At 71.4% G+C, this 57671-nt stretch carries 50 protein-coding genes and 1 riboswitch (1 of these 51 cut by a window edge); of the genes, 11 read left to right on the forward strand and 39 right to left on the reverse strand.

What is annotated here, in order from left to right; genetic code table 11:
* Nucleotides 1-195: 195 nt before the first annotated feature.
* Nucleotides 196-1392: a PQQ-dependent sugar dehydrogenase gene (locus ACGF8A_RS09760; RefSeq protein WP_393106061.1), complete on the forward strand. Its 1197-nt coding sequence runs from the start codon at nt 196-198 to the stop codon at nt 1390-1392.
* Nucleotides 1393-1437: 45 nt separating this feature from the next.
* On the opposite strand, the gene ACGF8A_RS09765 is transcribed toward ACGF8A_RS09760, so the two are convergent.
* From ACGF8A_RS09765 to ACGF8A_RS09840, 16 genes are all read right to left on the reverse strand, one after another.
* Nucleotides 1438-1659, reverse strand: coding sequence for a DUF6191 domain-containing protein (locus ACGF8A_RS09765; protein ID WP_393106063.1), 222 nt, complete (start codon nt 1657-1659; stop codon nt 1438-1440).
* A 36-nt stretch (nt 1660-1695) separates the two neighbouring features.
* Nucleotides 1696-4737 carry an AAA family ATPase gene (locus ACGF8A_RS09770; protein ID WP_393106065.1) on the reverse strand — a complete coding sequence of 1014 codons (3042 nt, stop codon included), beginning with the start codon at nt 4735-4737 and terminating at the stop codon, nt 1696-1698.
* 191 nt (nt 4738-4928) lie between these two features.
* Nucleotides 4929-5168: a hypothetical protein gene (locus ACGF8A_RS09775; RefSeq protein WP_393106067.1), complete on the reverse strand. Its 240-nt coding sequence runs from the start codon at nt 5166-5168 to the stop codon at nt 4929-4931.
* Nucleotides 5169-5332: 164 nt separating this feature from the next.
* Nucleotides 5333-5914 (reverse strand): hypothetical protein, encoded by a 582-nt coding sequence (locus ACGF8A_RS09780; protein WP_393106069.1) that lies wholly within the window; start codon nt 5912-5914, stop codon nt 5333-5335.
* Between the two features lie 34 nt (nt 5915-5948).
* Nucleotides 5949-6524 (reverse strand): GNAT family N-acetyltransferase, encoded by a 576-nt coding sequence (locus ACGF8A_RS09785; protein WP_393106071.1) that lies wholly within the window; start codon nt 6522-6524, stop codon nt 5949-5951.
* Nucleotides 6502-8760: an MMPL family transporter gene (locus ACGF8A_RS09790; RefSeq protein WP_393106073.1), complete on the reverse strand. Its 2259-nt coding sequence runs from the start codon at nt 8758-8760 to the stop codon at nt 6502-6504. Before ACGF8A_RS09790 ends, ACGF8A_RS09785 begins: the two co-directional genes overlap by 23 nt.
* 192 nt (nt 8761-8952) lie before the next feature.
* The gene (locus ACGF8A_RS09795) at nt 8953-9423 is read right to left on the reverse strand and encodes a hypothetical protein (RefSeq protein ID WP_393106248.1); all 471 of its coding nucleotides are present in this window, start codon (nt 9421-9423) and stop codon (nt 8953-8955) included.
* Nucleotides 9424-9718: 295 nt separating this feature from the next.
* Entirely contained in the window at nt 9719-11233 is a 1515-nt protein-coding gene (gatB, locus tag ACGF8A_RS09800; protein WP_393106075.1) for an Asp-tRNA(Asn)/Glu-tRNA(Gln) amidotransferase subunit GatB, read from the reverse strand.
* Between the two features lie 16 nt (nt 11234-11249).
* Nucleotides 11250-11489: a hypothetical protein gene (locus tag ACGF8A_RS09805; RefSeq protein WP_393106077.1), complete on the reverse strand. Its 240-nt coding sequence runs from the start codon at nt 11487-11489 to the stop codon at nt 11250-11252.
* On the reverse strand, nt 11486-12982 hold the full coding sequence (gatA, locus tag ACGF8A_RS09810; protein WP_393106079.1) for an Asp-tRNA(Asn)/Glu-tRNA(Gln) amidotransferase subunit GatA: 1497 nt from the start codon (nt 12980-12982) through the stop codon (nt 11486-11488). Before gatA ends, ACGF8A_RS09805 begins: the two co-directional genes overlap by 4 nt.
* A 5-nt stretch (nt 12983-12987) precedes the next feature.
* Nucleotides 12988-13284, reverse strand: a complete 297-nt coding sequence (gene gatC, locus ACGF8A_RS09815) for an Asp-tRNA(Asn)/Glu-tRNA(Gln) amidotransferase subunit GatC (protein ID WP_004925108.1) — start codon at nt 13282-13284, stop codon at nt 12988-12990.
* A gap of 117 nt (nt 13285-13401) precedes the next feature.
* On the reverse strand, nt 13402-15645 hold the full coding sequence (locus tag ACGF8A_RS09820) for a putative bifunctional diguanylate cyclase/phosphodiesterase (protein ID WP_393106081.1): 2244 nt from the start codon (nt 15643-15645) through the stop codon (nt 13402-13404).
* 259 nt (nt 15646-15904) lie between these two features.
* Complete coding sequence (gene ligA / locus ACGF8A_RS09825) at nt 15905-18100, reverse strand: NAD-dependent DNA ligase LigA (RefSeq protein WP_393106083.1); 2196 nt, start codon at nt 18098-18100, stop codon at nt 15905-15907.
* Nucleotides 18101-18115: 15 nt separating this feature from the next.
* Nucleotides 18116-19123 (reverse strand): methionine synthase, encoded by a 1008-nt coding sequence (locus tag ACGF8A_RS09830; RefSeq protein WP_393106085.1) that lies wholly within the window; start codon nt 19121-19123, stop codon nt 18116-18118.
* Nucleotides 19124-19262: 139 nt separating this feature from the next.
* Entirely contained in the window at nt 19263-19952 is a 690-nt protein-coding gene (locus ACGF8A_RS09835) for an SDR family oxidoreductase (protein WP_393106087.1), read from the reverse strand.
* Nucleotides 19953-19979: 27 nt separating this feature from the next.
* A complete protein-coding gene (locus ACGF8A_RS09840) occupies nt 19980-20519 on the reverse strand; it encodes a TIGR00730 family Rossman fold protein (RefSeq protein ID WP_393106089.1) in 540 nt (179 codons plus the stop codon).
* Between the two features lie 50 nt (nt 20520-20569).
* On the opposite strand from ACGF8A_RS09840, the gene ACGF8A_RS09845 reads away from it, so the two are divergent.
* Complete coding sequence (locus ACGF8A_RS09845; protein WP_393106091.1) at nt 20570-20905, forward strand: DUF427 domain-containing protein; 336 nt, start codon at nt 20570-20572, stop codon at nt 20903-20905.
* A gap of 10 nt (nt 20906-20915) precedes the next feature.
* On the opposite strand, the gene mnmA is transcribed toward ACGF8A_RS09845, so the two are convergent.
* On the reverse strand, nt 20916-22046 hold the full coding sequence (gene mnmA, locus ACGF8A_RS09850) for a tRNA 2-thiouridine(34) synthase MnmA (RefSeq protein ID WP_393106093.1): 1131 nt from the start codon (nt 22044-22046) through the stop codon (nt 20916-20918).
* Nucleotides 22047-22106: 60 nt separating this feature from the next.
* On the opposite strand from mnmA, the gene ACGF8A_RS09855 reads away from it, so the two are divergent.
* Nucleotides 22107-22775 carry an N-acetylmuramoyl-L-alanine amidase gene (locus tag ACGF8A_RS09855; RefSeq protein ID WP_393106095.1) on the forward strand — a complete coding sequence of 223 codons (669 nt, stop codon included), beginning with the start codon at nt 22107-22109 and terminating at the stop codon, nt 22773-22775.
* Between the two features lie 7 nt (nt 22776-22782).
* On the opposite strand, the gene ACGF8A_RS09860 is transcribed toward ACGF8A_RS09855, so the two are convergent.
* From ACGF8A_RS09860 to ACGF8A_RS09870, 3 genes are all read right to left on the reverse strand, one after another.
* On the reverse strand, nt 22783-23946 hold the full coding sequence (locus ACGF8A_RS09860) for a cysteine desulfurase family protein (protein ID WP_393106097.1): 1164 nt from the start codon (nt 23944-23946) through the stop codon (nt 22783-22785).
* 167 nt (nt 23947-24113) lie between these two features.
* Complete coding sequence (locus ACGF8A_RS09865) at nt 24114-24380, reverse strand: DUF4190 domain-containing protein (protein WP_393106099.1); 267 nt, start codon at nt 24378-24380, stop codon at nt 24114-24116.
* A gap of 16 nt (nt 24381-24396) precedes the next feature.
* Entirely contained in the window at nt 24397-24561 is a 165-nt protein-coding gene (locus ACGF8A_RS09870) for a hypothetical protein (protein ID WP_393106101.1), read from the reverse strand.
* A 115-nt stretch (nt 24562-24676) separates the two neighbouring features.
* On the opposite strand from ACGF8A_RS09870, the gene ACGF8A_RS09875 reads away from it, so the two are divergent.
* Complete coding sequence (locus ACGF8A_RS09875; RefSeq protein ID WP_393106103.1) at nt 24677-25300, forward strand: TetR family transcriptional regulator; 624 nt, start codon at nt 24677-24679, stop codon at nt 25298-25300.
* Nucleotides 25301-25310: 10 nt separating this feature from the next.
* On the opposite strand, the gene ACGF8A_RS09880 is transcribed toward ACGF8A_RS09875, so the two are convergent.
* From ACGF8A_RS09880 to ACGF8A_RS09925, 10 genes are all read right to left on the reverse strand, one after another.
* Nucleotides 25311-26159, reverse strand: coding sequence for a thioesterase family protein (locus tag ACGF8A_RS09880; RefSeq protein ID WP_393106105.1), 849 nt, complete (start codon nt 26157-26159; stop codon nt 25311-25313).
* A 25-nt stretch (nt 26160-26184) separates the two neighbouring features.
* On the reverse strand, nt 26185-26877 hold the full coding sequence (locus ACGF8A_RS09885; protein WP_393106107.1) for a trimeric intracellular cation channel family protein: 693 nt from the start codon (nt 26875-26877) through the stop codon (nt 26185-26187).
* 70 nt (nt 26878-26947) lie between these two features.
* Nucleotides 26948-28357 (reverse strand): ABC transporter ATP-binding protein, encoded by a 1410-nt coding sequence (locus ACGF8A_RS09890; protein ID WP_393106109.1) that lies wholly within the window; start codon nt 28355-28357, stop codon nt 26948-26950.
* Complete coding sequence (locus tag ACGF8A_RS09895) at nt 28354-29451, reverse strand: ABC transporter ATP-binding protein (RefSeq protein WP_393106111.1); 1098 nt, start codon at nt 29449-29451, stop codon at nt 28354-28356. Before ACGF8A_RS09895 ends, ACGF8A_RS09890 begins: the two co-directional genes overlap by 4 nt.
* Nucleotides 29448-30455: an ABC transporter permease gene (locus tag ACGF8A_RS09900; protein WP_393106113.1), complete on the reverse strand. Its 1008-nt coding sequence runs from the start codon at nt 30453-30455 to the stop codon at nt 29448-29450. Before ACGF8A_RS09900 ends, ACGF8A_RS09895 begins: the two co-directional genes overlap by 4 nt.
* A gap of 69 nt (nt 30456-30524) precedes the next feature.
* A complete protein-coding gene (locus tag ACGF8A_RS09905; protein WP_393106115.1) occupies nt 30525-32300 on the reverse strand; it encodes an ABC transporter substrate-binding protein in 1776 nt (591 codons plus the stop codon).
* Nucleotides 32301-32337: 37 nt separating this feature from the next.
* Entirely contained in the window at nt 32338-33339 is a 1002-nt protein-coding gene (locus ACGF8A_RS09910) for an ABC transporter permease (protein WP_393106117.1), read from the reverse strand.
* A gap of 439 nt (nt 33340-33778) precedes the next feature.
* Nucleotides 33779-34582 (reverse strand): enhanced serine sensitivity protein SseB C-terminal domain-containing protein, encoded by an 804-nt coding sequence (locus ACGF8A_RS09915; RefSeq protein ID WP_393106119.1) that lies wholly within the window; start codon nt 34580-34582, stop codon nt 33779-33781.
* Between the two features lie 160 nt (nt 34583-34742).
* Nucleotides 34743-35522: an enhanced serine sensitivity protein SseB gene (locus ACGF8A_RS09920; protein WP_393106121.1), complete on the reverse strand. Its 780-nt coding sequence runs from the start codon at nt 35520-35522 to the stop codon at nt 34743-34745.
* A gap of 59 nt (nt 35523-35581) precedes the next feature.
* On the reverse strand, nt 35582-36250 hold the full coding sequence (locus ACGF8A_RS09925; RefSeq protein ID WP_393106123.1) for an AAA family ATPase: 669 nt from the start codon (nt 36248-36250) through the stop codon (nt 35582-35584).
* A 220-nt stretch (nt 36251-36470) separates the two neighbouring features.
* Nucleotides 36471-36570, forward strand: a riboswitch (glycine riboswitch).
* Nucleotides 36571-36719: 149 nt separating this feature from the next.
* On the opposite strand from ACGF8A_RS09925, the gene gcvT reads away from it, so the two are divergent.
* The 4 genes from gcvT (at nt 36720) to ACGF8A_RS09945 (ending at nt 41130) form a co-directional block, all read left to right on the forward strand.
* Nucleotides 36720-37838, forward strand: a complete 1119-nt coding sequence (gcvT, locus tag ACGF8A_RS09930) for a glycine cleavage system aminomethyltransferase GcvT (protein WP_393106125.1) — start codon at nt 36720-36722, stop codon at nt 37836-37838.
* 108 nt (nt 37839-37946) lie between these two features.
* Complete coding sequence (gcvH, locus tag ACGF8A_RS09935; protein ID WP_393106127.1) at nt 37947-38324, forward strand: glycine cleavage system protein GcvH; 378 nt, start codon at nt 37947-37949, stop codon at nt 38322-38324.
* A gap of 14 nt (nt 38325-38338) precedes the next feature.
* On the forward strand, nt 38339-39607 hold the full coding sequence (gene glyA / locus ACGF8A_RS09940; RefSeq protein WP_393106129.1) for a serine hydroxymethyltransferase: 1269 nt from the start codon (nt 38339-38341) through the stop codon (nt 39605-39607).
* A 155-nt stretch (nt 39608-39762) separates the two neighbouring features.
* Complete coding sequence (locus ACGF8A_RS09945) at nt 39763-41130, forward strand: L-serine ammonia-lyase (RefSeq protein WP_393106131.1); 1368 nt, start codon at nt 39763-39765, stop codon at nt 41128-41130.
* 225 nt (nt 41131-41355) lie between these two features.
* On the opposite strand, the gene ACGF8A_RS09950 is transcribed toward ACGF8A_RS09945, so the two are convergent.
* The 5 genes from ACGF8A_RS09950 to ACGF8A_RS09970 all read right to left on the reverse strand — a co-directional run bounded on the left by ACGF8A_RS09950 (nt 41356) and on the right by ACGF8A_RS09970 (nt 45373).
* Complete coding sequence (locus ACGF8A_RS09950; protein WP_393106133.1) at nt 41356-41670, reverse strand: hypothetical protein; 315 nt, start codon at nt 41668-41670, stop codon at nt 41356-41358.
* Between the two features lie 41 nt (nt 41671-41711).
* On the reverse strand, nt 41712-43073 hold the full coding sequence (locus ACGF8A_RS09955; RefSeq protein WP_393106135.1) for a TrpB-like pyridoxal phosphate-dependent enzyme: 1362 nt from the start codon (nt 43071-43073) through the stop codon (nt 41712-41714).
* A 3-nt stretch (nt 43074-43076) separates the two neighbouring features.
* Complete coding sequence (locus ACGF8A_RS09960; protein WP_393106137.1) at nt 43077-43397, reverse strand: acyl carrier protein; 321 nt, start codon at nt 43395-43397, stop codon at nt 43077-43079.
* A gap of 47 nt (nt 43398-43444) precedes the next feature.
* Nucleotides 43445-44815: an FAD-binding oxidoreductase gene (locus ACGF8A_RS09965; protein ID WP_393106139.1), complete on the reverse strand. Its 1371-nt coding sequence runs from the start codon at nt 44813-44815 to the stop codon at nt 43445-43447.
* 96 nt (nt 44816-44911) lie between these two features.
* Nucleotides 44912-45373, reverse strand: coding sequence for a hypothetical protein (locus tag ACGF8A_RS09970; RefSeq protein ID WP_393106141.1), 462 nt, complete (start codon nt 45371-45373; stop codon nt 44912-44914).
* Nucleotides 45374-45888: 515 nt separating this feature from the next.
* Here ACGF8A_RS09970 and ACGF8A_RS09975 point away from each other — a divergent pair.
* Genes ACGF8A_RS09975 through ACGF8A_RS09985 form a run of 3 tightly spaced genes read left to right on the forward strand, consistent with a single transcriptional unit; the run spans nt 45889 to nt 49448 of the window.
* Nucleotides 45889-47049: an acyl-CoA dehydrogenase family protein gene (locus tag ACGF8A_RS09975; RefSeq protein ID WP_393106143.1), complete on the forward strand. Its 1161-nt coding sequence runs from the start codon at nt 45889-45891 to the stop codon at nt 47047-47049.
* 10 nt (nt 47050-47059) lie between these two features.
* Nucleotides 47060-48628 (forward strand): amino acid adenylation domain-containing protein, encoded by a 1569-nt coding sequence (locus tag ACGF8A_RS09980; RefSeq protein ID WP_393106145.1) that lies wholly within the window; start codon nt 47060-47062, stop codon nt 48626-48628.
* 22 nt (nt 48629-48650) lie between these two features.
* Nucleotides 48651-49448, forward strand: a complete 798-nt coding sequence (locus tag ACGF8A_RS09985) for an alpha/beta hydrolase (protein WP_393106147.1) — start codon at nt 48651-48653, stop codon at nt 49446-49448.
* 99 nt (nt 49449-49547) lie between these two features.
* Here the strand turns inward: ACGF8A_RS09985 and asnB are convergent, their stop codons facing one another.
* From asnB to ACGF8A_RS10005, 4 genes are all read right to left on the reverse strand, one after another.
* Nucleotides 49548-51374, reverse strand: coding sequence for an asparagine synthase (glutamine-hydrolyzing) (gene asnB, locus ACGF8A_RS09990; protein ID WP_393106149.1), 1827 nt, complete (start codon nt 51372-51374; stop codon nt 49548-49550).
* Between the two features lie 133 nt (nt 51375-51507).
* Nucleotides 51508-52566, reverse strand: a complete 1059-nt coding sequence (locus tag ACGF8A_RS09995) for a transcriptional regulator (protein ID WP_393106151.1) — start codon at nt 52564-52566, stop codon at nt 51508-51510.
* A 209-nt stretch (nt 52567-52775) separates the two neighbouring features.
* Nucleotides 52776-56549 (reverse strand): SDR family NAD(P)-dependent oxidoreductase, encoded by a 3774-nt coding sequence (locus ACGF8A_RS10000; RefSeq protein WP_393106153.1) that lies wholly within the window; start codon nt 56547-56549, stop codon nt 52776-52778.
* A 113-nt stretch (nt 56550-56662) separates the two neighbouring features.
* Nucleotides 56663-57671: the 3' portion of a condensation domain-containing protein gene (locus tag ACGF8A_RS10005; protein ID WP_393106155.1), read on the reverse strand. 338 nt of this gene lie beyond the right edge of the window; 1009 of the gene's 1347 nt are visible here — the last part of the coding sequence; the start codon falls outside the window, past its right edge; it ends in the stop codon at nt 56663-56665.

Raw genomic sequence — 57671 nt, forward strand, 5'->3', positions numbered from 1 at the left:
GCAGGAGTCCTGGAACCGACCGCGGCCCCCCGGAACGCAGGAGTCCTGGAACCGACCGCGGCCCCCCGGAACGCAGGAGTCCTGGAACCGACCGCCTCTTGCGGCAGGACCGGCTGGGCTGGGGTTTCGTGATGCGCCGGGGCCCTCGCCGGTTCGGGATCCGGTGACCGGGAACCTGTGAGGCGCGAGCGGTGTATGACAGGTAGTACTCGCCGCGTCGAAGGGACCATGATCGTGCAACGTCGAGCTGTGACGGCCGTGCTGGCCGCGGCCACCCTCCTGCTCGCGGCCGGCTGCTCCTCCGACGACGGGTCAGGTGGCCCCCCGGACCTGGCACCGGGCCGTACGACGGCGCAGTCGTCGCCCTCGGGACAGCCCGCCGAGCAGACCCCGCCCGCGAAGGGCACGGTCAAGGTGGTGCGCACCGTCGCCGAGGGCCTCGCCAGCCCCTGGGGCCTGGCCGAGCTGCCCGACGGCGACCTGCTCGTCTCCTCCCGCGACGAGGGCACCATCACGCGGGTCGACACCGGGACGGGCAAGAAGACCGAGGTGGGCGAGGTGCCCGGCGTGTCGGCGGAGGGCGAGGGCGGCCTGCTGGGCATCGCCCTCTCCCCGGACTACGCCTCGGACCACATGATCTACGCGTACTACACGTCGGCTTCGGACAACCGCATCGTCCGCATGCTCCACGACGGGCAGAAGCCCTCCGGAGAGCAGCTGGGCGCCCTCGACACGATATTGCGGGGCATCCCCAAGGGCTTCATCCACAACGGCGGCCGCATCGCCTTCGGCCCGGACAAGATGCTGTACGCGGGCACGGGCGAGAGCGGAGAGGAGGGCCTCTCCCAGGACAGGAACTCGCTCGGCGGCAAGATCCTTCGCATGACCCCGGAGGGCGAGCCGGCCCCGGGGAACCCGTTCCCCGACTCGACGGTGTACTCGTACGGCCACCGCAACGTGCAGGGTCTCGCCTGGGACGGCAAGCAGCGCCTGTTCGCCGCGGAGTTCGGCCAGAACACCTGGGACGAGCTGAACGCGATCGTGCCCGGCGGCAACTACGGCTGGCCAAAGGTGGAGGGCAGGGCCGACGACTCGCGCTACCGCGATCCGATGGCCCAGTGGAGCACCGACGAGGCCTCCCCCAGCGGCATCGCCTACGCCGAAGGCTCCCTGTGGATGGCGGGTCTGGGCGGCGAACGCCTGTGGCGCATCCCCCTGGACGGCACGAAGACCTCCGCCGACCCCCAGGCCTTCCTGGAGGGTGAGCACGGGCGCCTGCGCACGGTCCTCGCGGCGGGCGGCGGCAAGCTGTGGCTGACGACGAGCGAGACCGACGGCAGGGGGTCCCCGGAGGCCGGGGACGACCGGATTCTGGAGCTGGAGGTGAGCTGACGCCCGTCATGTGCGGCCGGGGGTGAGCAGCGCCCGTCGTTCGGATCACGGTGCGGGCGCGACGGGCCCCGGGCCGGATCCCACGGTGCCGGGGTCCTCTCCGGCGGGTTCCGGTGCCCGGACGACGACCTTCCCGGACGCGAGGTCTATCGGGCCGCGGCCCGGGTCGCCGTCGCCGACGTCCTGCCGGGTCAGCTCCAGGCGGTTCCGCTCCTCCCGGGTGTGCTTGCGGCCGGGGGCGAACAGATCCTCGAAGACGTTGAACATGCGACCTCCTCGGCCGGGTGCCGTCCAGCGTAGGCCTCAGCCCGCCGTCCGCGTCGTGAGCCGCCCGGAAGGGAACAGGCCCAGCCGGTGCGCCACCGCCGCCGCCTCGCCCCGGCCCGAGACGCCGAGCTTGGCCAGGATGTTGGAGACATGGACGCTGGCCGTCTTCGGGGAGATGAAGAGTTCCTCGGCGATCTGGCGGTTGGTGCGTCCCTCGGAGACCAGGCGCAGGACATCGCGTTCGCGGGTGGTGAGGCCCAGCGCCTCGACGGGGTCGGCGGCCTGCTGCGGCTCGGGGACCGGGGCCAGGCTGAGGCGGGCGCGCTGGGCGAGGAGGGTGACGGCGTCAGCGAGGGGGCGGGCGCCGAGATGGTCGGCGGCGGCGTGGGCGAGGCGCAGCAGCTCGACGACGCGGTCGCGGTGGTCCGTGGCGTCCGTGGCGAGCAGGGCCTCGGCGAGGCGGTGGCGGGCCCACGCGAGGTCGTAGGGGCGTTCCAGCCGCTCGAAGGATGCGACGACCAAGGCCCAGGTGTCGGCGGTGTCGCTGCCCTCGGCCCTGTGGAGTTCGGCGCGGACCCACTGCTCATGGGCGAGGCAGATGGGTGCCCTGGTGGTGAGGGTCTTGACGGTGGCGAGGATCCGGTCGAGTGCCTCGGCGCGGCCCTGCGCGGCGGCGGGCAGGCTGCGGGCATCGGCCTCGGCGGTGGCGGCGGCCACCAGCAGCCGCCAGCCGTACTGCTGGGTGCCGGGCGGGGTGCCGGCGTCCAGGGCGGCGTGGAGTTCGGCGCGGGCGTCGAGGATGCGCCCTTCCGATGCGGCGATGCCGACGGCGATGGCGGCCACCGGCAGCCACTGCTGAGGCATGGGGTCGTGCGAGCCGAACGCGGCGCGGGCGGCGTCCAGTTGGCGTTCGGCCTCGGCCACGTCGCCGCGGCCGAGGGCGAGATGGGCCAGGCAGACGCAGCCGGAGCCCTGGGGTTTGGCGCTCCGTCCGCGCCGGAACACGTTCAGCGCGGCCTGTTCGGCCTCCTGCCAGCGGCCGAGGCTGTACAGCGACTCGGACAGGTTGGACCACACCCAGGCCTCGGTGTCGAGGAGGCCGAACTTCCGGGCGAAGGCCGCGCCTTCCTCCAGCAGCGGCGCGGCCTCCCCGGAGCGGCCGATGGCTTCGAGCTGGGCGGGCAGGTTCACGTACGCGCGTCCGGCGGCATAGGCGAAGCCCTCGCCGAGGGCCCGTGCCTTGACCTCGTACATCTCGGCGAGTCCCGCTTCGGCGTTGCCGGCGTCGACGGTGAGGCCACCGAGGGTGAGGCGGGCGTTCAGCTCTATCTCACGGGTGCCGACCATGCGCGCGTACTGCACGGCTCGCTCGGCGGCGGCGAGGGCCTCGGGACCGGGCTGGTGCAGCATCGACCAGTTGGCGACGTCGGTGAGGACCTCGGCGTGCACCTCGGAGGGCGGCAGGCCGCGCAGGAGTTCCTGCGCCGTGGCCAGCTCCTGCCAGCCGTCGCCCCGGGCCAGGGCCTGGACCAGCCGGGAGCGCTGGCTCCAGAACCAGGCGGCGCGCAGGGGGTCGTCCTCGTCCTCCAGGATGCTGAGCGCACGCCGGATGATCTTCATGGCGCGTTCGCGTTCGCCGCAGAAGCGGCCGGCGACGGCGGCCTCGGCCATCAGGTCGAGGAAGCGCAGCGGGGTGGTCGCGGGGTCGCAGCCGCAGGGCGGGTAGGACGCGGTGTAGTCGACGGGGCGCAGCGCGGCGCGCACGTCCGCGGGGGCGGCGTCCCAGAGTTCCATCGCGCGTTCGAGAAGCCGCAGTTGCTCGGAGTAGGCGTCGCGGCGGCGGGCGGCGACGGAGGCGGCGAGGACGGCGGGCAGGGCCTTGGCGGCGTCGTTCGCGTGGTACCAGTAACTGGCCAGGCGGGCCACGCGCTGGTCGGCGGGGACAAGTCCCGGGTCCGCCTCCAGGGCCTCGGCGTAGCGGCGGTTGAGGCGGGAGCGCTCGCCCGGCAGCAGGTCGTCGGCGACGGCCTCGCGGACCAGGGAGTGCCGGAAGCGGTAGCCGTCGCCGGTCGGGGCGGCGAGCAGGATGTTGGCGTTCACGGCGGCGCGCAGCGCCTCGATGAGGTCGTCCTCGCCGAGTCCGGCGACGGCGGCGAGCAGCCGGTACTCAACCGTGGAGCCGCCCTCGGCGACGATCCGGGCGACCCGCTGGGCGCGCTCGGGCAGCGCCTCGGCGCGGACGAGGAGCAGATCGCGCAGGGAGTCCGTCAGGCCCGTGCAGGAACCCTCGCATGCGGCGGCGGCGAGTTCCTCGACGAAGAAGGCGTTGCCGTCGGAGCGCTGGAAGATCGCGTCGACCTGGGCGGGGTCCGGTTCCGCGGCGTGGATTCCGGCGATCTGACGGGTCACTTCCTCGCGGTTGAAGCGGGGCAGTTCGATGCGCAGCACCGTGCGCAGCCGGTCGAGTTCGGCGAGCAGCGGGCGCAGCGGGTGGCGGCGGTGGATGTCGTCGGAGCGGTAGGTGGCGAGGACGACGAGGCGGCCGGTGCGCAGGGTGCGGAACAGGTAGGCGAGCAGATGGCGGGTGGAGGCGTCGGCCCAGTGCAGGTCCTCCAGGGCGACGACGACCGTGCAGTCGGCGGCGAGGCACTCCAGGAGGCGGGCGGTGAGCTCGAAGAGGCGGGCCATGCCCTCCTCGTCGTGGCGCCCGGCGCCCGCGTCCCCCAACTCGGGCAGCAGCCGGGCAAGTTCCTCCTCCTGACCGGCTGCCGCGGCGGCCAGCTCGGCGGGAAGTTCACGGCGCAGGGCCCGCAGCGCGGTGGAGAACGGGGCGAACGGCAGCCCCTCGGCGCCGATCTCGACACAGCCGCCGACGGCGACGACGGCTCCCTTGCGGGCGGCCGCGGTGGCGAACTCCTCGACGAGGCGGGTCTTGCCGACGCCGGCCTCACCGCCCAGCAGCAACGCCTGCGGCTCGCCGGCAGCGGCACGGACGAGCGCGTCGTTCAGCGTGCCCAACTCCTCGGCACGGCCGACGAACACCGGACTGACGGACCTGGTCTCCACGCCCCCGAGCATCGCACGAGGGTCCGGCGGCCCGGCACCGGTTTTCGCCAGGGCGCCCGGCACCCGGGCGCGCTCCTCGCGGGCGCCGAGCGCCTCGCGCGGCGGAGACGCGGGACGACGGAGGCCGGCTGCCCGCTCCCCCGCCGCCCAACGCGCGGGCGCTCCCCCGTGCTCCGCCGCCCTCACCGGGAACCGCCCCGCGTTCACGCGGCCCGTGGGGACCGGTGACTGCGTGGGCGGTGGGTATGCGACTCGCTCTGCGCGGTGCGTGCCGCGGCTTCGTCGCGGGCGGCGCGGGCGAGGCGTACCGCCTCACGGGCCTGTCGTTCCTGCTCGGCGCGGCGGATCAGTTCGCTGGAACGCGCCTGGTGCATCTCGAACTCGAACATCTTCTCTCCCCTGAGGATCCGGTGGTCGTCACCGGAGGAACCGGTGGTCGTCATCGCCTGCCGCGATGCCTCCACTGTCGTCTCCCAGGGAGGTCCGCCACATCGGGAGAGTTCCGCATCTTCCGAGGTGGGCGGGGGCCTTAGAAACGCGTGAGGGGCCCCAGGGGGTGCGTAAGTGCCTTACACACGCCCCGGGGCCCCTCGGGAGCTGCGGGGTCTCAGCCCGCGGCGGGCAGCCCGAGCAGGACGTCGGTGTACTTGAGTACGGCCAGGATCAGGCCGATGACGCCGAGGGAGACACCACCCCAGGCGACCGACCTGATCCACGGCGCCTGCGGCCCGCCGGGGGCGCCGAACGCGGGGCGGGCCAGGACGACGACGCCGGCGATCAGCGCGGCCAGCGCGAACACGCCGGCCCACAGGGCGTTGGCGGCCCAGGCGTCGCCGTAGCCCTCCTTGACCATCGCGGCGACGCTGGAGGACTGCGAGGTCTGCATCTGGCCGATCAGCGACTCGCGCGCGGAGGCCACGGTGCCGACCCAGCTGCCGGTGAGCGAGACGACGCCGAGGGCGGCGGAGACGACGGCTCCGGCACCCTGCCCGACGCCGGTGGCTTCGCTCCGGCCGACCCGCGGCGCCTCGGGCTGCCCGTCACCGTCCTCGGTCACGGGGGTGGTGCCGCCCTCCGTGGCGGTGGTGTCCGCCGTGCCGGCCCGCTCCTCGTCGGTCTTCGCCCCGGTCTCGGCGCCGGTTTCCGCGGGGGTCTCGGCGGGGGTCTCGTCCACAGTCTTGGTTCCCATGCCCGCACCGTACGGACGCTGTCTGAGAGGTTCCTTAATGATCGCTGTACGCGTCACGCGCGCGTGCCCCGGTCCACTCCGGTGCCAGCACCGCCCAGATCTCGTAGTCCTGCCGCACGCCCCGCCAGGGGTAGCACTCGCGCAGCACACCTTCCCGGGTCATGCCCAGCCGCCGTGCCACGTCGATGCTGGCCGTGTTGCCGGACGCCGCGTGCCACTCCACCCGGTGCATGCCGCGCTCGGCGAACGCCCAGTCGATCAGGACGCGGGACGCGCGCGTGACCAGGCCTCGTCCGGTGGCCGCCGGTTCCAGCCAGCAGCCGATCTCGCAGACCCCGGTCGCGGTGTCGAAGACGCGGAAGAGGACACCGCCGACGAGCTTGCCGTCCAGCCAGACGCCGTGCAGGGAGCCGCTGTCGGCGGCGCGCTTGTCGGCGTAGGACTGGAGGAGGTCCCGCGCGGAGTCGAGGTCGGTGGTCTTGGAACCGAACGGGATGTGCCGGGTGATGAAGTCCCGCCCGCGGTCGAGGTGGGCGAGGAACTGCTCGGCGTGCCAGGGCTCCAGGGGGCGCAGCAGTGCGCCGTCGTCACCGAGGGATATCGCGTACATCCGAACGTCGCTCCTTCTCCAGTACGTCCACGACGCCCGAGAGCTTCTCACGTTCGGACTCGACGTCCGCGAGGTTTTCCTGCTCGGCCCGGCACTCGGGCGGCTCGATGCTGATCCGGGGCAGACACCTGTCGAGCCGGCGCGGCAGCCACCAGTTGGCGTCGCCGAGCAGGTGCATGAGGGCGGGCACCAGCAGCGTGCGGAGCACGAAGGCGTCCAGGGCGACGGCGGCGGCGAGCGCGATGCCGAACATGGCGATCACGCGGTCGCCGCTGAGGACGAAGGCGAGGAAGACCGCGATCATGATCACCGCGGCCGAGTTGATCACGCGGCCGGTCTCGGCGAGGCCGATCCGGACGGCCCGCCGGTTGTCGCCGGTCTCCAGCCACTCCTCGTACATCCGGCTGACCAGGAAGACCTGGTAGTCCATGGAGAGCCCGAACAGCACCGAGACCATGATCACGGGCAGGAAGGGCTCGATCGGGCCCGCGCGGCCCAGGCCGAGCAGTTCGCTGCCCCAGCCCCACTGGAAGATCGCGACGACCACCCCGAACGAGGCGGCGACGGCGGCCACGTTCATCGCGGCGGCCTTCAGCGGGATGACGACGGACCGGAAGGCGAGCAGGAGCAGCACACAGCCGAGGCCGATGACGACGCCGACGAACAGCGGCAGCTTGCCGACGATGACGTCGGCGAAGTCGTCGTAGCCCGCCGTGACGCCGCCGACGTGCACGTCGAGCGAGGTGCCCGCCTCGGCGCGCGGCAGCGCCTCTGTGCGCAGCCGGTCGACGAGCTCGCTGGTACTCGCCGACTGCGGGGAGGACTCGGGTACGACGGTGAGGTACGCGATCCGGCCGCCGGAGTCGAACATCACCGGTGTCACGGCCTCGACGCCCTCGGTGCCGCGCAGGGCGCCGGCGAGGCTGTCGGCGGCGAGCCGGTCCTCGGCGCCGTGGATCTCGGTGACGAGCGTGAGGGGGCCGTTGACGCCGGGTCCGAAGCCGTCGGCGAGCAGGTCGTACGCCTGCCTGGTCGTGGTCGACTCGGGGTTGTTGCCCTGGTCGGCGGTGCCGAGGCGGAGCCCGAGGGTGGGGAGCGCCAGCAGGGTGACGACGGCGAGCGCGACGGCACCGAGCTTCTTGGGGTGCCGTTCGACGAAGGCGGACCAGCGGGCGGCGAACCCGGTGGGCACTTCGGGCTCGGGGCCGTTCTCCTCCAGCCTGCGGCGTTCGCGGCGGCTGAGCGCACGCATCCCGATGAACGACAGCAGCGCCGGCAGCAGAGTCACGGAGGCGGCGACGGTGAGCAGCACGGTCAGCGAGGCCGCGACGGCCACCCCGTTGAGGAAGCCGAGCTGGAGTATCAGCATCCCCAGCAGCGCGATGCAAACGGTCGCACCCGCGAACACCACCGCGCGACCCGTGGTGGCCACCGCCGTCGTGGCCGCCTCGGCGACGCTCAGGCCGCGCTTCAGGCCGCGCCGGTGCCGGGTGACGATGAACAGCGCGTAGTCGATGCCGACGCCCAGCCCGATCAGCACGCCCAGCACCGGCGCGAAGTCGGCGACGGTCATGACGTGCCCGAGCAGCCCGATGCCGGCGTACGCGGTGCCGACGCCGACCAGTGCGGTGGCGATGGGCAGCAGGGATGCGGCGAGCGAGCCGAAGGCGACGAACAGCACGACCGCGGCGACGGCCACGCCGACGACCTCCGCGACATGGCTGCCGGAAGCGTCGGTGATCCCCCCGGCGGTGCCGCCGAGCTCCACCTGGAGCCCGTCCGCCTCGGCGTCGCCGGCGGCGTCCACGACCGCCCTGACCTCGGACTCCCGGACGTTCTCGGGCTGCTCGCGGAAGGCGACGGAGGCGTAGGCGGTGCGGCCGTCCTCGCTGATCTGGCCCGCGCCCTGGCCTTCGTACGGACTCACCACGGCGGCCACGCCGGGCAGTTGGGCGATCGAATGAAGGGTGCGGGTCATCGTCTGCTCGACGTCGGCGGCGCGGACCGACCCGGACTCGGTGTGCCAGACCACCGTTCCGGCGGCGCCGCCCATGTCCGGGAAGCCTTCCTCGAGCAGCTGCCCTGCCCTCCCCGACTCGGTGCCGGGGACCTGGTAGTCGTTCGAGTACGCCGTTCCGGCCACGGCGGCGGCCGCGGTCACCCCGCCGAAGGCGAGGAGCCACAGGAGAACCGCTGCCAGACGGTTCCGGACACACCAGCGTGCTAGGGCTGCCACGAACGTGCTCCCAGAGACGATTTGTGGATCTTTGGCCGGGAACAGTCGTCCATGCACTGAACGGCCCGCAAAGAACGCATGAGCAATGCGTAGCCACTCTTGCAGGGAGAAATGATCGTTAGGTCATTTCGTGCGGTTATTCACAGGACTGGGAGATGGCTCACAGGACAGGCGGCTGCACGCTGTCGCCCCTCAGTCGAACTGGTCTCCGAGCGCCATCACCATCACCCCGCCCACCAGCAGCCACACCGCCCGCCGGGTACGTCCGCGCGATCCCAGCACCGCGGCACCAGCGCAGACGGCCGCCCCGAGGGCGTAGGCGGCCGGAACGAGCGCCGGTTCGCTGGACGCCGCCCGCAGCGCGGACGCCGCCAGCCCGGCGAACGCCAGCAGCCCGCCGGTCCCGGCCGTGGTCCACCGGGCGCGCCGCGCCTCCGGCGCCGGATCAGCGGCGTCCCCGACCGGCTCCCCCGCGTCGCCGGCGCTCCCGGCGCTCCCGGCCTCCCCTGCCTCCTGCCCGCTCCCCGGATCCCCCGGATCCCCCGGGGCCCCCGCGCTCCCGGCGGCTCCCGCGACCGCCGGGCAGTACGGGCCGTCCGGCTCGTCCGGGCTTCCCGGACGGCCCGTACTGCCGGCAGCGGGGGCTTCGGCCTCGCACTCCACCTCGGCTATCCCGGAAGGCCCCTCGGAGTCACCGCGTCCACTCATGGCGCGCGAGCGTAGCGTCTCCCTGCCGGGAATCCGGATGCGGCCCCCGCCGGCCACCTGCTGCGGGGCAGCGAGGTGTGCGCGCAGGAGTGCCCGAGCGGGTTCAGGGCGAGCAGGGCGCGCGATTCTGCGCAGATGCTGCGCGCGGACCAGGGCCGCACGCCGGGGATGTCCGGCTGGTGGGGCGGCGCTCGCCCTGACGCACGGATGGGGGCGCGCCGGGACGGCGCGCCCCCACGGGTGCGGTTGCTCAGGCCTCTTCGACGCCCAGCCGCTGCAGGATCAGCTCCTTGACGCGGGCCGCGTCGGCCTGCCCCCGGGTCGCCTTCATGACCGCGCCGACCAGGGCGCCGGCCGCGGCCACCTTGCCGCCGCGGATCTTGTCCGCGATGGCGGGGTTGCCGGCGATGGCCTCGTCGACGGCGGTGCCGAGAGCGCCTTCGTCGGAGACGACCTTCAGGCCGCGCTTGTCGACGACCTCGTCCGGGGTGCCCTCGCCCGCGAGGACGCCCTCGATGACCTGCCGGGCCAGCTTGTCGTTCAGGTCACCGGCGGTCACCAGCTCGGTGACACGGGCGACCTGAGCCGGCGTGATCGCCAGCTCGTCGAGCGCCTTGCCCGACTCGTTGGCGCTGCGGGCCAGTTCACCCATCCACCACTTGCGGGCGGACGCGGCGTCGGCACCGGCCTCGATCGTGGCGACGATCGGCTCCAGCGCACCGGCGTTGAGGATCGCCTGCATCTCGGTGGCGGAGACGCCCCACTCCTCGCGGAGCCGGTTACGGCGCACCAGCGGCAGTTCGGGAAGCCCCGCGCGCAGTTCCTCGACCCACTCGCGGGACGGGGCGACCGGGACCAGGTCGGGCTCCGGGAAGTACCGGTAGTCCTCGGCCTCCTCCTTCACGCGGCCCGAGGTGGTGGACCCGGTGTCCTCGTGGAAGTGCCGGGTCTCCTGCACGATCGTGCCGCCGGACGACAGCACGGCCGCGTGCCGCTGCACCTCGAAACGGGCCGCGCGCTCCACGGACCGCAGCGAGTTGACGTTCTTCGTCTCGCTGCGGGTGCCGAACTTGTCGGCGCCCTTGGGCATCAGCGACAGGTTCACGTCGCAGCGCATCTGGCCCATCTCCATGCGGGCCTCGGACACGCCGAGGGCACGGATCAGTTCGCGCAGCTCACGCACGTACGCCCGGGCGACCTCGGGAGCGCGCTCGCCCGCACCGACGATCGGCTTGGTGACGATCTCGATCAGCGGGATGCCGGCGCGGTTGTAGTCGAGCAGGGAGTGGGACGCGCCGTGGATACGGCCGGTGGCGCCGCCGACGTGCGTCGACTTGCCGGTGTCCTCCTCCATGTGGGCGCGCTCGATCTCCACGCGGAAGGTCTCGCCGTCCTCCAGCTGGACGTCGAGATAGCCGTCGAAGGCGATCGGCTCGTCGTACTGGGAGGTCTGGAAGTTCTTCGGCATGTCCGGATAGAAGTAGTTCTTCCGGGCGAAGCGGCACCACTCGGCGATCTCGCAGTTCAGCGCGAGGCCGATCTTGATGGCGGACTCGACGCCGGTCGCGTTGACGACCGGGAGCGCGCCGGGCATGCCGAGGCAGACGGGACAGGTCTGGGTGTTCGGGTCGGCGCCGAGCGCGGTCGAACAGCCGCAGAACATCTTGGTCCTGGTGCCGAGTTCGACATGGACCTCGAGGCCCATGACGGGGTCGTACGACGCCAGCGCGTCCTCGTACGACACCAGGTCGGTCGTGGTGGTCACGGTGAAAACTTCCCTCTCAGCCCAGCAGGACGTCGTCGTCGCCCAGCCGCTTCAGCTCGCGGTAGAGCATGGCGAGGCCGGTGACGACGCCGGCGGCGGTCACGACGGCGTCGGCGAGCCGCAGCGTGTCGTTCTCGGCGCGGGCCTTCTTGATCTGCTTGGCGACGCCGATCGCGCCGAACGCGGTGGCGGCCATGGACAGGTACGTACCGGACTTGGACTTCTTGAAGCCCTTGGCCTTGGTCAGTGCACTCACAGCGACGGAGCCTCCTCGAGGAGCGGGTGCCCCCACTTTTCCACGAAGGCGGCCTCGACGGCGGCGCCCACCTTGTACAGCCGGTCGTCCCGCATCGCCGGGGCGATGATCTGGAGCCCGACCGGCAGGTTGTCCTCCGGTGCGAGACCGCAGGGCAGCGACATGGCCGCGTTGCCCGCCAGATTGGTCGGGATGGTGCACAGGTCGGCGAGGTACATCGCCATCGGGTCGTCGGCGCGCTCGCCGATCGCGAACGCGGTCGTCGGGGTCGTCGGGGAGACGATCACGTCGACCTGCTCGAAGGCCTTCTCGAAGTCCCGCGTGATGAGGGTGCGGACCTTCTGCGCCGAGCCGTAGTACGCGTCGTAGTAGCCGCTCGACAGGGCGTACGTGCCGAGCATGATGCGCCGCTTGACCTCGGGGCCGAAGCCGGCTTCGCGGGTCAGGGAGGTGACCTCCTCGGCCGAGTGGCTGCCGTCGTCGCCGGTGCGCAGGCCGTAGCGCAGACCGTCGAAGCGGGCCAGGTTGGAGGAGCACTCGGACGGCGCGATCAGGTAGTACGCCGACAGCGCCAGGTCGAAGGACGGGCAGTCCAGCTCGACGATCTCGGCGCCCAGCTCCCTGAGCAGCGCCACGGACTCGTCGAAGCGCTGGATGACGCCGGCCTGGTAGCCCTCGCCGCGGAACTGCCTGACGACGCCGACGCGCATGCCCTCGACACTGCCGTTGCGGGCGGCCTCGACGACCGGCGGGACCGGGGCGTCGATCGAGGTGGAGTCCATCGGGTCGTGCCCGGCGATCACCTCGTGCAGCAGCGCCGCGTCCAGGACCGTACGGGCGCAGGGCCCGCCCTGGTCGAGGGACGAGGAGAACGCCACCATGCCGTAGCGGGAGACGGCCCCGTACGTGGGCTTCACGCCGACGGTGCCGGTGACGGCGGCCGGCTGGCGGATGGAGCCGCCGGTGTCCGTGCCGATGGCGAGCGGGGCCTGGTAGGAGGCGAGCGCGGCGGAGGAGCCGCCGCCGGAGCCGCCGGGGATGCGGGTGAGGTCCCAGGGGTTGCCGGTGGGTCCGTACGCGCTGTTCTCGGTCGAGGACCCCATGGCGAACTCGTCCATGTTGGTCTTGCCGAGGATCACCACGTCGGCGTCCTTCAGCCGCTTGGTGAGGGTGGCGTCGTAGGGCGGGATCCAGCCCTCGAGGATCTTGGAGCCGACCGTGGTGGGGATGCCCTCGGTGGTGAAGATGTCCTTCAGCGCCAGCGGCACGCCGGCCAGCGGGCCGAGCCGCTCGCCGCGCTCCCGCTTGGCGTCGACGGCCCGCGCCTGGGCGAGGGCGCCCTCGCGGTCGACGTGCAGGAAGGCGTTGACCTTCTCGTCGACGGCCTCGATGCGGGCCAGGTGGGCCTCGGTGACCTCGACCGCCGTGAGCTCGCCGGAGGCGATCCTCGCGGCGGTCTCGGCCGCGGTGAGCTTGATGATTGCGTCCGTCATGCGGATTACTCCTCCCCCAGGATCTGCGGCACCTTGAAACGCTGCTGCTCCTGGGCCGGGGCGCCGGAGAGCGCCTGCTCGGGGGTGAGCGAGGGGCGGACCTCGTCCGGGCGCATGACGTTCGTCAGCGGGAGCGGGTGCGAGGTCGGCGGTACGTCTTGGTCGGCGACCTCGCTGACGCGGGCGACCGCGCCGATGATGTCGTCCAGCTGTCCCGCGAAGTGGTCGAGTTCTTCGGGCTTCAGCTCCAGACGCGCCAGCCGGGCGAGGTGGGCGACCTCCTCGCGCGTGATGCCAGGCATGCAGCGATCCTCTGGGGTGAGTGTGTGTGGTTTGGCCTCAATCCTATGGGGCGGCGGCTCGTACCTGTTAAACGGTTTCCGCGGGGCGGGGGCGCCCGGCCGCCGGGGCGGCTGCCGCTATTCGTCCGAGGCCGCCGCCGGCAGGGCCGCCGCCGGGCGCTGCCACCCGCGGGAGCCCCGGGCCCGCAGCCATGCGGTGGTCTCCTCGGGCGGCATCGCCGCCGCGACCAGCCACCCCTGTACGGCGTCACAGCCCAGGTCGCGCAGGCGTTCCCAGGTCTCGTCGTCCTCGACGCCCTCGGCGACGACAAGCAGCCCGAGCGAGTGCGCGAGGTCGACCGTGCAGCGCACGATCTCCGCGTCCTCGGTGTCGATCGCCAGCCGGGCCACGAACGACCGGTCGATCTTCAGTTCGCTGACCGGGAGCCGGCGCAGATGGACCAGTGAGGAGTATCCGGTGCCGAAGTCGTCCAGGGACATCTTCACGCCGTGGCCGGTCAGCCCGGCCAGGGTGTCGGCGGCCCGCTGCGGGTCCTCCAGGAGCACGTGCTCCGTTATCTCCAGTTGGAGCGCTCCCGCCGGGACTCCGTGCCGGGCGAGCCGGGCGGCGACGGATCCCGCGAAGCCGGGGGTGTGCACGTCACGCGGCGACACGTTCACCGCGACCGGCACGAAAAGTCCCTGCGAGCGCCACTGGGCCACCTGGGCGAGCGCCGTCTCCAGCACGTACTCCGTCAGGTGCGGCATCAGGCCCGACGACTCGGCGATCGCGATGAACTCGTCCGGCGGCACCTTCCCGCGCTCCGGGTGCACCCACCTCACCAGCGCCTCCAGCCCGGCCACCTGACCGTCGAAGCGCACCTTGGGCTGGTAGTGCAGCTCCACCTCGTGCGCGTCCAGCGCCCGGCGCAGGTCGGCGAGGAGGCCGAGGCGGTCCGGGGTGTTCGAGTCCCGCTTGGACTCGTAGACCTCGACGCCCGTGCGATCACGCTTCGCCTGGTACATCGCCACGTCCGCGCGGCGCAGCAGTCCCTCGGCGTCGAGGGCGTGGTCGGGGAAGACGGCGACGCCCGCGCTGGCCTCCAGCACGAGGGTGAGACCGTCGAGGTCGAGGGGGGAGCTCAGCGCGGCCACCAGGCCGCGGGCGATCCGGGTCGCGGACGTCGTGGAGTCGGCGACCGGCAGTAAGACGGCGAACTCGTCACCGCCGAGCCGGGCGGCCTCCGCCCCGCGCGGCAGGGCCATCCGCAGCCGGTCGGCGGTCTGCAGCAGCAGCCGGTCACCGGCGAGATGACCGAGGGTGTCGTTGACCGACCGGAACCGGTCGAGGTCGATCAGCATCAGTGCGGCGCGGGCGTCGATGCGCTCGGCGTCGTCCAGTGCGGTCCAGATGCGCTCCAGGAGCCACTGGCGGTTGGGCAGCCCGGTGAGCGGATCGCGCAGTTGCTCCTCCGCACGGGCGCGGGCTATCCACAGGGTGGAGTCGAGAGCGACCAGGGGGATGGCGAACAGCGGCAGCAGGATCGGCTTGGCGACGGCGACCACGCAGATCAGCGGCGCGATGCCGAGCAGCGCGACCGCGACCAGGCCGTGCCGGACCAGGGTGGTGCGGGCGATGGTGGGCAGTCCGCCCGCGCGGGGCGCGTGCAGATACCACAGCAGGGTGCGCGAGACCGCGAGGTAGGCGGTGGCGACCAGGACGACCTCGGTGGCGGTGTAGAGGGTCCAGGTGGCGGGGTGCCAGGGGTCCTCGACCGACGGCACCCGGCCGAAGGCGGCCAGCAGCACGGCGCCGGCGCCGATGCCGAGGATGTCCACCGCGCCGTGCAGCACGCCCTGCCGCCAGCGGTGGCGCCGGGCTATGCCGACCAGGACCACGACGGTGAGGCTGACCATCCCGGCGGGCACCCAGCCGTACAGCAGCAGGACGGCGAGGGTCAGGGCGGCTCCGGAGCCGGTGCCGCCCCACCAGCGGGCGCGGCCGAGCGCGACCAGGTGGCCGACGATGATGCCGGTCAGCACGGCCAGCGACCAGCCGGCCGTGCCGGCGGGGAACAGCGCGTGGTTGCCGGTGAACGCGCGCAGGAACCCGGCGCCGAGAGCGAACCCGGCTGCCGCGACGACCGCCGCGGGCAGCGCGGGCCAGGACAGGTGCCGTTCGGCGTCGGCTTCCGGCAGTCCGGCGGCGTGCCCGGCGGTGAGGGCGGCGGCGCCGCGGCCGTCGAGCACGATGCGCTGTCCGGGGCCCTGGTCCCGCGTCGCCGCGGCACTCGCACGCCAGGCCGAACGGAGTCCCCCTCGCCAGGCGCCGCTCATCCGGCGCAGCCGTGAGTACGGGGCGGCGCTCTCGGTCGGTTCCATTCCCGTCCCTCTCACAGCCGGCGGTGCCCACGCCACGGGGTCCGATGCCCGACATCCGTCAACGGCCCCGCGCTGGAAAACCGTTCCCCGTACCCACGAAGGTCAAGGGAATGCCCCAACCGCAGCTGGGCACGGCAGGTGCACACCTCAACAGTAGGCCGCAGAAGGCTTCCACGGGCAGCGGTCGTCGACGGTTGCCCGAATGCGCCCCGGCCGCCCGTATGCATCTGGTATGCGCCGATCGGGTGTTCCTCAACCGCTACTCGCCGGTCGGAAGTGCGACTTCCGACGCCGCCTCAGGCCCTTGCTCCAGGAGGACGCTGAACCCGTCCTCGTCCAGGACCGGCACCTTGAGTTGCACGGCCTTGTCGTACTTCGACCCGGGGTTGTCACCCACAACGACGAACGACGTCTTCTTCGAAACCGAACCGGTCACCTTGGCGCCCCTTGTCTGCAACGCCTCCTTCGCGCCGTCCCGCGTGAACCGTTCGAGCGTGCCGGTGACGACGACGGTGAGGCCTTCGAGCGGGCGGGGGCCCTCGTCCTCGCCGGTGCGCTCCTCCTCCAGGCGGACGCCGGCGGCCATCCACTTGCGGATGATCTCGCGGTGCCAGTCCTCGGCGAACCACTCCTTGAGCGAGGCGGCGATGATCGGGCCGACACCGTCGGTGGTGGCCAGCTCCTCCTCGGTGGCCTGCTCGATGCGGTCGACGGAGCGGAACTCGCGGGCCAGCGCCTCGGCTGCGACAGGGCCGACATGACGGATCGACAGGCCCGTCAGGACGCGGGCCAGCGGGCGCTGCTTGGCGGCGGCGATGTTCTCCAGCATCGCGAGCGCGTTCTTCTTCGGCTCGCCCTGCTGGTTGGCGAAGACCGTGACGATCTTCTCCTCGCCGGTCCTGGGGTCCCGCTTGGGCAGGCCGCTGTCCTGGTCGAGCACGTACGCCTTGATGGGCAGCAGCTGCTCGAACGTGAGGTCGAACAGATCGCCCTCGTCCTTCAGCGGCGGCTCGGCCGGCTCCAGCGGCTTGGTGAGGGCGGCCGCCGCGACATAGCCGAAGTGCTCGATGTCCAGCGCCTTGCGGCCCGCCAGATAGAACAGCCGTTCGCGCAGTTGTGCGGGGCAGGTGCGGGAGTTCGGGCAGCGCAGGTCCACGTCGCCCTCCTTCATCGGCCGCAGCGCCGTACCGCACTCGGGGCACTCGGAGGGCATCACGAACTCACGCTCGGTGCCGTCGCGCAGGTCGACGACCGGGCCGAGGATCTCCGGGATGACGTCACCGGCCTTGCGCAGCACCACCGTGTCGCCGATGAGCACGCCCTTGGCCTTGACGACGTCCTGGTTGTGCAACGTGGCGAACTCGACCTCCGAACCGGCCACCGTCACCGGCTCGACCTGCGCGTACGGCGTGACGCGGCCGGTGCGGCCCACTCCCACACGGATGTTGACGAGCTTGGTGTTGACCTCCTCCGGTGCGTACTTGTACGCGATCGCCCAGCGCGGGGCGCGGGCCGTGGAGCCGAGGCGGCCCTGGAGGCGGATCTCGTCGAGCTTGACCACCACGCCGTCGATCTCGTGCTCCACGGAGTGGCGGTTCTCGCCGTAGTACGCGATGAACTCGCGTACGCCTTCGAGGTCGTCGACCACCTTGTTGTGCCGTGAGGTGGGCAGGCCCCACTCCCCCAGCAGGTCGTAGGCCTGGGAGAGGCGGGTGAGGCCCTCGAAGCCCTGCAGTGCCCCGATGCCGTGCACCACCATGTGCAGCGGGCGGGTGGCCGTGACGCGCGGGTCCTTCTGGCGCAGCGAACCGGCCGCCGCGTTACGCGGGTTGGCGAAGGGCTTGTCGCCGGCCTCCACCAGACGGCGGTTGAGCTCCTCGAACTTCTCCATCGGGAAGTAGACCTCGCCGCGGATCTCGACCAGGTCCGGGACCTTGTCGCCGTTCAGCCGGTCCGGGATCTCGGCGATGGTGCGGACGTTGGGGGTGATGTCCTCCCCCGTGCGGCCGTCGCCGCGGGTCGCCGCGCGCGTGAGGCGGCCGTGCTCGTAGGTGAGGTTGACGGCGAGGCCGTCGACCTTGAGCTCGCACAGGAAGTGGTAGTCCTGCTCGCCCAGTTCGCGGGCGATGCGGTCGGACCAGGCCGCGAGTTCGTCGTCGTTGAAGGTGTTGTCGAGGGAGAGCATGCGCTCGCGGTGCTCGACCGCGGTGAACTCCGTCTCGTAGGACCCGGCGACCTTCTGGGTCGGCGAGTCCGGCGTGCGCAGCTCCGGATACTCCTCCTCCAGCTCCTCCAGGGTGCGCAGCAGCTGGTCGAACTCCGCGTCGCTGACGACGGGAGCGTCCTTCACGTAGTACCGGAAGCGGTGCTCCTCGACCTGCTCGGCGAGGCGCGCGTGGCGCTCCCGTGCCGTGGCGGGTACCGCTGTGGACTCCGCTTGCTTGTCGCCGGCCACCGTATCGTCCTCCCGTTACTCAGGGTTGTCCGCGAGGGATCTCGCCGCCCGGACGCAGTGGGCGAGGGCCCGGCGCGCGTACTCGGGGGAAGCGCCCGCGAGTCCACACGCCGGCGTGACCGTGACCGCCTCCGCGAGAAGCTCCGGAGACAGCCCCAGCCTGCGCCAGAGCGTCCTGACACCCATGACGCTACCGGGAGGGTCCGACAACGGGCCGTCCGTGCCCGGCACGACACCGGCGAACAGCCTGGTGCCGCCCTCCACGGCCTCGCCGATCACATCGTCGTCACGCTCGGTGAGCAGCGAGAAGTCGAAGGACACGGCGTCGGCACCGGCCCGGCGCAGCAGGGCGAACGGGACGTCGGGGGCGCAGGAGTGCACGACGACCGGGCCGCCGTCGTGCACCCGGACGACATCGCGCAGCGCGGCCTCGACCAGCTGCCGGTCGACGGCGCGGTGGGTGCGGTAGCCGCTGGCGGTGCGGACCTGGCCGCGCAGTACGGCGGTCAGGGACGGCTCGTCGAGCTGGAGCACGAGGTGGGCGCCGGGGACGCGCCGCCGGACCTCGGCCAGATGCAGGCGCAGCCCCTCGGTGAGGGAGGCGGCGAGGTCGCGGCAGGCGCCGGGGTCGGAGAGGACCGCCTCGCCGTTCCTCAGCTCCAGGGCCGCGGCGAGCGTCCACGGCCCCACGGCCTGCACCTTCAGCGGGCCCTCGTAGCCCTGCGTGAACTCCTCCAGCGCGTCCAGGTCCTCGCCGAGCCACGACGACGCCCGCCTGGTGTCCCGGCCCGGCCGGTCACCGAGCCGCCAGCCACTGGGTTCCACGCGCGCGTACAGCTCGACCAGCATCCCGGCGGTCCGCCCGATCATGTCCGCCCCGGGCCCCCGGGCGGGCAGCTCGGGCAGGAACGGGAAGTCCTCGAAGGACCCGGTGACGGTCTTGGCGGCTTCCCGGGCGTCCTCGCCGGGCAGGGAACCGACCCCGGTCGCGGCACCGAAGCTGAACTGGGTTTCCTCACTCACCCCAGCAGACTACGTGCCCGCCACGCAGGTGACCGTCCGCCGGGGGCTGCCGCCCCGGTGCCTGCGCCGCGGCCCGAACCGCCTCGTCCGTGAACGCCGGACGGGCTCCTCGCCGCCGCCGGCCGGCGGCATCAGGTGCTCACCGTCCCGGTCGCACGGTCAGGTCGTTCACCTCGGCGTCCCCCGGCAGGTCCAGGGCCATCACGACGGTCGTGGCCACCGACTCGGGGTCGATCCACTTCGCGGGGTCGTACTCCTTGCCCTCCTGCTGGTGGACCTTGGCCTGCATCGGGCTCGCCGTGCGGCCGGGGTAGACGGAGGTGACGCGGACACCGTTCGCGTGCTCCTCGTGGCGCAGGGAGTCCGCGAGGGCCTTCAGCCCGTGCTTGGAGGCCGCGTAGGCGGACCAGCCGGCGTGGGCGTTCAGACCCGCGCCGGAGTTCACGAACACCACGTGGCCGTGGGCGGCGCGCAGTTGGGGCAGGAAGAGACGGGTGAGCTCGGCGGGGGCGACGAGGTTGACGTTGAGCTGGTGGCGCCAGGCCTTGGGGGTGAGGTCGCCGACCGGGCCCAGGTCGACCACGCCGGCGATGTGCAGCAGGGAGTCCACCCGGTCCGGCAGTGTCTGGTGGGACAGCGCCCAGCTGAGCCGGTCGGGCTCCGCCAGGTCGCCGACGACGGTCTTCGCCCCGGGGAACTCGGCCGCCAGTTCCCTGGCGCGGCCGGCGTCGCGCGCGTGCAGCACGACCTCGTCCCCGCGCGCGTGCAGACGGCGGGCCACGGCGGCGCCGATGCCGGAACCCGCCCCGGTGATCACATGTGTAGCCATGCCCGCCATGCTCGCATCATCGCGGCATCAGGCGACGCCCTGGCTCTCCTCCAGGAAGGCCAGCGCCCCCACCGGCTCCTCCGCGAAGAACACGAGGTCGGTCAGCGGCCGGGGCAGGAACCCCTCGTCCTCCATGCGGCGGAACTGCTCCTTGAGGCCGTCGTAGAAGCCCGCCGTGTTCAGCAGCACCACCGGCTTGTCGGTGTGGCCGTGCTTCTTCAGCTCCAGGATCTCGGTCGCCTCGTCCAGCGTGCCGGTGCCGCCCACCATGATCACCACGGCGTCGGACTTCTCCAGGAGCAGCTTCTTGCGCGCGGCGAGGTCCTCGGCGATGACCATCTCGTCGACGCCCGGCCGGGCCTTGGCCGCCAGGAACCGCACGGAGACGCCCACGAGGCGTCCGCCCGCCTCCTGCACGCCGTCGGCGACCACCTTCATCAGGCCGACGTCCGAGCCGCCCCACACCAGCGTGTGCCCGCCCTTGCCGAGCAGCTTCGCGAACTCGCGCGCGGGACGCGTGTAGCGGTCGTCGAGGTCGGCGGCGGAGAGGAAGACGCAGATGTTCATCCGCCCACCGTACGCGGGAAGAACCGGCGCCCCGCGAGTGCTGTCCGAACATGACGCAGAACACCACCCGAGGTCACACGATCACCATCGAGCAGGGCACGCAGCGCGTGCGCGCCGTCCACGACGGGCAGGTGCTGGCGGAGAGCGACCGGCCCCTCGTCCTGCGGGAGACGGGCTGTCCCGTGCGCTACTACATCCCGCCGCAGGACGTCCGGCTCGATCTCCTGACGCCCTCCGAGACGCACACCTACTGCCCCTTCAAGGGCACCGCGTCCTACTGGTCGCTGCCGGACGCGGCGGATGTCGTCTGGGGCTACCCGGACCCCAAGCCGGAGGTCGCAGCGATCAAGGACCACCTCTGCTTCTACGAGGTGGAGACGGTCTGAACCGGACGGTTCAGACCATCCCGGCCGTCACGCGCGTGGTCGAGGCGATCGTCGCCGAGCCGACCACGCGCGTGCCGTCGTACAGCACGATCGCCTGGCCCGGCGCCACGCCACGGACCGGCTCGCCGAAGCGCACGTGCAGATCGCCGTCGACGACCTCGGCGGTGACCTCGGTCTCGCCGCCGTGGGCGCGCAACTGGGCGGTGTAGGTGCCGGGGCCGGCGGGGGCGGCGCCGCACCAGCGGGGCCGGACGGCGGTGAGGGCGCCGACGTCCAGGGCGGACGCGGGGCCCACGGTCACGGTGTTGTCCACCGGCGAGATGTCGAGGACGTAGCGCGGCTTGCCGTCGGACGCGGGGGTGCCGATCCGCAGGCCCTTGCGCTGGCCGATGGTGAAGCCGTAGGCGCCCTCGTGGGTGCCGAGCTTGTTGCCCGCCTCGTCCACGATGTCGCCCTCGGCCCTGCCGAGCCGGTCCGCCAGGAAGCCCTGCGTGTCGCCGTCGGCGATGAAGCAGATGTCGTGCGAGTCGGGCTTCTTGGCGACCGCCAGGCCCCGGCGCTCGGCCTCCGCGCGGATCTCGTCCTTCGTGGTGAGCGTGTCGCCGAGCGGGAACATCGCGTGGGCGAGCTGCCGGTCGTCCAGCACCCCGAGGACATACGACTGGTCCTTCGCCATGTCGGAGGCGCGGTGCAGCTCACGCGAGCCGTCCTCGTTCACGATCACCTTGGCGTAGTGGCCCGTGCAGACCGCGTCGAAGCCCAGCGCCAGCGCCTTGTCCAGCAGCGCGGCGAACTTGATCTTCTCGTTGCAGCGCAGGCACGGGTTGGGCGTGCGGCCCGCCTCGTACTCGGCGACGAAGTCCTCGACGACGTCCTCGCGGAAGCGGTCGGCGAGGTCCCAGACGTAGAAGGGGATGCCGATCACGTCCGCCGCGCGGCGGGCGTCGCGGGAGTCCTCGATCGTGCAGCAGCCCCGCGCGCCCGTGCGGAAGGATTGCGGGTTCGCGGAGAGCGCGAGATGGACGCCGGTCACGTCGTGCCCGGCCTCGGCCGCGCGGGCGGCGGCGACGGCGGAGTCGACACCGCCGGACATGGCGGCGAGGACGCGGAGGGGGCGGGAGGGCTGCGGGGTGTCAGTCATAACCCTTCCAGAGTACGGGGGCGCGGGAACCGGGGACCGCGAGTATCCGTTCTGGATCACATGGAGCAGACGAAGGGCGGCCCGGACGGGCGGATCGGGCGGCGCGCCCTGATCATCGGCGGGGCCGCGGCCGTGGTGGGCACGGGTGCCGTGCTGGCGCGTGACGAGTTGTCGCGGCTGTGGTGGCAGGTCCCCGGCGTGGAGAAACCGCGGGTGGAGGGCGCCGTCGACTTCACGGGCGCGCGCTGGGTGGCGGCCTCGTCGGCGAACTGGCGGCGGGCCGACCGCCCGGCCGACTACACGATCGACATGGTGATCGTCCATGTCACCCAGGGCAGCTTCGACAGCGCGGTGAAGGTCTTCCAGGACCCGGAGCACGGCGCCGCGTCGCACTACATCGTGCGCGACGACGGCCACATCGCCCAGATGATCCGCGAGCTCGACGTGGCCTACCACGCGGGCAACCGCGACTACAACGAACGCAGCATCGGCATCGAGCACGCCGGCTTCGTGGACCGCCCGCAGGACTTCACGGACGAGATGTACGCCGCCTCCGCCCGGCTCACGGCGGGGATATGCAGGCGCTACGGCGTACCCGTCGACCGCGAGCACATCATCGGTCACGTGGAGGTGCCGGGCACGGACCACACCGACCCGGGGGAGCACTGGGACTGGGACCGCTACATGCGCCTCGTACGGCAGGCGGGTACGCCCGTGACACCGGCCTGACGCGGGTTCAGGTCAGCCCCGCCGCCCGCGCCCGTTCCACGGCCGGGCCGATGGCCCCGGCGACCGCCGCGACGTCGGCCGCCGTGGAGGTGTGGCCGAGGGAGAAGCGGAGGGTGCCGCGGGCCAGGTCGGGGTCGGTGCCGGTGGCGAGCAGCACGTGGCTGGGCTGGGCGACTCCGGCGGTGCAGGCGGAGCCGGTCGAGCACTCGATGCCCTGGGCGTCCAGGAGCAGCAGCAGGGAGTCGCCCTCGCAGCCGGGGAACGTGAAGTGGGCGTTGGCCGGGAGGCGATGCACCGGATCACCGCCCAGGATCGCGTCCGGCACGGCCCTGCGGACCACGTCGACCAGGTCGTCGCGCAGGGCACCGATCTCGCGGGCGAACTTCTCGCGGTGCTCGGCGGCATGACGGCCGGCGACGGCGAAGGAGGCGATGGCGGGGACGTCGAGAGTGCCTGAGCGGACGTGCCGTTCCTGGCCACCACCGTGCATGACGGGTACGGGACTGTACTCACGGCCCAGCAGCAGCGCGCCGATGCCGTACGGGCCGCCGACCTTGTGGGCGGAGACGGTCATCGCGGCGAGGCCGGACGCGGCGAAGCCGACGGGCAGCTGCCCGAAGGCCTGGACGGCGTCGGAGTGCAGCGGTACGCCGAACTCGGCGGCGGTCCGGGCGAGTTCCTCGACCGGCAGCACCGTGCCGATCTCGTTGTTGGCCCACATGACGGTGGCCAGCGCGACGTCGTCGGGGTTGCGTGCGATGGCCTCGCGCAGCGCCTCGGGGGCGACCCGGCCGTAGGAGTCGACCGGGAGGTACTCGACGGTGGCGCCCTCGTGTTCGCCGAGCCAGTGGACGGCGTCCAGGACGGCGTGGTGCTCGACGGGGCTGGACAGGACCCGGGTGCGGGCCGGGTCCTGGGCGCGCCGGGACCAGTACAGGCCCTTGACCGCGAGGTTGTCGGCCTCGGTGCCGCCGGAGGTGAAGACGACCTCGCTGGGGCGGGCGCCGAGGGCTTCCGCGAGGGTTTCGCGGGCTTCCTCGACGGTGCGGCGGGCCTGGCGGCCGGATGCGTGGAGGGAGGAGGCGTTGCCCGTACTGCGCAGGTGGGCGGTGAGTGCCTCCGCCGCCTCCGGGAGCATCGGGGTGGTCGCGGCGTGGTCGAGGTATGCCATGGTGACGCCGATTCTACGGCGCGGCGGGGCGGGGGCGGGGGTGCGGTGGCCCGGGATTCGGGTCGGCGTCGGCGGGCGTCGTCCGGGCCGCTACGGGAGCCGGGCGACGCACCCGCGTGCGGGGCGCCCCCGTGCCGCCGTGGCGGCCGCGTCCGGGGCACCCCGCCTCAGAAGCTCCACGAGATCGTGCTGTCCGCCTGCATGAACACCGCCAGCACCACGAGGTCCGCGATGCCGAGGCCGAGCCCCAGCCAGGCGCGGAAGCGGCGTTCGGTGCCTCGCCGGAGGGCGACGGCGGCCAGGGTGATGGCGATGGGGCCGAGGAAGAGGTTGAGCACGAGGAGGCCGAGGAGGCCGAGGACGAAGGACGCGACGGCCATGCCGTCGGTGTCGCGGATGCCGGTGCGGCGCTCGGCCGGTGTGATCAGCTGCATGGTGGGCTCCCGGCGGTCAGTGGGTCGGCGTCCGGCGTCGGCCGAGGCGCTCGCGGAGCGCGAAGATGCCGAGCCAGGCGGCGATCACGACGGCCGTGACGAGGGTGAAGCCGATCGGCGCGTGGGCCACGGTGCCCATGGCCACGCCGAGCAGCAGAAGTGCGGCGACCAGGAAGAGCATGGGACGGATCCCCTCCGCTTCGGTGAACGCTTGTAGTTACACTTGTTCACTGACTTCCCAGACTAGCCCGTCCCATGACTTCCCCATTACAGAGAACAGTTGTTAACTGCATGGTATGAGTCACACCCTCGGCATCCGGCAGGCACAGAAGCAGAAGACCCGGCAGGCGCTCCTCGACGCCGCGCTGGAGCTGCTGGAGGAGCAGAGCCTGAGCAGCCTGGGCCTGCGCGAGGTCACCCGCGCGGTCGGTGTCGCCCCGACCGCCTTCTACCGGCACTTCCGCTCCACCGCCGACCTGGGCGTCGCGCTGGTCGAAGAGGCGCTGGGCAGCCTGCACGCGACCATCCGCACCATCGTGGCCACCACGGGAGACAGCGACGAACGCATCGCGCGCGCCGTGGAGTTGATCAGCGGGCACGTACAGGCCCACCCCGCACATGTCCGCTTCATCGCCCGCGAGCAGCACGGCGGGGTGCAGCCGGTGCGGGAGGCCATCCGCGGCCAGCTGACCCTGTTCACCGAGGAGGTGAAGGCCGAGCTGGCCAAGGACCGCGCCTCCGGCGGCTGGAGCGACGGCGATCTGCTGATGCTCGCGGGACTCTACGTCGACCAGATGCTCGTCACGGCCTCGCTCCTGCTGGAGGCACTCGGCTCCGAGGACGAGCAACGGCGGGTCGCCCAGGTGGCGACCCGCCGGCTACGGCTGATCAGCATCGGCCGTGAACACTGGCCGGATTGAACCCCTCCGCTCAGGACGCGAGCCGCACCCGCGCCAGCTGCCGGGACTGTGCCACCAGCCGGTCCGCGCTGTCCCACACCTCGGCGTCCTCCTCCAGGAAGCCGCCCGCCAGGTTACGCGTGGTGATGGACACCCGGAGCGGACCCGGTGCCGGCCGGCACCGCACGTGGACGGTCAGCTCGACCGTCGGCACCCAGCCGGAGACGCCGAGTTCGAAGGCGGTGGGCGGCAGGGCGTCCACGGCGAGCAGCAGCGAGAGGGGGTCGGCGTCGCGGCCGTCCTTGAGCCCGAACCACGCCCGCATCTCGCCCTTGCCGGACGGTGCGCCCAGCGCCCAGCCCAGGGTGGAGGGGTCGAGCTTGAGCATCAGCCGCTCGGTGATCGCCGAGCTGCCGTCGACGGGGGCGGGCCCGTCCTCGGGGCCGAAGCACTGCTCGATCGGCGGCATCGCCGGGGGCCGCGCGGTCGTGCGGACGTCGTCGGGGAGGGTGCCGAGGTCGCCGTAGGAGGCGAGGACACGGATGCGTTCGACCTCGCGGCCCTGGTCGTCGTACTGGAGGAGCGAGGCCTGGCCGGTGGAGAGGGTGCGGCCGGTGCGGACCACGTCGGTGCGGACGACCGCGGGGCCCGGCTGGGACGCGGTCAGGTAGTGCGCGGAGATCGTGAACGGGTCCGGGTGCGGCAACGCGTCGGCGAGGGCCCGGCCCAGTACGGCCAGCAGGTAGCCACCGTTGACGGCGCTGATGATGGTCCAGCCCGCGGAGAGGTCGATGTCGTAGACGCCCTCGGAGCGCCGGGTGACGGCGGTGTCGCGGTCGAACTCACTGTTGCCGATGGTCGCCTGGGATGCCTGAGCCATGGCGGTACGGTACAACAACAAACTACTAAGCGGTAGCTTTTGTCGTCGGCTGCCGCGGTGGCTCCTCCTCGCGGACCGTCGAGCGCCGGTTCCACGCCCGTGGCGCCCGCCAGTGGAAGCGCATCGCCAGCAGCCGCAGCACGAAGGCGGTGGCGGCGGCGAGTGTGCTGGTCAGCGGGTTGAGGGCGTCATAGCGGATGCACAGGGCCACCATCACGGCGCCGACGATCGCGGGCACCGCGTACAGATCGCGGTCCCAGCGCAGCAGTGAGGGCACCTCGTTGGCGAGCACGTCCCGCAGGACGCCACCGCCGACCGCGGTGGCGAGGCCGAGGGCCGCGGAGGCGTGCAGGCCGAGCCCGTACTCGTACGCCTTGGTGGTCCCCGCCACGCAGAACAGGCCGAGCCCGGCCGCGTCGAAGACGTTCACACCGGCCTGGAGGCGCTCCACGTGCGGATGGAGGAAGAAGACCAGGAGCGCGGCCAGCAGCGGCGTGAGGAAGTACCCCAGGTCCGTGAACGCCGCCGGCGGCACGGCGCCGATCATCAGGTCCCGGAACAGCCCACCGCCCAGCGCGGTGGCCTCGGCGAGGACGGCGATGCCGAAGACGTCGAAGTTCTTGCGGACGGCCAGCAGCGCGCCGGAGATGGCGAACACGAAGATGCCGGCCAGGTCGAGGGTGTGCTGGACGGACGGGGTGAACAGTTGCTGGAGCACCCTGACATTCTCACCTGCCGGTGAGCCCCCCTCTCACGGTCGAAGACGGGGACCCACGGCGCGGTCGGAGTCACTTCTCCTCGGCCCGGGGCTCCTTCCCGGTGAGCTCCGCCTGCGCGGGGTCGGTCCCCGCGGCCTGCGCATGCGGGGGCTCGCTCGGCGCGGGCTCCGTGCCCGCAGCGCTTTCGCCCACCGACAAGATCCCCTTGGACTGCGCCGCGGCCTCGGCGGTCTGCGCGGATCCGGTACCCGCCGGCTCGCCCTGCGCGGACCCGCCCTTCACGGTCTCAGCCGCCCCAGGGGCAGGGGCCGCCGGCTCGACCTCTGCCGCCACCGCCGCCGAGGTCGCCGCCGATTTCGCCGGCGCCTCCTGCGGGACCAGCTCCGCCGCCTCCCTGGCGTCGGCAAGCAGGACAGTGTCCTGGGGGGCCTGGTCCTCGAAGTTCTCGGGGTGGTGGCAGGCGACCTGCCGGCCCGGGCGCAACTCCATCAGCGGCGGCTCGGTCGTGCTGCAGATCTCCGTCGCCTTCCAGCACCGCGTGTGGAAACGGCAGCCGCTGGGCGGCGCGATCGGCGAGGGGACGTCACCGCGGAGCAGGATGCGCTCGCTCTTGGCACCCCGGCGCTTGGGGTCCGGCACCGGCACGGCGGACATCAGCGCCTTGGTGTACGGGTGCATCGGCGCCTCGTACAGCGAGGTGCGGTCGGAGAGTTCGACGATCTTGCCGAGGTACATCACCGCGATACGGTCCGAGACATGGCGTACGACGGAGAGGTCGTGCGCGATGATCACGTACGTCAGGCCCAGTTCCTGCTGGAGGTCGTCCATCAGGTTCACGACCTGAGCCTGGATCGACACGTCGAGCGCGGAGACCGGCTCGTCCGCCACGACCAGCTTCGGCTTCAGGGCGAGCGCCCGCGCGATGCCGATGCGCTGACGCTGACCGCCGGAGAACTCGTGCGGGTAGCGGTTGTAGTGCTCGGGGCTCAGGCCCACCAGTTGCAGCAGCCGCTGGACCTCCTTCTTCACCCCGCCCTCGGGCTCGACGCCCTGGAGCCGGAAGGGCGCCGAGACGATCGAGCCGATGGTGTGCCGGGGGTTCAGGGAGCCGTACGGGTCCTGGAAGATCATCTGGATGTCCCGCCGCAGCGGGCGCATCCCGGCCGTGTTCAGCCGCGTGATGTCCTTGCCCTCGAAGTGGATCGTGCCGCCCGTCGGGTCCTGGAGCCGGGTGATGACCCGGCCCATGGTCGACTTGCCGCAGCCCGACTCGCCGACCACGCCGAGCGTCTCGCCCTTGCGCACCTCGAAGTCGATGCCGTCCACGGCCTTGACCGCGCCGACCTGACGCTGGAGCAGGCCCTTGCGGATCGGGAAGTGCTTCTGCAGGCCCTCGACCTTGAGCAGCACCTCGCGTTCCGCGGCGGGAGCCGAGGCCTGCGCCGGGACGGTCACGTCCGATTTCCTGGTTTCGCTCACAGCTTCGGCGCAATCTCTTCGGTCCAGATCCGCGTACGGTCCTCGGGCGAGAGGTGGCAGGCGGAGAAGTGTCCGGTGCCGACCTGCGTCAGCTCGGGGCGCACGGTGCGGGTGACATCGCCCTTGGGGACGTCCGCGTACGGGCAGCGCGGGTGGAAGGCGCAGCCCGAGGGGACGTTGATGAGGCTCGGCGGCGCGCCCTTGACCGGGATGAGCCGGTCGGAGGTCTCCCGGTCGATGCGCGGCATCGAGCCGAGCAGGCCCCAGGTGTAGGGGTGCTGCGGCCGCTCGAAGACGTCGTCGACCGAACCGCGCTCCACGCACCGGCCGCCGTACATCACCAGGACGTCGTCGGCGATCTCGGCGACCACACCGAGGTCGTGGGTGATGATGACGACCGCGGAGCCGAACTCCTTCTGCAGGTCCCGGATCAGGTCGAGGATCTGCGCCTGGACGGTCACGTCCAGGGCGGTCGTCGGCTCGTCCGCGATGAGCAGCTCGGGGTTGTTGACCAGCGCCATGGCGATCATCGCCCGCTGGCGCATACCGCCGGAGAACTCGTGCGGGTAGCCGTCGACACGCTTGGCGGGCTCGGGGATGCCGACCCGGTCGAGCATCTCGATGGCCCGCTTGCGCGCGACCTTCTTGCTGACGTCGTGGTGGACGCGGTACGCCTCCACGATCTGGTTGCCGATCGTGTAGTACGGGTGCATCGCGGACAGCGGGTCCTGGAAGATCATCGCCATCTCGCGGCCACGCAGTCGGCGCACCTCGTCCGGGGCGGCGGAGATCAGTTCCTTGCCGTCGAGCCAGATCTCCCCCGACATCCGGACGCTCTTGCCGCGCGCGCCGAGCCGGTGCAGGCCCATGATCGCCAGTGAGGTGACCGACTTGCCGGAGCCGGACTCGCCCACGATGGAGAGGGTCTTGCCCTTCTCCAGCGAGAAGCTCAGCCCGTCGACGGACTTGACCAGGCCGTCGTCGGTCGGGAAGTGCACCTTGAGGTCTCGGACTTCGAGGAACGCGGTGGGCGCGTCGGAGGGTCCCTTCACGGGCTCCCCCACGGCTGCACCGGTCTTGGAGAGTTCGGTCACGAGATCCTCACCCGCGGGTCGGCGGCGGCGTACAAGAGGTCCACCAGGAAGTTTGCGAGAACGACGAAGAAGGCGGCGAGGAGGGTGACGCCGAGGATCGGCGGCAGGTCGTTGTCCCGGATGGACTGCACCGCGTACTCACCGATGCCGTGCAGGGAGAAGACCGTCTCGGTGATCACCGCGCCACCGAGCAGCAGCCCGAGGTCCATGCCGAAGACGGTGATGATCGGGGTCAGCGCGGCCCGCAGCCCGTGCTTGGCGACGACATTCCGCTCGCGCAGCCCCTTGGCGCGGGCCGTGCGGATGAAGTCCTCGCTCATCGTCTCCAGCATGCCCGAGCGGGTGAGCCGGGCGTAGATGGCGGAGTAGAGCAGGGCCAGCGAACACCAGGCGGGGAACAGTGTGTTGGCCCACTGCGAGGGGTTCTCGGTGAAGGGGACGTACTCGCGGCCGAAGATGGGCCACTTGTAGGTGAAGAGGAACAGCGCGAGCTGGCCCGTGAAGAACATGGGCAGGGAGACACCGGCGAGGGCGACGCCCATGAACGACCGGTCGGCGAGCGACCGCGGCTTGAGCGCGGAGATCACACCGGCCGTGACACCGCCCAGCAGCCACATGACGGCGGCACCGGCGGCCAGCGAGAGCGTCACCGGCAGGCGGCTGGTGAGCTGCGGCCAGACCTCGACGTGGGTCTTGAAGGAGTAGCCGAAGCAGGGCGCGTTGCACTGCGCCGTGGTGGGGCCGAGGTCATAAGTGGCGCCGGAGACGATCCCCTTGATGAAGTCCCAGTACTGGACGTACACGGGCTGGTCGAGTCCGAGGTTCTGCTTGACCGCTTCGATGTCGGCCTTCGAGGGGCTCTTCCCGATGTACTGCTGGGCCAGCTGGTCGGCCGTCTGGCCGGCGAGCCGGGGCAGCAGGAAGAAGATCGCGAAGGTGACCGCGGTGACGACCAGCAGCAGGATCACTGCCGCGACCGTCCGGCGGAGGATATACGAGATCACGGGGATCGGCGCTGATGCCCGCGGGCCGCGAAGCCCGCGGGCATCAATGCCTTCACCTGCCTTCCGGGGCTACTTCTTGGTCGTGCCGATGTTGAGGTAGTCGTACTGACCGCTGAAGGCCGCCGTCGAGACCAGGTTGGTGAAGCCGGCCGGGCGGTACAGCAGGACCTTGAAGTAGGTCAGCGGAACGAGGGCCGCCTCCTCCATCGTCTTGTTGTCGATCTCGGCGTAGAGGCCGTTGCGCTCGGTCTCGTCCTCGGTCGCGATCGCCTTCTCGAGCATCGAGTTGACGTCCGCGTTGTCGAGCTGCGACAGGTTGGTGTTGCCGGACTCGCCGATCGCGTCACCGTGCAGGATCTGCTGCAGGAAGCCGTAGCCGGAGGGCCAGTCGGCACCCCACTGCATCATGTGCAGGCCGATGTTCTGCTTCTTGTTGAACTGCGGCACACCCGCGGAGTCGGTGAAGTACTTGCCCGACGGGTACTGCTTGAGGGTGGCGTTGATGCCCGCCGCCTTCAGCGAGTTGATGATCGCGGTCGCCGCGGCGATCTCCTGCGGACGGTCGCTGCGCGCCGAGATGTTGGTGCTGATCGTGTTCTTGCCGCAGGCCTTCAGCTGCTCCTTGGCCTTGGCGGCGTCACCCTTGCTGTCCGTGGTGGCGTACAGGTCGGACTGCTTGTAGCCCGGGATGTCCGGCGGCAGGACGGTGGTGGCGATCTCACCGCGGATCGGGCCGCCGAGGGCGGTCTGCACCGAGTTCTTGTCGACCGCGTACTGCACGGCCTTGCGGCACTCGACCTTGTCGAACGGCGCCAGCTTGGTGTTGATCGCCATGTAGACCAGACGGCCACCGTAGGTGTTGTCGGTGTTGGCCTTGAGGTCGGGGTCGCCCACGACCTCCGCCTGCGTGGCGGCCTGGACGCCACCGCCGCCGAGGTCGATCGCCTTGCCGGCGCGGACGTCCTGGTCGATCGTCTCGGCGTTGACCTTCATCCTGACGACGATCTTGTCCGCGTACTGCTTGCGCAGCGGGTCGGTGGCGGCGTCCCAGTTCTCGTTGCGGACGAGGACGACCTCCTTGCCCTCCTCGTAGCTCTCGAACTTGTACGAGCCCGAGGACACGACGTTCTTGACGTAGTCGACGCCGGTGTCCTTGGCCTTCGGCACGGGAGCCGTCTGCGGCTGGGCGACCAGGTAGTCGAACTCCTGGAAGGAGCGGTTGAGCTTGAAGACGACCGTGGTGTCGTCCGGCGTCTCGATGGACGCGAGGCCCTTGTCGCTCTTGTCCTTGTAGGGACCCTTGTACTTCTCGCCGCCCTCGAGGAACTGCTGGAAGTAGTTCGGGCCGAGGGAGAGCACGTCACGCGCGAAGTTGGAGCGCTCTACGGCGTACTTGACGTCCTTGGACGTGATCGGCGTGCCGTCCTCGTACTTGAGGCCCTCACGCAGCTTGTACGTCCAGGTCTTGCCGCCGTCGCTGGGCTCACCCGGCGCCGAAGCGAGGTCCGGGACGAGCTCGTTGCCGGCCTCGCCGGCGCCCGGCTTGTAGGTCATGAGCGGGCGGGCGTACAGCCGGCTGAGGTTGAACATGTACCCGTAGTACGTGTTGCCCGGGTCGAAGGAGTCCGGCACGTCCGAGTACTCGTACGTGACCGTGCCCCCCTTCGCGTCGGCGGCGTTGACGACACCCTTGGTCGCTGCGTTGGCACCGGCCGACTTGTTGCTGCCGTCGCCATTGTCGTTGTCTTCGGCCTTGCTGCAACCCGAAAGCACCAGGCTCACAGTGCCTACAGCCGCGATTGCGGCCAGCGCTGACCTTCGCATGATGGTCTGCTTCCCCTCCATAGTTGGAAACTTGCCGGGCCCTCGACTCGGCCGCACGTCAGCGGCTACTGCGCGGGTCGAGAGCGTCACGGAGTCCGTCGCCGAGCAGGTTGAACGCCAGGACGGTGACGAAGATGGCGAGGCCAGGCACGATCATGAACTGCGGATCGACCTTGTAGAAGTTGACCGCCTCGCTGAGCATGCCGCCCCATGACGCCTGCGGGGGCTGGATGCCGACGCCGAGGAAGCTCAGGCTGGCCTCGAAAAGGATGTTCGTCGGGATGAGCAGCGTCGAGTAGACGATGATCGGGCCGACCAGGTTCGGGAGCAGCTCCCGGAAGAGGATGTACGGTCCCTTGGCTCCCATGCCCCGGGAGGCGTCGATGAACTCGCGCTCCTTGAGGGCCAGGGTCTGACCGCGGACGATGCGGCCCAGATACGGCCAGTTGAAGAAGCCGATGATGAAGATCAGCACGCTGATGTGCAGCGGCAGACCCTCCAGGCCGAAGGCACCACCCTGCAGCGTCGCCGAGATGGCGATGGCGAACAGCAGCAGCGGGAAGGCGAGGAAGGTGTCCATCAGACGGCTGATGATCGTGTCCACCCGCCCTCCGTAGTAGCCCGCCATCACACCGAGGACCGTGCCGATCGTGTTGGACAGGAGGGTGGCCCCGAACGCCACGACCAGGGACACCCAGGAGCCCTCCAGGATTCGGGTGGCGATGTCCCGCCCGAACTTGGGGTCCACACCCAGCGGGTGCTCCGCGCTCATGCCGCCCCAGTCGCCGCTGGGCAGCGAGGTGTTGGGGTCGAGCAGGTCCTGGTTGAAGGCGTTGGGGTCGAGGCCGAAGAGGGCCTGGATGGGACGGGCCAGGACCGCGAGCAGCACCAGCAGGATGACGACGATGCCGCCGGCCACGGCGACCTTGTCCTTCTTGAAGCGGGACCAGGCGATCTGCCCAAGGGAACGGCCTTCGATCTGCCCCTTCTCGGCACCGGCAAGCACGGCTTCCGGCTGTGCCTCGGCTGCCGCTCCGGTGGTCTCGATCGGTGCGGTCACAGTGACCTGACCCCTCTCACCGGTGGTAACCGGCTTACGTGCGCCGCTTTTCGGCGGATCTGCTGACTTACCCGTCCGCCGGCCCGGTCTGTTGGGGCCCGACGGTGCCGACCGTTCGACCTGTCGTCCACAGGGTCGTTGGCCACGCGTCTGACAGGCGAGTCTTCAACGCATTCGCGATCACGTGCCAGCCCTGCCGCACAAAGTATGCGCAACCGTGATGCTGTCTCCGGTGTTCCGTTATCCGAACGCGGGTCGCTGCATTGCGGAGAGATGCGGCAGCCGCGCCGCACGGCAGTCCGAGCGAGCGCTCCAACCGTCAGCAAGTGGGGTTCGGGTGCGAGTTGAGCACCGGGAGGGATGCGATCGGCCTCGCATCGCACCCCGGACACCACGCATGCGATGTGTCGCGGGGAGCAGGAGAAGGGCCGCCCTGCGGCTAGAAGGCACCGCGGGGCGGCGGGTAGCCGTAGCCCGCGGACGGCGCCTGGGCCGGGGCGGCGTGGGCCTCGCGGTCGTAGAACGGGCGGGCGTTGGCGCGCAGCCACATCGCCACCGGGTCGTACCCGTCGGACATCGCGACCGTCGACACCGGCAGACCGTCCGGCACCGCGCCGATGGACTGCTGCATCATCGCGCGTACCGAGTCCACGGCGGGCGGGGAGGTGTCGTACACGTCGAGACCGATGGCGAGGTACGGCGCCCCGAGCGCGGGCTGGACCCAGGCGCGGCGCAGCGAGCGGACGGCCGGGGTGCGGTGGGCGTTCTGCGACAGCTGGGCGTAGAACTGCGGGATCTGGATGCCGGGTTCGGACAGCCGCAGAGGGCCGGCGGGCTGGCGGTCGAGGCCGGTGGCGATGCGGCGCAGGTCCAGCCACGGGATGCCCATGCCACCGCCGGGGGCGTGCGGGTTCAGCCAGAGCCCGTAGTGGTCGGGGTACAGGGTGCGGGCCACGTCCAGGCCGTCGACCACTTCGTACGAACGGTTCCAGCCGCTCGCCGAGAGCTCCTGGGCGGAGGTGACACAGGGGGCGTAGCCGCAGCCGTCGACCTCCATGTTCCCGTACTGGGCGTCGGGGCTGCCGGCCTGGCCGTGCCACAGCAGCATCCAGATCTGGCCGGAGTGGGGGGTCGCGAGGGCACGCAGGAGTGCCTCGTAGGCGTCGTAGCGCCCCGGCGTCACCTGGCGCAGCATGTGCTCGACCTGGCCGGCCGCGGCGGTGCCCGTGCCGCTAGCGCTCACTGTTTACCGCCCCTTCGTGCAACGCCCTCTTCGAGCCGTGACCCTAGCTTAAGGGCGCCCACCGACTCGGGACCCGGTGTCGTCCCCCGGGCGCGGGCAGGCGTGCGCAGGTCGCGCGGTTCCCCGCGCTCCCGCCAAGGGCGCAGGCCCGGCGGGCGTTTCAGAAGTCCCGCTGGTAGAAGGGGCGCACCCGCTCCCGCATCCACGTGACCACCGGGTCCTGGGCCACGTCCATCAGGACCAGGTTGACGGGCCACTTCACCGGGACCCTGCCCAGGGCGCGGCCGAGCGCGTCCAGGGGGGCGGCGCGCGGATCGCCCTCCCACCGGGAGAGTTCGACGCCCACGAACATCACCGGCTCCCCCGTCTCGATCGCCGCCAGGCAGCGGCGGGCCGTGGTGACGACACCGATGGCCTCGAACTCCGCGGACGCCGCCGTGAGGAAGTCGACCGGGTCGTCCTGCCAGTCCGGCTCGAGGAGGCGGACCCGGCCGCCTCTCGCCGGCCCGTCCAGCGGGGTGCGCCCCGCGCGGCCGAGCTCGGCGACCGCCGCCGGCGGCAGCGGGATGCCGACCACGCCACCGGGGTTCACCACGATGCCCGCCTGCGGGGGCAGGCCGCGGGCGAACTCGACGGCGGGGGCGACGGTGAACGACATGTGGACGCCGACGACCTGGCGGAACTGTTCCTCGGAGCTGAAGACCGGGACGTAGGCCTGGCCGTCGATCTCCATGCCCGGCAGGTCCAGGGTGCCGCTGTCCGGTCCGCCGCCGCCCGGCAGCGGAACCCAGACGAAGCTGCGGCCGAGCACCTCCACGATGCGGCCGCCGGCCGAGGGGACGCCGAGGGACGCCGAGAGCACCTCCTCCAGCTCGTTGCCGGGCCATCCGCCGTGCGGATGCGGGTGCGCCTGCGCCGGAAAGTCCCCCGGGAAGTCCATCTGCCTACCGCCTGCTCCGTACCAGTGCTGCCGGCTGGAAAGGCTAACCCGCCGCCCCGTCAGCCGGTGAAGCCGATCCGGCGCAGCGCGTTCGCCGCCGCCCGGTCGAGCAGGATCGCGGCGCCGCAGCCGCGGGGCAGATCGCCACGCTCACAGCGGCGCAGCAGGCGGGCGGCGGCGCGACGGTGGCGCAGGAACGCGTACCGCGAGACGCCGCGGCCGCGCTCGCGCTGGCCGGCCAGGGCCTGCTCCGCGGTGACGTCGAGCAGCAGCAGATGCAGGGTGCCGCCCCGGCGGCGGGCCTCACGGGCCAGCCAGGCGCGCACCCACGCCTGCGTGCCGCAGTCGTGGACGACGACGCCCTCGCCGGTGCGCAGGGCGCGGCGCAGTCCGGCGTAGTGGGCGAGGCGCACGAGCGGGCGGTACACCGCGTACGGCAGCCAGTGGGGCGTGCGGCCGTCCCAGCGGTCGCGGGTGTCCTGGGAGTCGATGCGCCGGTCGCGGACCGCCCGCCGCATGAGGGTGGACTTGCCACTGCCGGGCAGGCCGGTGATGACGACGAGGTCGCTGGGCCCGAAGAGCAGGGCGTGCGGGCTGCGGCCCGCCCGCTCGCGCAGGTCGCGGACCACGGGGAACGGCAGCGGGCCGCACGCCTCCCGGGCCGGGACGGTCGGCTGCTTGGGCAGTGCGAGGCCCGCGGTCGTCGCGTAGGCCGTGGTCCTGTTCACCGTGATCGTCCTCCCCTGGGGCGGTTCACGAGTCCCGTCCCCGTCGAGTGTAAAGAGAAGGTAATGCGCGGCGTCTCGCGTTTCCGCCCGCTTCCCGCAACAAGCCTGCTACAACACACTGTGCCCGGTCCTGGACGCTGTGTGCCCCCACTGAAAGGTCCCCCTGCCGCGCGCGGGAGATGCATGCAATGATGTGCCCGCCAACTGCATACCGGCCGCTTGAATCCGCGCGGGAGAGTTCCCGGGCACGCCGTGCCCGGGGCGCCGAAGGAGCAAGTCCCTCCCTTGAATCTCTCAGGCCCCGTTACCGCGCGGGCGAGGCACATCTGAAAAGCGGGCCGCTGCCGCAGTGGCTCCACCCAAGGTGCAAGCCATGGTCCCCCTCCACGGGCGGTCATGGCGAACCTCTCAGGTTCCGATGACAGATGGGGAGGAACGACCTCGCCGTCATGCCTTGGGAGACCGACCGATGAGCAGTACCGCACTCCGTCGTACCGCGCTCGATGCGCTGCATCGCTCGCTCGGCGCGACCATGACCGACTTCGCCGGCTGGGACATGCCCCTGCGCTACGGCTCCGAGCGCGACGAGCACCTCGCGGTGCGCACCAGGGCCGGGCTGTTCGACCTCTCGCACATGGGCGAGATCACCGTCACCGGCCCCCAGGCCGCACAGCTGCTGAACCACGCGCTGGTCGGCAACATCGCCTCCGTCGGCGTCGGCCGCGCCCGCTACACCATGATCTGCCAGGCGGACGGCGGCATCCTCGACGACCTGATCGTCTACCGGCTCGCCGAGACCGAGTACATGGTCGTGGCCAACGCGGGCAACGCGCAGATCGTCCTGGACGCGCTCACCGAGCGCGCGGCAGGGTTCGACGCCGCCGTCCGCGACGACCGCGACGCCTACGCCCTGCTCGCCGTCCAGGGGCCCGAGTCCCCCGGCATCCTCAAGCAGCTGACCGACGCCGACCTCGACGGCCTCAAGTACTACGCCGGGCTGCCCGGCACCGTCGCCGGCGTCCCCGCGCTGATCGCGCGCACCGGCTACACCGGCGAGGACGGCTTCGAGCTGTTCGTGAAGCCGGAGCACGCCGTCGCCCTGTGGGAGGCGCTGACCGAGGCGGGCGCGGGCGCCGGCCTGATCCCCTGCGGTCTGTCGTGCCGGGACACGCTGCGCCTGGAGGCCGGCATGCCGCTGTACGGGCACGAGCTGACCACCTCCCTCACCCCCTTCGACGCCGGGCTCGGCCGCGTGGTGAAGTTCGAGAAGGAGGGCGACTTCGTCGGGCGCGAGGCGCTCACCGAGGCCGCCGCGCGCGCCGAGGCCAGCCCGCCGCGCGTCCTGGTCGGCCTGGTCGCCGAGGGCCGCCGGGTGCCGCGCGCCGGGTACCCCGTGGTCGCCGGCGGCGAGGTGATCGGCGAGGTCACCTCCGGCGCCCCCTCCCCCACCCTGGGCAAGCCGATCGCGATGGCGTACGTCGACGCCGCGCACGCGGCTCCGGGCACGCCGGGAGTCGGCGTGGACATCCGGGGCACCCACGAGCCGTACGAGGTCGTGGCGCTGCCCTTCTACAAGCGCCAGAAGTAGACACTGGGCTCGGGTCCACGTGACCCGTCGTACATCCGGCCTGCTCACAGGCACCGCCAGCAGTCCCCCACTCACCAGCACTCCCGCGCGTACAGGAGAATCCCAGCCATGAGCAACCCCCAGCAGCTGCGCTACAGCAAGGAGCACGAGTGGCTGTCGGCCGCCGAGGACGGCGTCTCGACGGTCGGCATCACCGAGTTCGCGGCGAACGCGCTCGGTGACGTCGTCTACGCCCAGCTCCCCGAGGTGGGCTCCCAGGTGGCCGCGGGCGAGACCTGCGGCGAGCTGGAGTCGACCAAGTCCGTCAGCGACCTGTACTCCCCGGTCGACGGTGAGATCACCGAGATCAACCAGGACGTGGTGGACGACCCGTCGCTGGTGAACTCGGCCCCCTTCGAGGGCGGCTGGCTGTTCAAGGTGCGGATCGCGCAGGAGCCCGCCGACCTGCTCTCCGCCGACGAGTACGCCGCCCACACCGCCGGCTGAGGAGTCGTAGCCACATGTCCGTCCTGAACACCCCCCTGCACGAGTACGACCCGGCCGTCGCGGCCGCCGTCGACGCCGAGCTGGACCGTCAGCAGTCCACCCTCGAGATGATCGCCTCGGAGAACTTCGCCCCGGTCGCGGTCATGGAGGCGCAGGGCTCGGTCCTGACCAACAAGTACGCCGAGGGCTACCCCGGACGTCGCTACTACGGCGGCTGCGAGCACGTCGACGTGATCGAGCAGATCGCGATCGACCGCGTCAAGGAGCTGTACGGCGCCGAGCACGCCAACGTACAGCCGCACTCCGGCGCACAGGCCAACGCGGCCACCATGCACGCGCTACTCAAGCCCGGCGACACGATCATGGGTCTGAACCTCGCCCACGGCGGGCACCTGACCCACGGCATGAAGATCAACTTCTCCGGCAAGCTGTACGACGTGGTCGCCTACCACGTCGGCGAGGACGGCCTGGTCGACATGGACGAGGTGGAGCGCCTCGCCAAGGAGAAGCAGCCGAAGCTGATCGTGGCCGGCTGGTCGGCGTACCCCCGGCAGCTGGACTTCGCCGCCTTCCGGCGCATCGCCGACGAGGTCGGCGCGTACCTCATGGTCGACATGGCCCACTTCGCCGGCCTGGTCGCCGCCGGGCTGCACCCCAACCCGGTGCCGCACGCCCACGTGGTGACCACCACCACCCACAAGACGCTGGGCGGGCCGCGCGGTGGTGTGATCCTCTCCACGGCCGAACTGGCCAAGAAGATCAACTCCGCCGTCTTCCCCGGTCAGCAGGGTGGCCCGCTGGAGCACGTGATCGCCGCCAAGGCCGTCGCCTTCAAGGTCGCCGCCTCCGAGGACTTCAAGGAGCGCCAGCGGCGTACGCTGGAGGGCGCGCGCATCCTCGCCGAGCGGCTGACGAAGGACGACGCCAAGGCGGTCGGCGTGGACGTGCTCTCCGGCGGCACGGACGTCCATCTGGTCCTGGTCGACCTGCGCGACTCCGAGCTCGACGGCCAGCAGGCCGAGGACCGGCTGCACGAGGTCGGCATCACGGTCAACCGCAACGCCGTCCCGAACGACCCGCGCCCGCCGATGGTCACGTCCGGGCTGCGGATCGGTACGCCCGCGCTGGCCACCCGCGGCTTCACCGCCGACGACTTCGCCGAGGTCGCGGACGTGATCGCCGAGGCGCTGAAGCCGTCGTACGACGCCCAGGCGCTCAAGGCACGGGTCAAGGCGCTCGCCGACAAGCACCCGCTGTACCCGGGCCTGAACAAGCGGTCCTGAAACAAGCAGTCCTGAACAAGCAGTCCTGAACACACAGATCTGAACACACAGATCTGAACACACAGGCCTGAACACAGGCCTGAACACACAGCTCGACCGTGGGCTCCACACCGACGTGGAGCCCACCGCACCACCCCCGTCCCAAGGAGTCACCCGTGGCCATCTCGGTCTTCGACCTGTTCTCGATCGGCATCGGCCCGTCCAGCTCCCACACGGTCGGCCCCATGCGCGCGGCCCGCATCTTCGCCAGCCGGCTGCGCGGCGAGGAACTGCTGGACTCCGTGGCCTCGCTGCGTGTGGAGCTCTACGGCTCCCTGGGCGCTACCGGACACGGGCACGGCACACCCAAGGCGGTGCTGCTCGGCCTGGAGGGCGAGTCGCCGCGCACGGTGGACGTCGAGTCCGCCGACGAGCGGGTGGAGGCGATCAGGAGCGCCGGCCTGCTGAAGCTCCTCGGCGAACGCGACATCGCCTTCGACTTCGACGCGGACCTGAAACTGCACCGCCGCAAAGCCCTCCCCTACCACGCCAACGGCATGACCCTGTGGGCGTACGACGCCTCCGGGGCGGAGCTGCTGTCCAAGACGTACTACTCGGTGGGCGGCGGATTCGTCGTCGACGAGGACGCGGTCGGCGCGGACCGCATCAAGCTGGACGACACGGTCCTGAAGTACCCCTTCCGCACGGGCGACGAGCTGCTCCGCCTGACGAGGGAGACCGGGCTGTCGATCTCCGCACTGATGCTGGAGAACGAGCGCGCCTGGCGCACCGAGGAGGAGATCCGCGCCGGGCTGCTGGACATCTGGCAGGTCATGCAGGCGTGCGTACGGCGCGGCATGACCCGGGAGGGCATCCTGCCCGGCGGGCTGAAGGTGCGCCGCCGCGCCGCCAACACCGCGCGCAAGCTGCGCTCCGAGGGCGACCCGCAGGCCCTCGCCATGGAGTGGATCACGCTCTACGCGATGGCGGTGAACGAGGAGAACGCGGCCGGCGGCCGGGTCGTCACCGCGCCCACCAACGGCGCGGCCGGCATCATCCCCGCGGTCCTGCACTACTACATGAACTTCGTGCCCGGCGCGGACGAGGAGGGCGTGGTCCGCTTCCTGCTCGCCGCGGGCGCGATCGGCATGCTGTTCAAGGAGAACGCCTCCATCTCCGGCGCCGAGGTCGGCTGCCAGGGCGAGGTCGGCTCCGCCTGCTCGATGGCCGCGGGCGCCCTCGCCGAGGTGCTCGGCGGCAGCCCCGAACAGGTCGAGAACGCCGCCGAGATCGGCATGGAGCACAACCTCGGCCTCACCTGCGATCCCGTCGGCGGCCTGGTGCAGATCCCCTGCATCGAGCGCAACGGCATGGCCGCGGTGAAGGCGGTCACGGCGGCGCGGATGGCGATGCGCGGCGACGGCTCGCACAAGGTCTCCCTCGACAAGGTCATCAAGACCATGAAGGACACCGGCGCCGACATGAGCGTGAAGTACAAGGAGACCGCGCGGGGCGGGCTGGCGGTGAACATCATCGAGTGCTAGGGAAACAGGCCCTGACCAGCGCGTTCGTATCTTTCAGCGCTGTCAGGGCCTTCCTTGTTCACGCGGTGGAAAGTCCCTCGCGGCCGAAAGTCTCTGAGAAGTCCCTGCTGGCATGGAACCCCGCTCGGCTACCCGCGAACATGCAGGCCAAGGGCATAGTGCGTCAGGGGGACGACATGTCGGTCGAATACAAGGAGACGACCCGGGGCGGGCTGGCGGTGAACATCATCGGGTGCTGAGCGGACAGGCGGGCAGATCCCGGGGTACCCGGCCCTTTGCGCGGCCGTGGGCATCGCGCACCGCGCAGGTGGCGGCCACCACCGCGGAGCGGGCGGAGCCGAGGGCCGCCCGGGTGGCGTCGAGGTCCGGGTCCTCGGCCAGCAGCTTCGATACGTCGACGACGCAGTCGATCAGATGCAGAGCGACGCGCCCGAGCTGATCGGCCCGCGTGTCCTCCCCGTCGAGCAGCTCACGGGCCCGGGACAGCAGACCCAGCACCTCCTGCAACGACGGTCGCGAATCGGCTTGTGGCGCGTTCACGGTTGCCCCCTGACTCCCTTCACTCCCGACTCCCTCGCTCTCTATCGCAGGCTCCTGAGGGAGACCTGGATCTCCTCGTCGCTGGGCTCGGAGTCGACCATCTCACCGGAGAGGAACTGCTCGTAGGCTCCGAGGTCCAGCAGGCCGTGGCCGCTCATGCCGAAGAGGATGACGCGCTCGCGCCGCTCCCGCCGGGCCTGGAGGGCTTCCTCGATGGCGTGTGCGACCGCGTGCGCGGACTCCGGCGCCGGGACGATCCCCTCGGCCTTGGCGAAAGTGCGGCCGGCCTCGAAGACCCGGGTCTGGGCGTAGGCCGCCGCCTCGATCAGCTTGTTGTCGTACATCGCGCTGACGATGGGGGCGGCGCCGTGGTAGCGCAGTCCGCCGGCGTGGATGTGGTAGGCGGCGAACTTGTGCCCCAGCGTGTACATCTTCATCCGCGGGGTCACGCCCGAGTAGTCGGTGTAGTCCAGCGCGTACGTGCCCCTGGTCATCTTGGGGCAGGCCTCGGGCTCGACCGCGACGAAGCGGAGATCGGGATTGTGTGTCCGTGCCTCCCGGTAGAACGGGAAGGTGATGCCGGCGAAGTTGCTTCCCGCTCCCATCGCGGCGATCACGACGTCCGGGAACTCTCCGGCCCGTCGCATCTGCAGGAGGGCCTCCTCGCCGATGACTGTTTGGTGGAGCAGGACGTGGTTCTCACCGCTGCCGATGGAGAAGCGTGCGGCGGACCGGGTGGCGGCGTACTCGATGGCCTCGGCGTTGGCGATGCCCAGGCTGCCCGGTGCGTCGGGATTCTCGCGCAGCGCCGCCCGGCCCACTTCGGTCAGCGTGCTCGGACTCTTGATGATCCGGGCCCCGTTGAGCCGCATCAGGGTGCCGCGGTAGGGCTTCTGTTCATAACTGCACCGCACCATGAAGACGGTGCATTCCATGCCGTAAGGGTGGCAGGCCATGGCCAGGGCGGTGCCCCACTGTCCCGCTCCGGTCCCCGTCACCATCTCGGCGACACCGGACCGACTGTAGTAGTACGCCTGGGGCAGCGCCGTGTTGATCTTGTGGCTGCCCGACGGACTGGTTCCCTCGAACTTGAAGTAGATGTGCGCGGGAGTGTCGAGCGCCTTCTCCAGCCGGGTGGCCCGGTGCAGAGGCGTGGGCCGCCAGCGCTGGTACTCCGTGTGGACCGGCCCGGGGATCTCCATGTACCGCGCGCTGCCGGTGCCCTGCCGGTACAGGGAGAGCGGAAGCTGGGGCCGGAGGGAGCGCGCTTCCTGCGCGCCGCTGTCCCGTACCAGGGGCGGCCGGGGCGCGGGGACCTCGAAGGGCAGGTCGGCCAGGACGTTGTACCAGTGGGTGGGCACGTCGTCCTTGTCGAGGGAGAACACGTCACCGGTCGCCGACATGTTTCAGCCTCCCAGACCGTCGTTCGCGGGTCCGCCGGCCGCCATCGCGCTCCGGCTCTCCCGCGCCACGTCCGTCACCAGGCCGACCAGGCTGCCGACGGTGTCGAGGTCGGCATTCATGACGTCCTCGTCGTCGATCTCGAAGCCGAACTCACCCTCGAAGGTCACCAGCAGGTGCAGGAGCGTCATCGAGTCCATCCTCAGGGTCGACGAGTACAGCGAGAGATCGTCGGTGAGTTCATCCGGGTCGATGCCCAGGTCGAGGACGTCGATGATGACGCGCTTCACCCTGGTCGGCCATTCGTCACTGCTTGACTGTCCCATCGAACCTTCCTCGTTCCCGGTCTTGCGCCGTGCGGACACGTGCGCGCTCACAGGACCTTGCCCGGATTCATGATCCCGAGCGGGTCCAGGGCGATCTTGATCGCCCGGTGGACGTCCGTCGCGTCGTCACCCAGTTCGTCGCGCAGCCAACGCCTCTTCAGCACCCCGATGCCGTGTTCTCCGGTGAGCGTGCCGCCCAGGCTCAGGGCGGTGCGAAACATGTCGTCCGCGGCGGCCCAGACGCATGCGGGTATCTCCGGTTCGCCGCGGTCGAACACCAAGGTGGGGTGGAGGTTGGCGTCGCCCGCGTGGGCCACCGTCCCGATGACGACGTCGTGCCGGGCGGCGATGCGGCGGATCTCCGCCAACATGTCGCCCAGTCGGGAGCGCGGTACGACGAAGTCCTCGACCATGGTCCTGCCCATCCGTTCCAGCGCCCCCAGGGCCTGTCTGCGGATGTCGAGCAACCGCTCGGACTCCTCCTCGTCGGTCGTGACCGTCACCTCCGCGTCCAGCGTCCCGCACAGCCGGCCCATCCGCGCCGCCGCGCCGCCCGCGTCCACACCGTCGAACTCAGCGAGCAGCAGGGCCTCCCCGTCGCCGGGCAGATCAAGCGGCTGCCCTGCGCGTACCGCCCGCAGTGTGACCTCGTCGATCAGTTCGAGGAAGCTCGGCAGCAGGCCGGCACGGGCCAGCTCCAGGGATGCCCGCGCCGCCGCGTCGGCATCCGGGAAGCAGGCGGCCACCGTCGCCCGCGGGCCGGCGGCCTTCGACCGCAGCCGGAGCGTCGCGGCGGTGATGACCCCGAGCGTGCCCTCCGATCCCACGAAGAGGCCCGTGAGGTCGTAGCCGCTCACTCCCTTGGCCGTCCGGTGGCCCGTCGTGACGACCCTTCCATCGCCCAGGACGACTTCGAGGCCGAGTACGGACTCGCGGGTCACGCCGTACTTGAAACAGCGGAACCCGCCCGCGTTCGTGGCCAGGTTCCCGCCCAGCGTCGAGCGCGACGCGCTGCCGGGGTCGACGGGGTACATGAGCCCCCGCTCGTCCGCGGCCCGGGCGAGGTCCGCGGTGATCACGCCCGGTTCGACCACGGCCAGCCGGTCGTCGACGGACAACTCCCTCACAGCCGTCATGCGTTCCAGCGAGAGCAACACGGACCCGTCCCCGGCCAGCGCCCCGCCGGCCAGGCCGGTGCCCGCGCCCCGGGGCACAATGGGAACACTGTGCCGGGCCGCCCAGCGCACAGTTTCGACGACGTCCGCGGTGCTGCGCGCGTACACCGCGCACAGGGGCCACCCGGACGGCTTCAGGTACGCCTCGTCCGTGCGCCGTGCCGCCAGCACGTCGTGCTCCGTGCTGACCTCGCCGTCGATGAGACGGTCCGCCAGTTCCGCCACCGGTGCCTTGTCACCCACGCAGGTGTCCCCTCGTCCACGTCGTCCCCCAGCTCGTCGCCGCGCCCGGTCCCGCCGTGCTCCGCGGATGCCGGGTGGCGGCGACGGACCGGGGCCTCACGCTTCGAGCGATGCTTCGATCGCCATCCGGATCAACGGCATGGACTTCACCAGTTGTTCGCTGTCGATGGACTTCGCCAGGTCCTCGTGGCCCTTCGCGGTGAGCAGCGCGGGCAGGTCCAGCAGGCGCCGTTCTGTCCAGTCGAGTGGGTCCGCGGACAGCTCCTCGTCGAAGGCGCGCGGGCCGACGTCGCCGTTCTGGAAGTCGGGGTGGTGGTGGAAGCGCTGCTCCTTCACCTCGGAGTCGATCCGGTGCGACAGGTCGATGCGCCAGATGCCGCCGTCGCCGACGGGAAGGACACGGTGCCCCTCGGCTCCGTCGCGGTGGTGGCTCCCCTCGTAGGGTTCGGCCCGGCGCACATCGATCCGGGCGCCGGCGTCCACCTCCTCGTACCGCTCCACCCAGTACTGCACGGTGATGGCCACCTGGCCGTTGATGAAGGCGTAGATCGTGCTCATGCCGTCCTTTCCCTGGTGAGAGTCCGACTGTTCGCCGGGGCGTCGCGTGCCTCGCGGTCGGTGCCCGGCGCGGTCGGCAGGATGTTCCTTCTCTTTGCGGAGGAACGGGGAACACAGTGGATCCTCGGCTGTGCGCAGGGACCGAGGAGAACGGGGGAACGCCGAGGCACCGCCATGGCGCGGGACCCTCCGGTGAGGCGCCCTCCGGGACGCCTCGTGACCACCCAACGATGTCTCATGGACGTCCGTGAGGCAACGCGGCCTCCAGCGGCGCGGGCGCCAGGTACGCCGCTCCCCCGGTGGGCCGTGTTCGACTGGCCACCGGACAGCAGTTGAACGGTCCGTCCGGCCGCCGGCGCTCGCTTTGCCCCTGCGCGTCCGGCTGCCTACGCTGCGGTGCGCCCCGCCGCCACGACCCCGGCGGCACGCCACCGGCTCACGCACGATCCGTGCCCCCGCATCTCGACCGGGCGGCCCGCCGTACTCATCGACCGCGTCAGGGCGAACGGAGAATCATGACGTCCGAGTGGAACGACAGCCATGCCGAGCTCTTCGAGAGCCTGCGGAAACTCGGGGCCGAACTGCGGGAGGGCATCACCGGGCGCGACCGGTCGGGGACCTTCGACCACGAGGGCTTCAAGCGCTACGCGGAGCTGGGAGTGCTCGGCCTGCTGGTGCCCTCCGCGTACGGGGGCCGCGGGTACGACCCCCCGCGGTACGCCCGCGTCATGGAGGAACTGGGCTTCGACTGCCCGGACAACGGGCTCCTCATGGCGCTGGGAGCGCACATCCTCGCGGTGGAGCTGCCGATAGCGGAGTTCGGTGACGACGCGCAGCGCGCGGCGTATCTGCCGGCCCTGGCGTCGGGACGGACCATCGGAGCGCACGCGATGACGGAACCGGGCACCGGTTCGGACGCGATGGCGCTGAGCGCGACCGCCCGGCGCGACGGCGACCACTACGTCCTCGACGGACACAAGCGCTACATCACCAACGCACCGGTCGCCGACCTCTTCCTCGTCTACGCCACGATCGACCCAGGTCTCGGCTTCACCGGCGTCACCGCGTTCCTCGTCGAGCGGGGGGACACGGGGATCACGGTGACCCCGGGCAGCGAGAAGCTGGGGCTGCGGACCGCCTCCTGGGGGGACGTCGTCCTGGAGGGCTGCCGCGTCCCGGTGTCCCGTCGGCTCGGCGCCGAGAAGCAGGGTGGGGCGATCTTCGCCCGGACGATGGCGTTCGAGCGGGCCCTCATCCTCGCTCCCTGGCTCGGCGTCATGCGGCGCGAACTGGAGGAGTGCGTCCGGTACTGCCGCCGGCGGCGACAGTTCGGCAAGCACATCGGTCACTACCAGTCCGTGTCCAACCGGCTGGTCGACATGCGGATGCGGTGGGAACTCGCGCGGCTGATCACCCGGTCCGCCGCGGCGGAACTCACCGGGTCCGACCCCGGGGTCCAGCCCGAGCTGAGCAAGCTCTACACGAGCGAGGCCGCGGTCGAGATGTTCACCAGCGCCCTGCAGATCTACGGCGCACTGGGCTACACCAACGACAAGAGCGCCGAACGGAACCTCAGGGACGCCCTCGGCATGACCCTGTCCTCGGGCGCCTCGGACGTGCAGCGCGCCGTCGTGGCCGCGCGCATGGGGCTCACCTGGCCGGACCGAGAGAACTGACGGGAGCCGCATGCGCACGCTCACCGACTATCTGGACGACGCCGCGGCCGGGCGGCCGGACGCCCCGGCGGTCGAGTTCCAGGGCGAGACCCTGACCTATGGCGAACTGCACGCGCGCAGCACCGCGTTGGCCGGGACCCTGCTCCGGCAGGGCATCGGCGCCGGCGACCGCGTCGGGCTCTGGCTGCGCAAGTCGCCCGAGTCGATCGTGGGCCTGTACGGCATCCTCCGGGCGGGGGCGGCCTATGTCCCGATCGACCCCGGGGCGCCGCTGGACCGGGCCGAGAAGATCATCGGCGACTGCCGCCTGGCCGGTGTCATCGCCCAGGACGAGCATGTCTCCTGGCTGCTGGAGCGGGCGCCCGCCGAGGCGCCGGACCGCCCGGTCGTCGCCGTCGGTGGCACGCGCAGCGCCCCGGCCGACCCGCGGGTCATCGCCTGGTCCGACGCCGTGGCCGAAAGTTCGGCGCCGCCGGCCGGACCCGGCGCCGACCCGTCCTCCCCCGCGTACGTCCTCTACACCTCGGGGTCCAAGGGCAACCCCAAGGGCGTGGTGCTGTCCCACGCGAACGCCATGGCGTTCGTCGAGTGGTCGGTGGCCGAGTTCCGCATCACCGCGCACGACCGCGTGTCCAGCCATGCGCCGCTGCACTTCGATCTGTCCGTGCTGGACGTGTTCGCGACCTGTCTGGCCGGAGCGTGCGTCGTACTGCTCCCCGAAAGCCAGCTGGGGCTGGGCGGGGTGCTCAGCCGGGTCGTCGTCGAGCGCAAGGTGACGGTCTGGTACTCGGTGCCCAACGCGCTGAACCGCATGCTGACGGCCCGCAACAGCGCGCTGCTCGGCGCGTCCGCGCTGCGCGTCGTCCTGTTCGCGGGGGAGGTGTTCCCGGTGGGAGCGCTGCGCCGGCTGCGCGAACTCCTCCCGCACGCCGACCTGTACAACCTGTACGGTCCCACGGAGACGAACGTGTGCACCTTCCACCACGTGCGTGACAGCGATGTGGAGCCAGGGCGGACGGAACCCGTTCCCATCGGGCGGCCGTGCGCCTACGCGACGACGTTCGTCGTCGGCGAGTCCGGTGAGCGGCTGCGCGAGGAGCCGGGTGTCACCGGGGAACTCTGTGTCGCCGGCCCGTCCGTGATGCTCGGCTACTGGCGGGACGCCCCGCTCACGGCCGCGAAGCGCCTGTCGGTCGTCCAAGAGGACGGCACGTCCGTGGACGCCTATCGGACCGGGGACACGGTCCGGGTCGAGGAGGGAGGCGCGTACTCCTTCCTGGGCCGCAACGACGACATGGTCAAGATCCGTGGACACCGCGTCGAGCTGGGCGAGGTCGAGTCCGCCCTCTCCGAGGCGGTGCGCGAGGTGGTGTGCGTCACCGTGGGCGACGCCTCCGGTGAGCGGCACATCGAGGCGTACGTGGTGCCGTTCGCCGCAGGGTGCGAGGTGTCGGAGCTGCGGCGGCACTGTCTGGACGTCCTTCCCCGCTACATGGTCCCCGAGCGCTTCCACCTGGTGGCCGCGCTGCCCCGGACACGGTCGGGGAAGCTCGACCGGCGTGCCGTACTCGGCCTCTGACGACGAGAGCGGGAGACACGCGATGCACGTCGTGACCGAGACCTGGTGGAGCGAGGCCCTCGGGAGGCAGAAGTCCGTGAGCGTCGTGCTGCCGCCCGGCTACGCGGCGACCGGCAGGCCCTTCCCCGTCCTCTACCTGTTGCACAGCTACGGTGGCAACCGGAACACCTGGCTAACCTGCCCCAGCCTGGCCGACTGCGCCGCCGCCCACCGGATGATCCTGGTCCTGCCGGAATCGGGACGGTACTGGCTCATCAACGACGCGGGCGGGCGGCGGTACGAGGACTACTTCGTCCATGAGGTGGTCGGTCAGGTCGAGAAGCGGTACAACACCGTGGCGTCCCGTGCGGGGCGTGCCGTGGCCGGCTTCTCGATGGGGGGAGCCACCGCGCTGTTCCAGACGTTGCGCCACCCGGACCTGTTCGCGGTGGCGGGGAGCCACGGCGGCGCCTTCGAGGCGCCGCTGCGCGAGGGCGATCCCTACGCACCGCACCGTGCGGACCGGCGGCTGATGATGCCGACGGTGAAGGACCACGAACGAATCTGGGGTCCGGTGGACAGCGCGGTCCGACGGGCCTACGACCCGTACCGGCTGCTCGCCGCCCTGGACGCCGCGGCGTCGCCGCGTTTCTGTCTCGACGTCGGCGAGGACGACTACGCACGCATGATCGCGATGAACCGGAACATGCGCGACGCCCTGACCGCCCACGGAGTCGTCCACGAGTACCGGGAGCGTCCCGGCGGTCACGACTGGGCCTTCGTCGACGCGGGCCTGCCCCGTCTTTTCGCCTTCGTACGGGAGAACCTGGGCACCGCCTGAACCGGCGACCGAGCGCGGGAGAGGACCCCGGACACCTTGGGTCCCACGGTCCTCGCCACACCCGTGCTCCGTGGGTGCGGCGAGGACCGTGGTATGTGCTCAGGCGGTGACGCGGACGCCGTACAGCTCCAGCCAACGGTTGAGCTGGAGCAGGTAAGTCAGGCCGATGGCCGGTGTCACCGCGGTGATCGGGCCCGGCAGGCGGTCCAGTTCCGACGTGACCGCCGTACGGACCTTCGTCCGGTCCAAGAGGTCGAACACCGGCGCGTTCGGTTCTGCCACCAGGTCCAGGACCAGGGCCCGCAGCCGCTCCACATAGCCGGTGTCCCGGCTGGCCGGGTAAGCGCTCTTCGGCCGCTCCACGACTTCGCGGGGCAGCAGGTCGGCGCAGGCCCGGCGGAGCAGGGCCTTCTCGGTCCCGCCGTGGGCCTTCAGCTCCAGCGGGACGTTGAACAGGTACTCCGCCAGCCGGTGGTCGGCGAAGGGCACGCGTACCTCCAGGCCGACCGCCATGCTCATCCGGTCCTTGCGGTCGAGCAGGGCACCGAGCCAGCGGTGCAGTCCCAGGTGGAAGACCTCCCGCTCACGGCGACGGGCACCGTCCTCGCCCGGCAGCGACGGCACCTCCGCCAGCGCCTGGTGGTAGCGGTCCGCCTCGTAGCGCGCGGGCTCGATCTCGGCACGCACGTCGTCCCGGAGCAGCAGGGCCGGCTGGCGCTTCTCGTACATCCACGGGAAGGACGTGTGTCCGACGTAGCCGCCGTCCATCTGCCAGGTGTACCCGCCGAACATCTCGTCGGCGGCCTCGCCGGACAGGGCGACGGTGCACTGTTCCTGGACCCGGTGGAACAGGTGGTACATGGACGTGTCCAGGTCTCCCCAGCCCGGCAGGTCCCGGGCGCGCAGTCCGCTGTCGATGCCGTCGACGAGGTCGTCGGCGCCGACGTCGGCCACGAAGCGCTTGATCCCGAGGTGCTCGGCGACCATCTTGGCGAAGGGTTCGTCGGTGCTGGGCCGCCAGGTGTCGGCTCCCGGGTTCGCGGAGGTCCCGACGTTCACCGAATAGCTCGCCAGTTCCGCGTCGAGTTCCCGCACCGCCAGGGCGGTGATGGCACTGGAGTCGATCCCGCCGGAGAGCAGCGTTCCCACGGGGACATCGGCGACGACCTGCCGCCGGACCGTGTCGTGCAGCAGCGAGCGCACCTCGGCCGCCGTGGTGGCGAAGTCGTCCCCGTGCGGCCGCGCTTCGAGCTGCCAGTACCGGTGCTCCCGGCGACCTGACCGACCGGCGACGACCACGCATCCCGGCCGTACCTCGCGCATCGTGCGGTAGACGCCGTGACCAGGCGTCCTGGCCCGGGGCAGCACGAGGAGTTCGGCGATGCCCTCGCGGTCCACCTCGGCCGTCATGCCGGGATGGGCGAGCAGCGCCTTCGGCTCGGAACCGAAGACGATGCCGTCCCCCACGGGGGCGTAGTAGAGCGGCTTGATGCCGAGACGGTCCCGGACGAGGAGGAGTTCCCCGGTGCGCTCGTCCCAGAGGGCGAACGCGTACATGCCGTTCAGCCGGTGGACGAAGTCCGCCCCCCAGTGCAGGTAGGCGGCGAGGAGGACTTCGGTGTCCGAGCGCGTCGAGAAGTGCGCCCCGTGCGACCGCAGTTCCGCCCTCAGTTCACGGAAGTTGTAGATCTCCCCGCTGAACGTGACCACGACCTGACCGCCCGGGCCCGTGCGCACCATGGGCTGCTGTCCGCCCTCGATGTCGATGACGGCGAGCCGTCGGTGCCCCAGGGCGGCATGGCCCGACAGCCAGACGCCCTGCGCGTCGGGGCCGCGAGGGGCCATGGTCTCCGTCATGGCCGCGATGACGTCCTCGCGGTGGGTGACGATCTGGTTCCAGTCGATCCATCCAGCGATCCCGCACATGACTTTCCGTTTCAGAGAGAGCGATCGGGAGAAAAGGGCAACCCGAAAGGGAAGAAGTTGCCGTGGAGCCACACATTTCAGGCCCCGAAGAACCGCCGGGAACCATGCCACCCATCCGGGCCGACCGGCGCGGTCAGCCGGCACTCGCGCGCGGCAGCTCCACTCTGGCTTGCTGGGCGACTTTCAGCTCCTCGCCGAAAGTCTGCAGCACCTGGGCATATCCGCAACTGAGTTCGGCCATGATCGCCCGGCAGTGCGGGGGGAGGCTCTGCAACACCTCCTCCTGCTCGCGCAAGGCGACGCGTACGGCGTCGAACATCCGCAGCAACGAACGGCCGGTATCGCTGAACCGGAGAGAGGGATCCCTTCTGAGCCGATCGAATATCGAACCGAGATCAAGGTCCGCCTCACGGTCGAGGCCGGGAGAGCGGCTTTCCGCCGAGGCCTCGGCGGAGGCGTTCTCGCGCCCCCTCTCGGGCAGGGCGCCCTGGGGCACGGGGACGTCACCGCGGTCCAGGCGATTGCGCACATCGGCGACGGTCGCCGGCGAGATACCGGCGGCCCTCGCGATCTGCCGCAGCGACGCCGCGGGGTTCTCGCGGATCAACTCCGCGGCACGCTGCCGCCCCTGCGCACTGTCCACCGGCCGGGACCGGCCGTCCCTGCCGATCCTGCGTGCGGGCTGGGGAGTGCCGGGCGTGAGCTGGCCGCGCATCGCGGCCACCCGCCGGGGCGAGAGCCCGGTCAGGGAGGCGACCATGCGATCGCTCCACTCCGGGTGCGTGGTGAAGACCCGCCGGGCGGCCGCCACACGGTCGTCCTGGGACAGCGGCAGACCGTGCTTGCTGTTCGCGAACACCGAGAGCAGAAAGACGTCCGCCTCGCTCCCGTGGAAGAAGCGGACATCGATGTCAGTTCTGCCACGAACAAGCGCCGCGCGCACCCGGTGCACGCCGTCGATCACTTTGCGCGAGGGCTGGTGAACCCAGATCGGGGGGAGATTCTCCCCTGATTCGGCCATTGATTGAATATGTTCGGAATCTTCACCCCGCAGCCGGGGTGAGTCCGTAATGACCAGGGAGTCGATCGGCACCGAGCACACTGCGGAATTTCTGAGCAGTTCCTGTTGTCTGGCGAGAGAACTTACCGGACCACTATTCGCGCCCAATTCGTGATAGTGCTGCTCTGTCACGTAGACCCCCTGCCGTCCACTTCTGGACACATGTTGCCGAAGCAATTCCCCGATCACGTGCCCCACCAGTTTCCGCACCTTTTCACGTGTCAGCAAGATCCAGGTGGCCGAAAATTTTTCAGCCAAGGCAAGTTGGCCGGTTCGCTCCTCTTGCGCTCGGTGACTATGTAAGCGCTTACGGGAAAGTGGTCGTTTTATCCTCCGTGCGGTCACGGCCGTGTCCGGGTTCCCGCCCCACCGCACACCGGCCCCCGCAGCCGTTCGACCTCCCGGGCCAGCTGCTCGACCGTCGGGTGGTCGTAGAGGTGCTGCACCGTGAGCTGGACATCGAAGGCGACGTTCAGCCGGTCCACCAGGCGCATCGCGGCCAGCGAGTTCCCGCCTCGGTCGAAGAAGTGATCGGTCCGCTCCAGCGAGGCCAGCCGCAGGGTTGCCCGCCAGATGTCGGCGACCGCCTGCTCGGTCTCGCCGAACGGTTCCCGGCCCGCGTCGTCCCGGGTGTCCGCCGACGGCTCCACCCGTACGTCCACGCCGGGACCCACGGCGGAGACGACCGCCTGGCGGACCCGCTCGTCCAGCGCCTGACCGCGATAGGCCACGGTCACCCGCAACGGGCCGAGGAAGGCCGGGGCGAGCTCCCGCGCGATGTGCTCGTTGCGGTCGTCCAGCCCGACCAGGACGTGCTCGGCCGGGTCTGCCAGCGCGGTACGGAAGAGCTGTACCCCGAGCCGCGGGTCGATCTCCCGGTAGCCGTGGCGCCGCAGGGCTTCCAGCCCGGCGCCCCCGTCCTCCTCCGTCGCCCACCTGCTCCAGGACTGGCACTGCACGGGCCTGCCCAGGCGCCGCCAGTACGCGGCGAACGCCGGCAGGTAGCCGCTCGCCGAGGAGTACGCGCCGAAGGCCGTACCGCCGAAGTAGCCGTTGACGGAGGAGAAGAGGATCAGGAGCGTGTCGGGCCGGTCCCGCAGTACTTCGGCGATGACCGAGGTGCCGGTGACCTTGGCGTGGGACATCCGCCGGAACTCCGCCGGGTCTTCCGCGGTGAGCAGATGGGAGCCCAGGTCCTGCCAGTAGTGCCCGAAGCCGGCGCCCGCCAGGTGCACCACGCCGTCGAGCCGCTGCCCGAACCGCTGCTCGGCCCCGGTGACCGCGGACCGCATCGCCGCCAGGTCGGTCACGTCCGCCCGAACGTGGACCACGTCGCCGAGGGCGGCCAGTTCCGCGAGAGACCCGGCCCCCTCGCCCGTCGGCGTGGCCCGGCCGGTCAGCACCAGGCGTACGCCGTACTCGGCCATCAGGAACCGGGCCAGTCGTACGCCGATCGCGCCGAGCCCCCCGGTCAGCAGGTACAGGCCGCCGGGGCGGATCCGGTGCGCGGGGGCCGGTGGCACGTCGTGCAGCGGCGCGAGCCGGGGCACGAGCCGGCGCCCGTCGCGCCTGGCCACCACCTCGTCCCGGCCCCGGTCACCGAGTTCGGCCAGGACGGACGCGGCCGGATCGGGGTCGTCCGGGCTCAGGTCGAGATGGCGGACCCACGGCTCCCCGGCCTCGGCGTTGGCCGTGCGCACCAGACCGGTGACGGTGGCGCGCGCCGGTTCCACCGCATCGTCCGGTGTGGCGAGGGCGCCGGCGGTGACCACGTGCAGCACGGGCCGCTCGTCGCCGAGCGCCTTGATCAGGCTGTGCAAGGACCCCGCGTACAGGTCGTGGCCGCCGAGGTCCGTACCGGGAGCGGCGCCGGCTCCCCAGGCGTGGATGACGGCACCGACCGTGCCGTGCTCCCGGCGGACCGCGGCCACCAGGTCGGCGTTGTGGGCCGGGTCGAGGGGGTCGATCCGGTACGTCCCCGAGTCGGTCAGGACGAAGGCGGCACCGGAGGTGACCGCGACGACCGGGCCCCCGTCCGGGCGGGCCGCGCGCAGCCGTGCGGCGAGGCCGTCCGCGCCGAACACCAGCCAGGCGCCGTCGGGGTGCGTCCGTCCCGGGGCGGAGTCCGCCGGCACCCAGGTGGTGGTGTGAAGCCAGGACGCCGGTTCGTCGTCATCGTGGTCCTGGCGGGCGGTGGGCAGCTCGGCCAGCGCGTCGTCGAAGGCGCCGGCCTGGTAGTCCGCGAGCAGCCGCTTGCGCTCGATCTTCCCCGCCGACGACTTGGGGAACGCCGCCCGCGGCACCGGGACGACGGTACGGGGCAGCAGGCCGACCTCTTTCGCCAGCCGGGCACGGATGCGGGAGACGGCTTCGCCGCGCTCCCGGACGGTCTCACCGGTCAGCACGCAGAGCACGACCAGTTCGTCCGTCCCGGTGGCCCGGTCGTACTCACTGCAGGCGGCCGCGAACGTCGGCAGCACACCGTCGACCCGCTCGACGATGGACTCGATCTCGTGACAGGAGTAGTTGGCACTGCGTACGACGACGACTTCCTTCTCGCGCCCGGTGATTACCAGTCGTCCCCGGTGGACGAAGGCGAGATCACCGGTGACGAACCAGCCGTCGGCGGTGAACGACTCCTCGTCGGCCTCGGGGTTGTTGTGGTAGCCGACCATCCGGGTCACACCCCGCACCTGCAAGTGGCCGATGCGGTCCTCGGGGACGACCCGGCCGGCGTCGTCGACGATCCGCAGCGACGTGCCCGGGGCAGGCACGCCCACTTCGGCGTAGGTGGGGTGGCCGGGCGCGGGTCCGTCGAGCGGTACGAGGGTGCCTCCCAGAGTCCGGGCGTCGACGGTCAGGACGCCGGTCGGCTCACGGTCGGCCCGCAGGGTGGAGTGCACCATGCCACCGCACACCTCCGACATCCCCCACGCGGGCCGCATCACCTCTCCGGAGAGGCCGTGCGGCGCCAGCATCCTCAGGAACTCCTGGGTGGTGTCGCCGACGATGGCCTCACCGCCGTTGGTGATGTCGCGCAGGCTGGACAGGTCCCAGGTCCGCCGGGAGATCTCGGCCGCCAGGTTGGTCATCAGCGTGATGACGAAGTTGGGGGCCGAGCTGTTGGTGACCCGGTACCGCTCGATCCAGTCCAGCCAGCGCAACGGATCGGCGATGAAGCTGTCGGTACGCGCGTTGACGTGGTCCCACTCCATGACGACGTCGCGCACGTTGTGCATCACCATGCCGGCGACGTGGTCCAAGGGCATGAAGTTGAGGGTCACCTCCTCGGGACCGAAGCCGTTGGCGGCGACGTTGACGTACGCGCGGGTGACGACGGTGCGGTGCGTGTGGCGGACGCATTTCGGAACCCCGGTGCTTCCCGAGGTGAGCAGGTGGACGGCGGGATCATCCGGCCGTGCGCGGTGCGGCTCGCCCGCCTCCGCGGCACCCAGGTCCTCCACCGCGAGGACCCGCAGGGCCGTCGTGTCCCACAGGGCACGCAGCCCGGCCACCTGGCCGGCCAGGGCGGCGTCGGTGAGCACGGGTGCCCGGTCGAGCAGTTCCCAGGCGCCGCGCAGCCTGCGGCTCACCGCGGTGTCCCAGCGGTAGGTCGACGCCACCCCGATCGGGGTGGGCACGAAGCCACCCAGCACGCAGGCCCAGAACCCGGTGACGAAGTTGCGGTTGTCGTCGCAGTGGAGCAGCACCGAGTCACCCACGGTCAGCCCGCTCGCGCGCAGCCCCGTCAGTACCCGGGCGGCGTCGGCCAGCAGCTCACGGTAGCTCTGCCGGTCCTCGCTGCCGTCGCCGAGGACGAAGGTGGTGCCGCGCTCACCGCCGGCCGCCCGGATCAGCGCCTCGACGAGGGTGGCGGGCGCGGTGGGCGGGGTCTGCCAAGGGCCGCCGTCCAGCAGCGCCGGCGGTCGGCCGTGGGCCTCGTCGGGCGCGGCCCGGTCCGGCTCGCCCGCACGGGCGGGAACCGGCCTCGGGCGTGGACCGGGGCGTCTGCCGACGGTGACCGTCAGGGCGGTGACGCCCGGCACCGCGCGCGCGGCGGCCTCCGACCGTGCGGCGATGTCCGCGAAGGACCGCGGTTGTGGCCCAGTGGGCATGACGTTCTCCTGTCCCAGTCGCACTTCTCACTTCGCTGCCGCGCGGTCGGCGGCTCCCGGCGGCCGTCCACCGCGGCCGGTGTCCGGCGCCGGGTGGCGCGCAGCGCGGCCGGTCAGGACGCAGGCGGCCGGAGTTCCTCCGCCAGGGCGGAGAACGCGGGCGCGTCCGTGAGCGGGCGGGCGGGATCGCCGGCCAGGAACTCCACGACCGACTCCAGGTCCGGCCCGACCCGCTTGGCCATCTCCTCGGAGACCGGCGGGTCCACGTAGCGCAGGGTCGCGTCCACGCGGTCGGGGCGCATGAAGAGGTTCAGCAGGAACGTGGTGCCGCCGTTCTCGCAGTAGGCGTCCTCCAGGAAGTCAGGGGCCTGCACCACCTCGTGGCCGTCCATGGCCTCCGGTGCCGGGGCCTCGTACATGCCGTTCAGCTCGACCTCCCACGGGCCGGGCGGGCCGGACCGCCAACCCGTGCTCAGCCCCGCCCGCAGGCAGACCTCCTCGACGGGCAACCGGGACAGGTGGGTCATGCGCCGGCGCAGTTCGTCGCGCCGCTCGGTGAGATAGGACCGGACGTCCGCGCACCGGCCGCTGTCCACCACGTCCACCACCTGGCTGCGCAGCAGTCCCACCACGTCGAAGCCGTGCCGGCGGTGACGGCCGCTGTGCGTGACGGCCACCCGGACCGGCGCTCCGTCCGCCCGGCGGAAGTAGAGGCCGACAGCCGCCGTGACGATCTCGTACGGGGTGCAGACGTACTCCTTGGAGAGTGACCGCAGCCGCTGGTTGGTGGCGTCGGACAGGCTCAGTTCCCGCTCCCTGGTCCACGCCCGGCCGCTGGGCCGTTTCAGGTCCAGCATCCACTGCGGCAGCGCGGGCGAGGAGGACTCAAGAGTCCGCAGCCAGTCGTCGTAGATCTCCAGCCCGTCCTCGAGCATCGCCGCGTAGTAGTCCGCGAACTGCGGCACCCGGTCGGGACGGGGCGTGCCGCCGGGCCGGTTGTACTCGGCCCTGATCAGGTCGGTGACCGTCTCCGCGGACATCCCGTCGACACAGGCGTGGTCCAGGACGCAGGCGACGAGGCTGCGCGGGCCGGGCCCGCGTCCCAGCACCACGTGCACGGAC

Origin of the sequence: Streptomyces sp. NPDC047706 (genome assembly GCF_043204795.1) — a bacterium.
Classification (GTDB): Bacteria; Actinomycetota; Actinomycetes; order Streptomycetales; family Streptomycetaceae; genus Streptomyces.

Coding starts and splice junctions, on each gene's coding strand:
- gcvH (WP_393106127.1), top strand. CDS start 37,947: ATGAGCAACCCCCAGCAGCTGCGCTACAGCAAGGAGCACGAGTGGCTG.
- ACGF8A_RS09785 (WP_393106071.1), bottom strand. CDS start 6,524: ATGTACGCGATATCCCTCGGTGACGACGGCGCACTGCTGCGCCCCCTG.
- ACGF8A_RS09765 (WP_393106063.1), bottom strand. CDS start 1,659: ATGTTCAACGTCTTCGAGGATCTGTTCGCCCCCGGCCGCAAGCACACC.
- ACGF8A_RS09835 (WP_393106087.1), bottom strand. CDS start 19,952: ATGGCTACACATGTGATCACCGGGGCGGGTTCCGGCATCGGCGCCGCC.
- ACGF8A_RS09960 (WP_393106137.1), bottom strand. CDS start 43,397: ATGGGACAGTCAAGCAGTGACGAATGGCCGACCAGGGTGAAGCGCGTC.
- mnmA (WP_393106093.1), bottom strand. CDS start 22,046: ATGACTGACACCCCGCAGCCCTCCCGCCCCCTCCGCGTCCTCGCCGCC.
- ACGF8A_RS09780 (WP_393106069.1), bottom strand. CDS start 5,914: ATGGGAACCAAGACTGTGGACGAGACCCCCGCCGAGACCCCCGCGGAA.
- ACGF8A_RS09870 (WP_393106101.1), bottom strand. CDS start 24,561: ATGCTCTTCCTGGTCGCCGCACTTCTGCTGCTCGGCGTGGCCATGGGC.
- ACGF8A_RS09985 (WP_393106147.1), top strand. CDS start 48,651: ATGCACGTCGTGACCGAGACCTGGTGGAGCGAGGCCCTCGGGAGGCAG.
- ACGF8A_RS09905 (WP_393106115.1), bottom strand. CDS start 32,300: ATGGAGGGGAAGCAGACCATCATGCGAAGGTCAGCGCTGGCCGCAATC.
- ACGF8A_RS09975 (WP_393106143.1), top strand. CDS start 45,889: ATGACGTCCGAGTGGAACGACAGCCATGCCGAGCTCTTCGAGAGCCTG.
- ACGF8A_RS09840 (WP_393106089.1), bottom strand. CDS start 20,519: ATGAACATCTGCGTCTTCCTCTCCGCCGCCGACCTCGACGACCGCTAC.
- ACGF8A_RS09770 (WP_393106065.1), bottom strand. CDS start 4,737: ATGCTCGGGGGCGTGGAGACCAGGTCCGTCAGTCCGGTGTTCGTCGGC.
- glyA (WP_393106129.1), top strand. CDS start 38,339: ATGTCCGTCCTGAACACCCCCCTGCACGAGTACGACCCGGCCGTCGCG.
- ACGF8A_RS09880 (WP_393106105.1), bottom strand. CDS start 26,159: ATGGCTCAGGCATCCCAGGCGACCATCGGCAACAGTGAGTTCGACCGC.
- asnB (WP_393106149.1), bottom strand. CDS start 51,374: ATGTGCGGGATCGCTGGATGGATCGACTGGAACCAGATCGTCACCCAC.
- ACGF8A_RS09920 (WP_393106121.1), bottom strand. CDS start 35,522: ATGGACTTCCCGGGGGACTTTCCGGCGCAGGCGCACCCGCATCCGCAC.
- ACGF8A_RS09855 (WP_393106095.1), top strand. CDS start 22,107: ATGGAGCAGACGAAGGGCGGCCCGGACGGGCGGATCGGGCGGCGCGCC.
- ACGF8A_RS09760 (WP_393106061.1), top strand. CDS start 196: ATGACAGGTAGTACTCGCCGCGTCGAAGGGACCATGATCGTGCAACGT.
- gcvT (WP_393106125.1), top strand. CDS start 36,720: ATGAGCAGTACCGCACTCCGTCGTACCGCGCTCGATGCGCTGCATCGC.
- ACGF8A_RS09875 (WP_393106103.1), top strand. CDS start 24,677: ATGAGTCACACCCTCGGCATCCGGCAGGCACAGAAGCAGAAGACCCGG.
- gatA (WP_393106079.1), bottom strand. CDS start 12,982: ATGACGGACGCAATCATCAAGCTCACCGCGGCCGAGACCGCCGCGAGG.
- ACGF8A_RS09980 (WP_393106145.1), top strand. CDS start 47,060: ATGCGCACGCTCACCGACTATCTGGACGACGCCGCGGCCGGGCGGCCG.
- ACGF8A_RS09820 (WP_393106081.1), bottom strand. CDS start 15,645: ATGGAACCGACCGAGAGCGCCGCCCCGTACTCACGGCTGCGCCGGATG.
- ACGF8A_RS09970 (WP_393106141.1), bottom strand. CDS start 45,373: ATGAGCACGATCTACGCCTTCATCAACGGCCAGGTGGCCATCACCGTG.
- ACGF8A_RS09860 (WP_393106097.1), bottom strand. CDS start 23,946: ATGGCATACCTCGACCACGCCGCGACCACCCCGATGCTCCCGGAGGCG.
- ACGF8A_RS09955 (WP_393106135.1), bottom strand. CDS start 43,073: ATGTCGGCGACCGGTGACGTGTTCTCCCTCGACAAGGACGACGTGCCC.
- ACGF8A_RS09775 (WP_393106067.1), bottom strand. CDS start 5,168: ATGACGACCACCGGTTCCTCCGGTGACGACCACCGGATCCTCAGGGGA.
- ACGF8A_RS10000 (WP_393106153.1), bottom strand. CDS start 56,549: ATGCCCACTGGGCCACAACCGCGGTCCTTCGCGGACATCGCCGCACGG.
- gatC (WP_004925108.1), bottom strand. CDS start 13,284: ATGCCTGGCATCACGCGCGAGGAGGTCGCCCACCTCGCCCGGCTGGCG.
- ACGF8A_RS09865 (WP_393106099.1), bottom strand. CDS start 24,380: ATGCAGCTGATCACACCGGCCGAGCGCCGCACCGGCATCCGCGACACC.
- ACGF8A_RS09845 (WP_393106091.1), top strand. CDS start 20,570: ATGACGCAGAACACCACCCGAGGTCACACGATCACCATCGAGCAGGGC.